At 44.2% G+C, this 57,671-nt stretch carries 49 protein-coding genes (2 of these 49 cut by a window edge); 26 read left to right on the top strand and 23 right to left on the bottom strand.

What is annotated here, in order from left to right; translation table 11 throughout:
* From BUC29_RS07450 to BUC29_RS07440, 4 genes are all read right to left on the bottom strand, one after another.
* Nucleotides 1-912, bottom strand: the 5' portion of a protein-coding gene (locus BUC29_RS07450) for a phage exclusion protein Lit family protein (protein ID WP_073414810.1). It extends 21 nt beyond the left edge of the window; the window shows 912 of its 933 coding nt (coding positions 1-912); its start codon is at nucleotides 910-912; its stop codon lies beyond the left edge, outside the window.
* Between the two features lie 220 nt (nucleotides 913-1,132).
* Complete coding sequence (locus tag BUC29_RS07445; RefSeq protein WP_073414808.1) at nucleotides 1,133-2,251, bottom strand: hypothetical protein; 1,119 nt, start codon at nucleotides 2,249-2,251, stop codon at nucleotides 1,133-1,135.
* 121 nt (nucleotides 2,252-2,372) lie between these two features.
* Nucleotides 2,373-2,507, bottom strand: coding sequence for a hypothetical protein (locus tag BUC29_RS21775; protein ID WP_262489293.1), 135 nt, complete (start codon nucleotides 2,505-2,507; stop codon nucleotides 2,373-2,375).
* Nucleotides 2,508-2,518: 11 nt separating this feature from the next.
* Nucleotides 2,519-2,767 (bottom strand): helix-turn-helix domain-containing protein, encoded by a 249-nt coding sequence (locus tag BUC29_RS07440; RefSeq protein ID WP_012025070.1) that lies wholly within the window; start codon nucleotides 2,765-2,767, stop codon nucleotides 2,519-2,521.
* 672 nt (nucleotides 2,768-3,439) lie between these two features.
* Between BUC29_RS07440 and BUC29_RS07435 the strand changes: the two genes are divergently transcribed.
* Genes BUC29_RS07435 through BUC29_RS07425 form a run of 3 tightly spaced genes read left to right on the top strand, consistent with a single transcriptional unit; the run spans nucleotide 3,440 to nucleotide 10,526 of the window.
* Nucleotides 3,440-6,460, top strand: a complete 3,021-nt coding sequence (locus tag BUC29_RS07435; RefSeq protein WP_073414805.1) for a SusC/RagA family TonB-linked outer membrane protein — start codon at nucleotides 3,440-3,442, stop codon at nucleotides 6,458-6,460.
* 10 nt (nucleotides 6,461-6,470) lie between these two features.
* On the top strand, nucleotides 6,471-7,856 hold the full coding sequence (locus tag BUC29_RS07430; RefSeq protein ID WP_073414803.1) for a RagB/SusD family nutrient uptake outer membrane protein: 1,386 nt from the start codon (nucleotides 6,471-6,473) through the stop codon (nucleotides 7,854-7,856).
* Nucleotides 7,857-7,895: 39 nt separating this feature from the next.
* Nucleotides 7,896-10,526 (top strand): S9 family peptidase, encoded by a 2,631-nt coding sequence (locus BUC29_RS07425; protein ID WP_084538599.1) that lies wholly within the window; start codon nucleotides 7,896-7,898, stop codon nucleotides 10,524-10,526.
* Between the two features lie 65 nt (nucleotides 10,527-10,591).
* On the opposite strand, the gene BUC29_RS07420 is transcribed toward BUC29_RS07425, so the two are convergent.
* Together BUC29_RS07420 and BUC29_RS07415 are read right to left on the bottom strand one after the other, a co-directional pair.
* On the bottom strand, nucleotides 10,592-10,870 hold the full coding sequence (locus BUC29_RS07420; protein ID WP_073414799.1) for a DUF6520 family protein: 279 nt from the start codon (nucleotides 10,868-10,870) through the stop codon (nucleotides 10,592-10,594).
* Nucleotides 10,871-10,960: 90 nt separating this feature from the next.
* Nucleotides 10,961-12,472 carry a MauE/DoxX family redox-associated membrane protein gene (locus tag BUC29_RS07415; protein WP_073414796.1) on the bottom strand — a complete coding sequence of 504 codons (1,512 nt, stop codon included), beginning with the start codon at nucleotides 12,470-12,472 and terminating at the stop codon, nucleotides 10,961-10,963.
* Nucleotides 12,473-12,839: 367 nt separating this feature from the next.
* On the opposite strand from BUC29_RS07415, the gene BUC29_RS07410 reads away from it, so the two are divergent.
* Nucleotides 12,840-13,133, top strand: coding sequence for a DUF6965 family protein (locus BUC29_RS07410; protein ID WP_073414793.1), 294 nt, complete (start codon nucleotides 12,840-12,842; stop codon nucleotides 13,131-13,133).
* 75 nt (nucleotides 13,134-13,208) lie between these two features.
* Here the strand turns inward: BUC29_RS07410 and BUC29_RS07405 are convergent, their stop codons facing one another.
* Nucleotides 13,209-13,658: a response regulator gene (locus BUC29_RS07405; protein ID WP_073414791.1), complete on the bottom strand. Its 450-nt coding sequence runs from the start codon at nucleotides 13,656-13,658 to the stop codon at nucleotides 13,209-13,211.
* Between the two features lie 433 nt (nucleotides 13,659-14,091).
* On the opposite strand from BUC29_RS07405, the gene dinB reads away from it, so the two are divergent.
* From dinB to BUC29_RS07385, 4 genes are all read left to right on the top strand, one after another.
* On the top strand, nucleotides 14,092-15,273 hold the full coding sequence (gene dinB, locus BUC29_RS07400; protein ID WP_139260433.1) for a DNA polymerase IV: 1,182 nt from the start codon (nucleotides 14,092-14,094) through the stop codon (nucleotides 15,271-15,273).
* A 3-nt stretch (nucleotides 15,274-15,276) separates the two neighbouring features.
* Nucleotides 15,277-18,330, top strand: a complete 3,054-nt coding sequence (locus tag BUC29_RS07395) for a DNA polymerase III subunit alpha (protein ID WP_073414786.1) — start codon at nucleotides 15,277-15,279, stop codon at nucleotides 18,328-18,330.
* 69 nt (nucleotides 18,331-18,399) lie between these two features.
* A complete protein-coding gene (locus BUC29_RS07390) occupies nucleotides 18,400-19,098 on the top strand; it encodes an SOS response-associated peptidase (RefSeq protein ID WP_244160790.1) in 699 nt (232 codons plus the stop codon).
* A gap of 11 nt (nucleotides 19,099-19,109) precedes the next feature.
* Nucleotides 19,110-19,547, top strand: coding sequence for a hypothetical protein (locus BUC29_RS07385; protein ID WP_073414784.1), 438 nt, complete (start codon nucleotides 19,110-19,112; stop codon nucleotides 19,545-19,547).
* A gap of 23 nt (nucleotides 19,548-19,570) precedes the next feature.
* Here BUC29_RS07385 and BUC29_RS07380 read toward each other — a convergent pair whose 3' ends face one another.
* From BUC29_RS07380 to BUC29_RS07370, 3 genes are all read right to left on the bottom strand, one after another.
* Entirely contained in the window at nucleotides 19,571-20,002 is a 432-nt protein-coding gene (locus BUC29_RS07380; protein ID WP_073414782.1) for a DUF1810 domain-containing protein, read from the bottom strand.
* A 71-nt stretch (nucleotides 20,003-20,073) separates the two neighbouring features.
* Nucleotides 20,074-20,463 (bottom strand): hypothetical protein, encoded by a 390-nt coding sequence (locus tag BUC29_RS07375; protein WP_073414779.1) that lies wholly within the window; start codon nucleotides 20,461-20,463, stop codon nucleotides 20,074-20,076.
* Between the two features lie 59 nt (nucleotides 20,464-20,522).
* Entirely contained in the window at nucleotides 20,523-20,987 is a 465-nt protein-coding gene (locus BUC29_RS07370) for a hypothetical protein (RefSeq protein WP_073414777.1), read from the bottom strand.
* A 286-nt stretch (nucleotides 20,988-21,273) separates the two neighbouring features.
* Here BUC29_RS07370 and BUC29_RS07365 point away from each other — a divergent pair, with 286 nt between their 5' ends.
* The 3 genes from BUC29_RS07365 to BUC29_RS07355 all read left to right on the top strand — a co-directional run bounded on the left by BUC29_RS07365 (nucleotide 21,274) and on the right by BUC29_RS07355 (nucleotide 26,618).
* Nucleotides 21,274-25,065 (top strand): hypothetical protein, encoded by a 3,792-nt coding sequence (locus tag BUC29_RS07365; RefSeq protein WP_073414775.1) that lies wholly within the window; start codon nucleotides 21,274-21,276, stop codon nucleotides 25,063-25,065.
* A 369-nt stretch (nucleotides 25,066-25,434) separates the two neighbouring features.
* Nucleotides 25,435-26,010: a 2Fe-2S iron-sulfur cluster-binding protein gene (locus BUC29_RS21110; protein ID WP_084538598.1), complete on the top strand. Its 576-nt coding sequence runs from the start codon at nucleotides 25,435-25,437 to the stop codon at nucleotides 26,008-26,010.
* Between the two features lie 5 nt (nucleotides 26,011-26,015).
* On the top strand, nucleotides 26,016-26,618 hold the full coding sequence (locus BUC29_RS07355) for a hypothetical protein (RefSeq protein ID WP_073414772.1): 603 nt from the start codon (nucleotides 26,016-26,018) through the stop codon (nucleotides 26,616-26,618).
* Nucleotides 26,619-26,803: 185 nt separating this feature from the next.
* Here BUC29_RS07355 and BUC29_RS07350 read toward each other — a convergent pair whose 3' ends face one another.
* Entirely contained in the window at nucleotides 26,804-27,049 is a 246-nt protein-coding gene (locus BUC29_RS07350; protein ID WP_073414770.1) for a hypothetical protein, read from the bottom strand.
* Nucleotides 27,050-27,407: 358 nt separating this feature from the next.
* Here BUC29_RS07350 and BUC29_RS07345 point away from each other — a divergent pair, with 358 nt between their 5' ends.
* The 7 genes from BUC29_RS07345 (at nucleotide 27,408) to BUC29_RS07315 (ending at nucleotide 35,718) form a co-directional block, all read left to right on the top strand.
* Nucleotides 27,408-28,307 carry a phosphatase PAP2 family protein gene (locus tag BUC29_RS07345; RefSeq protein ID WP_073414768.1) on the top strand — a complete coding sequence of 300 codons (900 nt, stop codon included), beginning with the start codon at nucleotides 27,408-27,410 and terminating at the stop codon, nucleotides 28,305-28,307.
* Nucleotides 28,294-29,814 (top strand): phosphoethanolamine--lipid A transferase EptA, encoded by a 1,521-nt coding sequence (gene eptA, locus BUC29_RS07340; protein ID WP_073414765.1) that lies wholly within the window; start codon nucleotides 28,294-28,296, stop codon nucleotides 29,812-29,814. The genes BUC29_RS07345 and eptA overlap by 14 nt, the downstream gene beginning before the upstream one ends.
* A gap of 39 nt (nucleotides 29,815-29,853) precedes the next feature.
* A complete protein-coding gene (locus BUC29_RS07335; RefSeq protein WP_073414763.1) occupies nucleotides 29,854-30,504 on the top strand; it encodes a DUF1345 domain-containing protein in 651 nt (216 codons plus the stop codon).
* A 313-nt stretch (nucleotides 30,505-30,817) separates the two neighbouring features.
* Nucleotides 30,818-31,492: a response regulator transcription factor gene (locus tag BUC29_RS07330; protein ID WP_073414760.1), complete on the top strand. Its 675-nt coding sequence runs from the start codon at nucleotides 30,818-30,820 to the stop codon at nucleotides 31,490-31,492.
* Nucleotides 31,489-32,754 carry a sensor histidine kinase gene (locus tag BUC29_RS07325; protein WP_244160789.1) on the top strand — a complete coding sequence of 422 codons (1,266 nt, stop codon included), beginning with the start codon at nucleotides 31,489-31,491 and terminating at the stop codon, nucleotides 32,752-32,754. Before BUC29_RS07330 ends, BUC29_RS07325 begins: the two co-directional genes overlap by 4 nt.
* A 123-nt stretch (nucleotides 32,755-32,877) precedes the next feature.
* A complete protein-coding gene (locus BUC29_RS07320; protein WP_073414756.1) occupies nucleotides 32,878-34,836 on the top strand; it encodes an LTA synthase family protein in 1,959 nt (652 codons plus the stop codon).
* A 3-nt stretch (nucleotides 34,837-34,839) separates the two neighbouring features.
* Nucleotides 34,840-35,718 carry a diacylglycerol/lipid kinase family protein gene (locus BUC29_RS07315; protein ID WP_073414754.1) on the top strand — a complete coding sequence of 293 codons (879 nt, stop codon included), beginning with the start codon at nucleotides 34,840-34,842 and terminating at the stop codon, nucleotides 35,716-35,718.
* Between the two features lie 86 nt (nucleotides 35,719-35,804).
* On the opposite strand, the gene BUC29_RS07310 is transcribed toward BUC29_RS07315, so the two are convergent.
* From BUC29_RS07310 to BUC29_RS07265, 11 genes are all read right to left on the bottom strand, one after another.
* Nucleotides 35,805-36,029, bottom strand: coding sequence for a hypothetical protein (locus tag BUC29_RS07310; protein WP_073414752.1), 225 nt, complete (start codon nucleotides 36,027-36,029; stop codon nucleotides 35,805-35,807).
* 125 nt (nucleotides 36,030-36,154) lie between these two features.
* Nucleotides 36,155-36,643 carry a hypothetical protein gene (locus BUC29_RS21320; RefSeq protein ID WP_139260431.1) on the bottom strand — a complete coding sequence of 163 codons (489 nt, stop codon included), beginning with the start codon at nucleotides 36,641-36,643 and terminating at the stop codon, nucleotides 36,155-36,157.
* Between the two features lie 44 nt (nucleotides 36,644-36,687).
* Complete coding sequence (locus BUC29_RS07300; protein ID WP_073414747.1) at nucleotides 36,688-38,751, bottom strand: heavy metal translocating P-type ATPase; 2,064 nt, start codon at nucleotides 38,749-38,751, stop codon at nucleotides 36,688-36,690.
* Nucleotides 38,752-38,832: 81 nt separating this feature from the next.
* On the bottom strand, nucleotides 38,833-39,288 hold the full coding sequence (locus tag BUC29_RS07295) for an MgtC/SapB family protein (protein ID WP_073414745.1): 456 nt from the start codon (nucleotides 39,286-39,288) through the stop codon (nucleotides 38,833-38,835).
* 28 nt (nucleotides 39,289-39,316) lie between these two features.
* A complete protein-coding gene (locus BUC29_RS07290; RefSeq protein ID WP_073414743.1) occupies nucleotides 39,317-40,198 on the bottom strand; it encodes a bestrophin family protein in 882 nt (293 codons plus the stop codon).
* A gap of 53 nt (nucleotides 40,199-40,251) precedes the next feature.
* Nucleotides 40,252-40,668, bottom strand: coding sequence for a Fur family transcriptional regulator (locus BUC29_RS07285; RefSeq protein WP_008463790.1), 417 nt, complete (start codon nucleotides 40,666-40,668; stop codon nucleotides 40,252-40,254).
* Between the two features lie 283 nt (nucleotides 40,669-40,951).
* Complete coding sequence (locus BUC29_RS07280) at nucleotides 40,952-42,241, bottom strand: efflux RND transporter periplasmic adaptor subunit (RefSeq protein ID WP_073414740.1); 1,290 nt, start codon at nucleotides 42,239-42,241, stop codon at nucleotides 40,952-40,954.
* A 65-nt stretch (nucleotides 42,242-42,306) separates the two neighbouring features.
* Nucleotides 42,307-46,623 (bottom strand): CusA/CzcA family heavy metal efflux RND transporter, encoded by a 4,317-nt coding sequence (locus tag BUC29_RS07275; RefSeq protein WP_073414738.1) that lies wholly within the window; start codon nucleotides 46,621-46,623, stop codon nucleotides 42,307-42,309.
* A 172-nt stretch (nucleotides 46,624-46,795) separates the two neighbouring features.
* Nucleotides 46,796-47,119, bottom strand: a complete 324-nt coding sequence (locus BUC29_RS21835) for a DUF6660 family protein (protein ID WP_354669343.1) — start codon at nucleotides 47,117-47,119, stop codon at nucleotides 46,796-46,798.
* A 256-nt stretch (nucleotides 47,120-47,375) separates the two neighbouring features.
* On the bottom strand, nucleotides 47,376-47,834 hold the full coding sequence (locus tag BUC29_RS07270) for a GNAT family N-acetyltransferase (RefSeq protein WP_073414736.1): 459 nt from the start codon (nucleotides 47,832-47,834) through the stop codon (nucleotides 47,376-47,378).
* A 91-nt stretch (nucleotides 47,835-47,925) separates the two neighbouring features.
* Nucleotides 47,926-49,347, bottom strand: coding sequence for a DUF6602 domain-containing protein (locus BUC29_RS07265; RefSeq protein WP_139260429.1), 1,422 nt, complete (start codon nucleotides 49,345-49,347; stop codon nucleotides 47,926-47,928).
* 269 nt (nucleotides 49,348-49,616) lie between these two features.
* On the opposite strand from BUC29_RS07265, the gene BUC29_RS07260 reads away from it, so the two are divergent.
* The 5 genes from BUC29_RS07260 (at nucleotide 49,617) to BUC29_RS07240 (ending at nucleotide 53,181) form a co-directional block, all read left to right on the top strand.
* On the top strand, nucleotides 49,617-50,006 hold the full coding sequence (locus tag BUC29_RS07260) for a hypothetical protein (RefSeq protein WP_073414731.1): 390 nt from the start codon (nucleotides 49,617-49,619) through the stop codon (nucleotides 50,004-50,006).
* Between the two features lie 237 nt (nucleotides 50,007-50,243).
* Nucleotides 50,244-50,579, top strand: coding sequence for a hypothetical protein (locus BUC29_RS07255; protein ID WP_139260427.1), 336 nt, complete (start codon nucleotides 50,244-50,246; stop codon nucleotides 50,577-50,579).
* Nucleotides 50,580-50,808: 229 nt separating this feature from the next.
* Complete coding sequence (locus tag BUC29_RS21500; protein WP_167369524.1) at nucleotides 50,809-50,952, top strand: hypothetical protein; 144 nt, start codon at nucleotides 50,809-50,811, stop codon at nucleotides 50,950-50,952.
* A complete protein-coding gene (locus BUC29_RS07245) occupies nucleotides 50,949-51,998 on the top strand; it encodes a succinylglutamate desuccinylase/aspartoacylase family protein (protein WP_073414724.1) in 1,050 nt (349 codons plus the stop codon). Before BUC29_RS21500 ends, BUC29_RS07245 begins: the two co-directional genes overlap by 4 nt.
* Before the next feature lie 109 nt (nucleotides 51,999-52,107).
* Nucleotides 52,108-53,181 carry a mechanosensitive ion channel family protein gene (locus BUC29_RS07240; RefSeq protein WP_073414721.1) on the top strand — a complete coding sequence of 358 codons (1,074 nt, stop codon included), beginning with the start codon at nucleotides 52,108-52,110 and terminating at the stop codon, nucleotides 53,179-53,181.
* 204 nt (nucleotides 53,182-53,385) lie between these two features.
* Here BUC29_RS07240 and BUC29_RS07235 read toward each other — a convergent pair whose 3' ends face one another.
* Nucleotides 53,386-54,768: a hypothetical protein gene (locus BUC29_RS07235; RefSeq protein ID WP_073414719.1), complete on the bottom strand. Its 1,383-nt coding sequence runs from the start codon at nucleotides 54,766-54,768 to the stop codon at nucleotides 53,386-53,388.
* Nucleotides 54,769-55,052: 284 nt separating this feature from the next.
* On the opposite strand from BUC29_RS07235, the gene BUC29_RS07225 reads away from it, so the two are divergent.
* From BUC29_RS07225 to BUC29_RS07215, 3 genes are all read left to right on the top strand, one after another.
* Nucleotides 55,053-55,787, top strand: a complete 735-nt coding sequence (locus BUC29_RS07225; RefSeq protein WP_073414714.1) for a helix-turn-helix transcriptional regulator — start codon at nucleotides 55,053-55,055, stop codon at nucleotides 55,785-55,787.
* 73 nt (nucleotides 55,788-55,860) lie between these two features.
* Nucleotides 55,861-56,394, top strand: coding sequence for a dihydrofolate reductase family protein (locus tag BUC29_RS07220; RefSeq protein WP_073414712.1), 534 nt, complete (start codon nucleotides 55,861-55,863; stop codon nucleotides 56,392-56,394).
* Between the two features lie 271 nt (nucleotides 56,395-56,665).
* On the top strand, nucleotides 56,666-57,671 hold the 5' portion of the coding sequence (locus tag BUC29_RS07215) for a DUF4365 domain-containing protein (protein ID WP_073414710.1). The gene runs 824 nt beyond the window's last position; 1,006 of the gene's 1,830 nt are visible here — the first part of the coding sequence; its start codon is at nucleotides 56,666-56,668; the stop codon falls past the right edge of the window.

The following is a 57,671-nucleotide window of genomic DNA, read 5'->3' as shown; positions in this document are numbered from 1 at the left end:
TAAATCATAGAAAATATCCTTGATGGTTGTACAGGTTCTATTTTCAATTAATCCTAAGCCATATTGTCTATCCCAAGTCTTAATAAACAAGCACAATGTTGTCCATATTTCACTATCAGCAGAAGGCTGCAGAATTTCAATAGCATTTTCTATCCGCTGGTCTAAATCAGGATGGGTACTTCCTCCTTTTAAGGAATTTTTTACAAACAGCATTGAGGCTAGCCCCATAGCAATCGCAATTTCGGCTTTTTGCCTGCTGGTAGAATTCTTTATTATTAATTGGATTGCCCGTGAATCGGCTTCAATTTCCAAATCCTTAATTTCTTCATTAGAGAGTTTTCCTTCTTTGATTTTTTTTATATGCTGAAATTCAGCATGAGCAGTTTCATGATAAAGAATAAAATTCAATACTTCAACAAATAAATCATTTACCAGCAGAATATAATTGCCCTGCGGACTCTCCTCATCAAAATATTCAGGGTTAGGCAATTTTTCCTTATCCCAATCTGCGAATCCTTTTATCAAAGTGAGTCCATAACTGAACAGGTCCTCTGCATCACTTAAAAGCTCATCGCTATATGGCCTGCCTTCCATCTCTCCCTTATCAATAAGATTTGGAAGCGCATATTTTTCTTCATGCAGTACAACAAAATAATAACAGTTAATCCAAATATAGGATAAGAATGTTTCGTGGATGTTTATTAAACCATTTTCATAGATAAAAGGGCCTTGCCTATTATTTAACGGTAAGTTTTGATCATGGTATTGTATCTTTTCGTCCAGAATTGAACTAGACTGAAGTGATTCTATATACTCTTTGTTTCTATTAACAAGTCTTGTCGTTAAATTATGCTTTAGGACTCTAATCGGCTGTTTTCCGCTATGCGAATTCTGCCATACGCTTTTTTTCATTTGGCATATTACATTATGAAGTTATTCTTTCTCTCTCTTCTAATTAAGTATTAATTATGGGCCTTTATCAAACAAATGAGTACGAATCGCAAAGAATCTTCAAACATTGGATTGATTCAAATCAAAACATAAATGCTTACCGTTCTGATCTCATCCGAAATATAAATTAATCATCTACCAATATATAATTTCCGTACGCAATTTGTTAATTTAATCTTATTTAAACATGCTTTAGTAATTCTTCATATTGGACAAGAGCACCGACTAATAGATCTGCGTATAAGCGATACATGTTAAATAAAATATGATACGTCTTGCTGGGACAGCCTAGAAAATTTTTCAATGTATTTTCTTCATCTTCTTTTATCCTTTTATATGTTTCTGATATTGAATCAGTATAAAATTTAATATCATCCTTACTTGGGCTAAAAGAATTAAACTTCCAATAATATAAGGGAAAGAATTGTTCTGGATATTTATGTATTTCCTCAAACCAGAGCATATTATACTTACTGGAAAGGATTAATTCAGACAATTCTTCGTCAATTTTTTTTCCGGTTTCCGAAAGGAACCATCGAGTTAGGTTTGGTAAAATATCCTCCCAGCTGCTGAAACCTAAATTTTCTTCTGCAATACGAATATCTTCGTACTTTTCAGGATGCTGAGTAATATCTCGATATTTATGCTGGACATACTTATTTAATTCCACAACTATAGCCGCCTGCTTCTCAAGTATAGAACCTGTTTCATAGGTAGTGAAGTAATTATATGCATCGTTTCTTAAATCTTCTTCCTTGATTTGTTGAAATGTTAATGCTGTTACATCTATAAAATCCTTATGCTTTTCAATATCACCAAAATGGGCATAAAAAGGTTCATTTTTTGATGAAAAATCTACTCCCCCAGCATAATATGGAAGTGTGATTAAAGAAGTGCAAACGATGCCGTTCCTCCAGATTTTCTTTTCAAGAAAGTCGGTTATAACATCTTCGTCGATGTTTTTTTTATTAATATGATACAAAAGCCTTTTTGAGTAATTGCAGGAAGCCAGGCTTCTTAATGCTCTTTCAGCAGCTGCTCCATTAAAACTTTTTCCGGCTGCATCACTTAGCCTTAAGATCTTGACATCCTCAAGATCTGGGAAATAATATCGATGATAGGAAAACAGAGTAACTACTGGTTCAATTCCTTCTACAAATGCCCCGCCTCCTAAATAAATTATGGCATGACTGTACTCTGAATTACAGTTCTCTCTAATTTGTAAACTGCTTTCATCTTCTGGAAACCTGACTAGCAGAATGTCAAACTGCTGCAGGCTGTGGATATCTATTTGGTACATAAATTTTAAAAAGATTTCTTGTTTTTACGGATCAGGTTAACTGCTTGGTCCCATTTTTTATTTTTTAAAACAAACCTATAGTACAGCATTGACATTAACTTACGGTTTTCCGTAATTTGTTTTAAAAAGTTGCAAAATAATCTTTTAATGATGGAATGCTTACAGTACTAATACGTGTTTTATTAAAAAAATGGCATAAAAAAAGATGCTCGCAGGCATCTTTCTCTATTTCATAGTAATATATTAAATTAGACATCCTTGAACTTTTTAATCAAAATTAAATAATTCTCTTATATCTACATTCAACTCCATAGCTATTGAAAATAAGGTTTCAATTTTCGGATTAGTTTGACCTCTTTCTATTTTTCCAATGTGATTTTTAGCATATCCTGTTCTCAACCCTAATTCTTCTTGTGAAATTGGCTTGCCATTATCTTTATTAATACACTGATTTCTCAGATGCATAATTCTTTTTCCTAATTTGATTCTCTCTTTTTTAAAACCATCTTCTTCCATAATATAAAAATCGCTTTTAAAAAAAAGAAAAAAGGCAATCTAAAGATTGCTTTGTAAAGAAATTTTACTATATTTGTTTTTTAATATATAAATTTGCGATAACTTCATAGAAAATATTTGAAGCATTCGCTTTGAACCTTGCACTAGAAAAAACTGGACACTTTTTCAACCGCGCGCAAGAAGATAAGTGTAAATGCTCACGCCATAAACGGCGTGGGCTCACTTATGCGCGCAAGGTAGTCCAGTAAATCCTTCTAGTGTGTAAGTTGAGACTAACCCACGCCTACTTTTTTAGGCGAAATCCAACTTCTCAAAGCAAATTCCTTAAATTCTAAAGAAACGCATTCATTTGTTTAACCTTTAAGAAGGTCAGATATGATGTAATAATTGTTCTGTTTTTGTAATGCCTGGCCTGAAACGGTATTGCCATTGAATTAGTTTAAGGGCCGGGCATTGCCCTGCAGGTCCAGCATATGCCTTGGCACAGGCTGCAAAATCACAATCTAGTTTTTAAAATCTTAATAAATGCGCCAATGAAATAACCGTTTTACAGCATAATTTGAAGTGCGGCATCAGATGCCGCTTCAAAAAGCAGTCCCCTACCGCAGCGACTAAACTAGTGTAGAGGACCTTAGCTAATCAAAACCAAGTTCAACTAACCAATCCAATATTATGAATATTTTTTCATTTTTCAAGGGTGGGAAAGCTTTTTATTGCCTTCTTTTTACAGGCTTTCTTCTCTCTTTCTCCCCTTCAGCCGCTAGAAACAGTCTGCGGCGAAGCACATCTTCATTCCAACAGCATCTGGTACAGGGAACTGTCTCCGACGGGACCAGTCCCCTGCCCGGCGTTACGATCTCATTAAAGGGAAATTCTAAGGCTGCCGTGATTTCTGACTACAACGGGCAATTTAGTATTTCTGCTGGTTTACTGGATACCCTCGTAGTATCCTATTTGGGTTTCAAGACGAATTACATACCGATTAAAAGCCGAACAAAAATTGACATTGTGCTGCAGTATGACACCACTACTCTGCAGGAAGTAAAAGTAAATGCAGGATATTACTCAGTGAAGGAAAGCGAACGAACAGGAAGCATTGCCAGAATTACATCTAAAGATATCGAAACCCAGCCCGTGACAAATGTATTAGCCACAATGCAGGGTCGGATGGCAGGAGTCAGCATTACGCAGACAACTGGTGTGCCTGGGGGAGGCTTTGATATAAAAATAAGAGGACAGAACAGCATTCGATCTGATGCTAACGCACCTTTATACATTATAGATGGAGTCCCTTATTCCTCAGACCCCATCGGTTCATATTACACTGGAACAACATTTCCTGGACTGGTTAGTCCACTAAACAATATTAATACGGAAAGCATCGAGAGTATAGAAGTATTGAAGGATGCCGACGCTACTGCTATATATGGTTCTAGAGGTGCAAATGGCGTTGTTTTAATTACAACTAAAAAAGGGAAAAAAGGAAAAACTACTTATAGTTTCAGTACCTCCACCGGTGCAGGTAAAGTAACACGCTTTTTAAAACTAATGAATACGACGGAGTATTTAGGAGTTCGTCGTCAAGCTTTTATAAATGATGGTCTTACGCAGTATGGTGCATCAGACTATGATGTAAATGGAACTTGGGATCAAAATAGGTATACCAACTGGCAAAAAGAATTGCTGGGAGGCACTTCGCAAATCTCAGATTTTCAGGGATCGGTTACAGGCGGAAGCGAAACTACCCAGTTCCTTTTAAGCGGTAATTTTCATAGGGAAACAACTGTATTCCCAGCGGAATTTGTTTACAAAAAAGGAGGATCTCAGTTCAGTCTTAATCACCGCTCGGCAGATACGAAATTTAAATTAATTTTTTCTGCCTCTTATAATATTCAGGATAATGACCAGCCTTCTTTTGATCTTACAAATGATGCTCGTACACTGCCTCCAAATGCTCCAGCCTTATATGATTCCAATGGAAACCTTAACTGGGAAAATGGAACCTGGGATAATCCTCTGGCAAATCTAGAGTCTAAATTAGAGTCTTCCACAAACGATTTCCTTTCCAATGTTATGCTGTCATATGAAATTGCAAATGGACTTGTACTTAAAAGCAGTTTCGGATTTACTAATCTCAGTACAAAAGAAACGAGAATTGTTCCTTCCACAATGGGAAATCCAATGTACAATCCAAGCAGTTCCAGTTCAGGGATATTTTCTAATAATACTGACCGAAAATCTTGGATAATAGAGCCCCAGATTACATGGACTTTCCAAAGCGGAAGGAGCAGATATGAGTTTCTTGCGGGATCTACATTTCAAAACCAGAATACTACCAAGTTCTATTTGATGGGAATTGGATTTCCTTCAAACAGCTTAATTTATAATATTGCTGCGGCAAAAACAGTCCAGGTCCTTTTAAATGATGAAACTCTATATAAGTATCAGGCATTTTTTGGAAGAATTAATTATAACTGGGATAAAAAATATATTCTAAATCTTACTGCACGGCGCGACGGTTCGAGCAGATTTGGTCCCGGCAACCAATTTGCCACTTTTGGTGCTATTGGCGCCGCATGGCTATTTAGTAATGAAGAATATTTAAAAAATTCTTGGCTAAGCTTAGGTAAACTGCGTTCAAGTTACGGCATAACTGGAAACGACCAGATTGGAGACTATCAGTTTTTAAATACATATACAACATCTGGTGCAATATACAATGGCATTACAGGGTTAAAGCCTACCAGACTCTTCAATTCTGATTTTGGATGGGAAACCAATAAAAAGTTTGAAATTGCGTTAGAAACAGGTTTTTTTAATGACCGAATTTTATTTTCTGCCGCCTATTATCAAAATACATCATCCAATCAGTTGGTTGGAATACCATTACCTGGCTCTACGGGATTTACAGTAATACAGTCTAATCTTGACGCTACTGTTCAGAATAAAGGCGTTGAATTTACTTTAAGCACACTAAATTTTCAAGTAGGGTCGTTTAGCTGGAAAACAAATTTAAATCTTACAACCACCTTAAATAAACTTCTCAGCTTTCCAGGACTTGAAAGTTCAACTTATAAACAGCAATATCGTATTGGCCAGCCTCTAAACATCCAGCTGATGTATAAATTTGAAGGGCTGAACACACAGACTGGAATATATCAGTTTGAAGATACCAACAAGGATGGAGTAATTTCATCTCCTAACGATAAACAAACAGTTGTAAATTTTAATCCTAAGTTTTTTGGAGGGATCCAAAATCAAGTTAACTATAAAGGTTTTTCTTTAGATTTTTTGTTTCAGTTTGTCAAGCAGAAAAACACAAGCTATCCAATGGGAAGTGGAGGAATGATGTCCAACTTGCAGGAACGAATGCTAGATAGCTGGTTGACCCCCCAACAATTAGGAAATTATCAGCAGTATACCACTGGATACAACTCTGATGCAGTTATGGGCGACTATCTTTTCTCGCAGAGTACTGGATCTGTTGTAGATGCATCCTTTATCCGATTAAAAAATATTGCCATTTCATACAATCTTCCCTTGAATTTAAAAGATACAAAATGCAGAATAATTTTGCAGGGACAAAATCTTTTAACATTTACCAAATACGAAGACGGTGATCCCGAGTTTATCGCTTATGGTTTTCTACCGCCATTAAAAGTAATAACGGCTGGCCTCCAGTTAACTTTCTAAACATAACAAAATGAAATCAGTTTACATAATTTCAGAAAAAATAATATGCATTGCCTCACTAGTACTAGCATATTCTTGTAATTCTTTTGTTGAAGTTGAACTTCCAAAATCACAGCTTACGAATACGGCTGTTTTCGAAGAATTCGAAACAGCTGATGCCGCTATTACGGATATCTACTCTTCTTTAAGGACAAGAGGAATACTAACTGGATCTGGATCTGGTATTTCTAATCAGCTGGGAAATTACGCGGATGAACTAATCAGTATTGAAAAACCTTCGAATTCAAGCCTCTTTTTTTACAATAATACACTGCTTCCTTCAAATTCTCAAATAGCACTTTATTGGAATACATCTTATAGCCAAATATATGCCGCTAACTCAATAATAGAAGGTGTTCGAAAAAGTAGCAATTTATCAAACTCACAAAAAAATCAACTATTAGCGGAAGCCGTTTTTATTAGAGCAATTCTTCATTTTTATTTGGCTAATTTATTTGGCGATGTGCCTTACATAACCGTGACTGATTATAAGACAAACAGCACCGTAAGGAGAACTCCTGTATCAAAAATTTACGAATTTATTATAAAAGATCTTTCCGATGCAGAACCACTATTACCTGCAAACTATGATTCAAGTGAAAGAGTTAGACCAAATAAATATTCAGCCAGAGCATTTCTGGCAAGGGTTTATCTCTATAATAGATCGTATTCCGAAGCATCTGATTCAGCTTCAGCAGTAATTAATCAAAGTGGTCTGTATGAACTTAACATGGATTTATCAAAAGTCTTTTTAATTGCTTCGTCTGAAACCATCTGGCAACTGCAGTCTGGAAATGCAGGAACAAATACATTGGAAGGCTCATTCTTTATCTTTAGTTCCGGACCTCCTTCATTGGTTTCTTTAAGTAGCGATCTGGCGGAGTCCTTCAGTAATGGTGACATGCGTCGTTTAAACTGGATAAAGCCAGTCGGTAATAGTTCTGCCACATGGTATCATGCAAATAAATACAAAGAGAAAAATACAACTTCATCTTCAAAAGAATACTCGATTCTTTTTAGACTCGCCGAAATGTATTTAATAAGGTCCGAAGCTAGAGCACAGCAAGGCGATCTTATTGGTGCAAAAGAAGATCTTAACAAGATAAGAAATCGTGCTGGTCTTCCAAACTCAGGCGCTATTACCAAGGCTGAAATTCTTAATGCTATTATTTTAGAAAGGAAATGGGAGTTGTTCACTGAATTTGGACATCGTTTTTTTGATCTTAAAAGAACCGGAAGACTAGACACTGATTTAGGATATAAGATTGGTTGGGATACAACCGACAGTCTTTTTCCTATTCCTGAGTCCGAGCTCAATACCAATCCGAATCTTCTGCCTCAAAATCAAGGTTACTAATTTCTCTCACTCCTATAAATTTTAAATAATTGCACCAGAATGTTTTTATTCAACTTAATAATACGAAAGATCTCATTTTTTATTTTGCAATTAGTTGTCTGTCTCTCTTGGGGACAGACAATGCAAAAAAAAAGATTATTAACTCCTGACTTTTACCACCTTTGGAGTACTTTACAGCTTGATAAAATCTCTGAAAATGGAGAATGGATAAGCTGGAAAATGTCGTATTCAAATGGTAATGACACACTTTTTCTTAAAAACCCGCTTCACAATAAAATCTTACAGTTCTCCTTTGGCACTAATTCAATATTTGCAGGAAATGATTTTTTTATCTGCCAAATCGGCAAAAATCTTGAACTTCTTAATTTGAAATCCTATAAAAAAGAATTTTATCCTAATATTGACAAATTCGAGTATTCTGCCCCAATTCATACTTTGGTATTTTTAAAAAAGAAATCCGAACTAAACAATAGCCTTGTGATCAGATCCTTCAATAATGGATCTGTTAAAGAGATTCAAAATGTAATTAACTTTACCATCTCTCCTTGTAAACGCTATATAACCTACAGCTTATCGCAGTCGAAAAACCTTTGTTCTGTTCATATATATGATCTGCGGAGTCAAATCGATTTAAAATTGGCAGAATCAGAAGCCGACACTATCTTCAGTGATTTTACATGGCAGAATGATGGAAATGCTATAGCATTTTTACAGAGATCTTATAATCAGAAAATTATTTCGATATACTTCTTTATTTTAAAGGACAAAAAAATGAAGAAACTGGAAGAGAAGCAAGCATCAGATTCACTATATGGAAAATCGTTTTACTGGGATCCATTTTATAAAATTATAATTTCAGATGATCTTAAACGAGTCTTTTTTTCTGTCAGAGACAATAAATCAAATAAAAATAATACAAGCAGTCTCGTGGAAATATGGAATGGAAATGACAAATGGATATATCCTCAAGATGACAAAACCGGAAATTTTAAGGATTCACCAAAAATTGCTTTATGGGAACCTGAGAAGAATATATGCCGGCAGATTACATCTGATTCACTTCCAAAAATACTATTGACCGGCAATTTCAATTATGCACTACTTTACAATCCGAAAGATTACGAACCACAGTTTGAAGATGAAGGTCCAAGTGATATTTATCTTATGGATCTAAATACCCTTGAAAAGTCTTTACTTTTAAAAAAGCAATTCGGCTGTAGACGTTCAGTAATACCATCTCCAAATGGAAAATTTATTGCTTATTATAAAAATAATCATTGGTGGATATACGATCTTTACTTGAAATCTCATCATAATGTCACAGAAAAAGTTGGTGTCAGCTTCACGGAGAAAACTAGACTGTCTGCGGAAAGTTTGTGTGGAAGTCCTGGATGGAGTAAGGATGGTAAAAACTTTATAATTTATGACCAATATGATATCTGGATAGTGAAGACAGATGGAAGTTCTTTTAAGAAAATTACATCAGGTAGGGATGCCAAAATAGTTTTCCGCATTACAGAAAGCTCTGCAACCAAGATTCTAAATTACCAATATGACAAAAGTAAAAATCAAATTTATGATCTTGAGAAACCCTTGATTCTTCAAGCTCACGGAGAAGACGAAAAAACAGGTTATTTTCAATGGTTTCCTAACAATAAAGTAAAAAAAATTATTTATGAAGCTAGCCTTATCAAAGACCTGAAATCTAATTTTAAAGGTGAAAGCATAGTATTTTTAGAGCAGAAATTCAATATGCCTCCCAAGCTGCAACTTGTCAATGGAAATAAAAAAAAATCAACTGTTTACAGTAGCAATAACCACCATGAAAAATTTCTTCTGGGAAACTCAAAACTGATATATTACCAAAATTCTAAAAAGCAGAATATAAAATCCGTTTTAATTTATCCAGCGAATTACAACCATTCCAAAAAATATCCAATGATCGTTAACATCTACGAAATACAGTCTATGAATTTGCATAAGTATTTTAATCCGACGCTGTTTAACGAAGGCGGATTTAATCCTTCAATTCTTTCCTCAGAAGGTTATTTTGTTTTACTGCCTGACATTATACTAGAACAAGGGAATCCTGGGATTTCCGCATTGGACTGTGTTACGTCAGCAACACAAAAGATAATAGACATGGGGCTTGTGGATCCAGCTTCAATTGGATTAATGGGACATTCGTTCGGAGGATTTGAAACTGCTTTTATTGCCACTCAGACAAACTTATTTGCAGCGGTTGTCCCTAGTGGCGCTATTACAAATTTAAAAAATTTTTATTTTACTGTAAATTTAAAATCTGGGAAACCCGAGTCGTGGCGATTTCAGAGTTTGCAGTGGAATATGAGAAAATCTCCTTTTGAAGAACCTGACTTATATGTAAGAAACTCACCTATCGATCACATTGAAAAAATTAAAGTCCCTACACTATTATGGTCAGGAAAAGAAGATGCCCAGGTAGATGTAAAACAAAGTATAGAGTTTTATCTGGCTCTTCGAAGGCTAGGTAAAAAAAGCATTATGCTTCTTTATCCAAATGAGAACCATTCATTTTCATCAGAATCAGCACAGAAAGATATATCAATTAGAATTTTACAATGGTTTGATTATTTTCTAAAGAAAAAACAGGGCAAAGAATATTTATGGATAAGTGATGGCATAAAATAGCAATTATTTAGTGCAGTTTCAAACTATATTGAAACTGCACTAATTCTTTTATTTTTTTTCAAAAATTAATTTGGACGATACAAAGGCTGAAGACAGTCATTATTGCCCACTTTTTTATATGCAATCGCACCCGCCGGAGCATAGGAAATGCGACACATTTCAGGAACGGGAAAATCATCACATTCAACTTGAACATCTGTACATTTATTATTAGAAGTTCTAGTGAATCCATTTTCTGGAATTTCTTTCGAAACACTTTGCATTGAAGTTGTTGCGAAAGCTCCCCCAATACCTAAAACCGCAACGGCAATAGGCAGAAACTTACTTAAATTTAACGTTTTCATAATTTCAATATTTAAATTATAATCCGATCTACTTTTTTTTACAGGTGTTCGATCTTCATTCCTGAAACTGGCCAGTTTAGCATTTATATTTTATTTTGAATTCATTTCTTTTTTTAGATCATTTTTAATCTCATAGACAACTAGGTCGCTGCCTAACAATGCATAAATATGGGTTCTTGTTGCCAAAAAGGAGCTAAATTTTTTAGCTGGGCTACTATGGTAAATAGGAAAACTATAGAGATAAATATTTTTTCTAAAATCATAGACATCTATTATAAATGATTTTTCCCAAAGTTGATCATTTTCTAATCTTCCCTTTACCTGTGACCGGACAAATAATATATTTTTATAAACAGTGCTGCTTGAATTAACAGTAATTGACGGCGAAGATATAGCATACTCTGTTCCATTTTTAAGTACCGAAACTTTTAAATTGACATGTTTTATTGTATCAATTGTATTTCCGCGATTTTCCACTTTACCATTTTTGTCAGCAACTACAAATCCGTTACGGTAATAATATAAATAGACAATTTTATTTAGCTCCTCGCTGTACATTAATACACCATCTGTATCAAATACCCCCTCATTTTGCGCCTGAAGTAAACCTTCAAAATATTTTACTTTTACCTGTTGTTCATTTGTGAATTTTCCAATTGTATTGGTCATCTTTTTTCCCTTGTTAGTTCTAAAAACTAATGTTGTACTATCAATAGGAATCGCTCTCGTAAAAAAAGGAAAATCCTTTAATTCTGTATCGATTTTCCAGGTTTTAATATCCCCTCTAAAAATTTTATGGATGCTTCCATCAAGAAGATAAAAATAATTCCCCTTGACGTACCAGCTGATTACTTTAAAACGAGTATTCGCAGGATCAAAAATTATCTTATGAACTTTTCTATCTTTGAGATTAGAATTAAATGATATTATTTGAGCGGGAGTTGTATAATTGCCTAAGTATATTCTTCCGTCAGCGAAACCAGATAAATAATAAGAATTGAATTTAAGTCTAACCGCATTAGAAAATTCCGCAGGATGTGGGGGATAACGTCTTAAAAAAGGATTTTCATTATGAATTATTTTTTCGGAAAAAGTAAATATTAAGATAATAATCAAAACACTGGAGATCATTGTGCATAGTAGCAATCTTACCGTAAATTGTTTCGTCCTTAAAAAAAAACTTTTTTTATCAAAAAATAGTAAAGCACAAACAGCCATCATCAATAATAAAATGTTAAAAACTAAGTGCATATTCCAGCTCATTTTTTCTAAAATACCTCCACAGGAGCATGGAATAAAAGGACTGAAATAAAGCATAATAAAAATATATGCGGTAAACATTACCATAAGACCAAATGAAGACATAAGGCCAATATATCTAAATTTAGGAAAAAGCAATATAAATGCGATAATCAATTCAAGAATAGGGATACCCAAGGAAACAGGAACGGCAAATGCACTTAAAAGGGGAGATTGTCCTAGCTGCACCTGAAAATTCTCAAAATCAATAATTTTGCTTACAGAAGCATAGACGAAAAGAAGTATATAAAGCAAGCAGATTGCTTCAACTATTGCACTTTTAAAAGAATCTGATATTTTCATGTCCAATACATTTACTGTACTGCATCATCATTTAAATTCTACGCAGATTTGCTGCTTGTAGAAAATGGCTGAATCTGTGGTACATTTTCAAAGTGCCAAATTAGATCAATTGCATCAAGTGATTATTATGAAAATTCATCCATTATTTATAAAAAATGGTCTATTTTTCCTATAAGTAATTTTCCTCCTATTCGCTTAGGTCTTAAAAAAATTTTCTCGATACCCAAAAAGTGGGCAGATTTTTAGCAAGCTGCATATAATTGGTCTTCAAAAAGTTGCTGGAAAAGCGGATGAATCCGAAGCAAATCAAGTGCTATGCTCCCGTTCTTCCCTTGTAAGTGCGGGGCATTTTGCCTAAATTTGCGGAATGAACCACGAAGAAATAAAACGCTATTTTGAAAGCAATCCCCCGCCGAAGGAAGTAAGACTGACTGAATGGGCAAACATCACAGATACGCAGGTTTTTCTCAGGAGCAGCTACAGCACCATCAGAAACTTCAGCGGACCTGTGGACCGCTGTCCGGCATGGTGGCATCTCAGGGATTTTTATATCCTTATGAAAAAGACTGCCGCACCGCAGGCTTCAGCCAGAGAAGCAGCTGTGGAGAATATTCAGGAAGACACCTCTGATCAATCGCTTTCAGAGGAAGCCGCTGTTTAAAACCGGCTTTAATTTATAAAATACAGCCCTGCAGTTCACACTGCAGGGCTGTATTTTTTTATGATGGACTCCTTCTCAAACCAGAAGGAATTCTGCCTTGTTTCTTCCGGGAATGCTCCAGTCCATTTCCATTACGCTCTGCAGGAGATCTTTAAGGGCCTTGAATGTGCTGGGTTTGACGGCATAGTAATCGGCTCCCAGTTCAAAGGAGCGGTTTATGTTTTCAGCATTGCTGCTGGTGGAAAGCATGATTACTTTTACGCCGCTGAACGGCAGCGTTCCCCGCCGTATTTCTTCAAGGCATTCAAAACCGTTTTTGACAGGCATGTTGATGTCCAGAAAAATGATTTCAGGAAGCCTTTCCCCCGCCTTATTAAGAGCACTCAGAAGCTGATGCCCGTCTTCGGCTGTATTGACAGTCACCGGAAGGCTGAGCTCCTGAACGGCATCGAGGAACAGCAGCCTGTCGTCCTCATCATCATCTGCCAGATAGATAATCTTTTTGGAATTATATATTTGCGACATGGTCTCATGCTTTATGCTGCTGCAGAAGACAAGAATCTGAGAATCCGCAAAAAATACATATCAGATACGTAAGAATTGAAGATCCATAAATAATCGAATTATATCCGTTTAGCGGTTAACAGACCTTAAATATACGGAATTTACCTGCATAATTTTCAGAAATTGAAGCAAAAGATTGAAAATTATAGAAACAATAACACTTTATAACATTTTTTTTAAAATTCATTTAATCCTTTTAAAAATAAAAACAGCATTCTTTTCAGAATTCCCTATGCCGTAAATTCTGAATAAAGCCTTTCCGCCCTCTTTTTTCTTTTATGAATACCTGCTGAAAAATAAGGCTTTTTTAAAATTGTTGCTATTTGTAACATAATAACTTTTAAAAAATGTTATTATCTGTGCTAATTTTGGTCTGTATAAAAATGAACAGACCATGAGCAGGGCAATTGTGCATATCGACATGAACACCTTTTTCGTATCGTGCGAAAGGCTTTCCAATTCAGAACTTAACGGCATTCCGCTGATCATAGGCGGCGGGGACAGGGGCGTTGTGGCATCCTGCTCATACGAAGCCCGTAAATTCGGGGTGCGTTCGGCCATGCCCATACATATGGCCATGAAGCTCTGCCCGCAGGCCAAAATCATGAAGGGCGACATGGAGCTCTACTCGAGGCTCTCCCATGACATCACCGAAATCATCCAGGAAAAGGCGCCCGTGGTGGAAAAGGCCAGCATCGATGAATTCTATCTCGACATCACCGGCATGGACCGCTTCTACGGCAGCTACAAATGGACCGATGAGCTGGCGCAGCGCATCACAAAGGAAACGGGCCTGCCCCTCACCTTTGCCCTTTCGGTCAACAAGACCGTATCGAAAATCGGCACGGGCGAAGGCAAGCAGAAGCAGAACCTTGAAATCCCCGAGCATCTGGTGCAGTCCTTCCTGAACCCGCTCTCCATCCGCAAGATCCCGATGGTGGGGCAGAAAACCTTTGAGCTTCTTTCGCGCATCGGCATCCGCACCATCCGCACGCTCTCTGAAATGCCTGCCGAGTCCCTGCAGAAGATGATCGGCAAAAACGGAACAGAACTCTGGAAGAAAGCCAACGGCATCGACAACACCCCTGTGGAGCCCTACACGGAAAGAAAGTCCATTTCCACCGAGCACACCTTCTCCCAGGACACGATCGATATATTGAAACTCAGCAGGATCCTGCAGGGAATGGTCGAAAAGCTGGCCTACCAGCTGCGCGCCGAAGAGTGGCTCGCCTCGACTGTGACCGTCAAAATACGATACGCCAACTTTGATACCGAAACCAAACAGTCCCGTGTGCAGTATACTTCGGCCGACCATATCCTGAACCAGACGGTCGCAGATCTCTTCAACAGGCTCTACCAGCGCCGCATGAGGCTCCGCCTTATCGGGGTGCGCTTCAGCGGCCTTGTCAGGGGAACCTACCAGATCGACCTTTTCAATGACACCGAGGAAATGCTTGCCCTGTATCAGGCCATGGACCGAATGAAGAACCGCTACGGCTTTGATGCCGTGATGAGATGCGCCGGTGCATCTTTCAAGCCCAACAATAAAGACGAAATTTTAAAACGAAAAAAATAAATCATGTTTCTCAACTGCCACTCATTCCATTCCCTGCGCTACGGCACCATACCGCTGGATGATCTGATCAGGCAGGCAGCGGATTGCGGTGTCACGGCGGCAGCCCTGACCGATATCAATACCGTTACAGGGATTTATGATTTTATAAAAGGCTGCCAGGCCCTGGGCATAAAACCGCTAGTCGGCATAGAATTCCGCTGCAGCCATAAATTGCGCTATATCGGCCTTGCGCAGAATGCCGTGGGGCTCGCCCAAATGAACCGCTTTCTGACCGAGCATAACTTTGAAAAGAAACCGCTGCCCGAAACAGCGCCGTTCTTCTCGGATGTTTTCATCATCTATCCTCTGGAAAATGCTCCCGACGAGCTGCGGCATAATGAATACATAGGCATACGTCCCGACCAGCTGCAGAAGCTCGTCGTATCGCAGTGGAGAAAACGCCGCGCCGAAATGGTAATGCTACAGCCGGTGGTATTCCGCACCAAAAGGGAATACAACCTGCACAGGATCCTGCGCGCGGTTGACCTCAATGAGCTTCTCTCCAAACTCGAACCTGATGACTGGTGCAGCAAATCGGATGTCATGATTCCGGAAGCGGAACTTATCGCACTGTATAAAGATTATCCCGAAATCATCCAGAATACAAGGTATATCATCGAACGCTGTAATTTTCAGTACGATTTTGAAAGTCCGAAAAACAAAAGGCATTACACCAAAAGTAAAAAAGGGGATATTGCACTCTTGACCTCTTTGGCAGAAGAAGGCCTGGTATGGAGATACGGGAGCCATAATGCAGAAGCAAAAGCGCGTGTGGAGAAAGAGCTCAAAGTCATCAATGACCTTGAATTCAGCGGCTACTTTCTGATCACCTGGGATATCATACGCTACAGCACCTTCTGCGGCTTCCTTCATATCGGAAGGGGCTCGGGCGCCAACAGCATCATTGCGTACTGTCTGGGCATAACCGACATCTGCCCATTGGAGCTTGACCTTTACTTCGAGCGCTTTCTGAATGAAAACCGCAAAAGCCCTCCCGATTTCGATATCGACTGGTCGTGGAAGGAAAGGGATGTGATCCTGAAATACATCTCCAACCGGTACGGAAGCGACTATGTGGCTTTCTGCGGCACGAATGTGGAATTCAAATACCGCTCGATTTTCCGCGAAGTCGGCAAGGTCTTCGGCCTGCCTAAAGACGAGCTGGATATGCTGGCGAAAAATCCCATGAAGCTCCACCAGACCAACTCCATTGTAAAGCTGGTTCAGGAATACGGCATGATGCTCGAAAAATATCCCAACATGCGAAGCATGCATTCCTGCGGGATATTGATCTCCGAAGAGCCGCTGACCAATTACACGCCGCTGGAAATGCCCCCGAAAGGATTCCCGATTGTGCTCTTTGATATGCATACAGCAGAGGATATCGGCTTTGACAAGTTTGATATCCTCAGCCAGCGCGGCATCGGGCATATTGACGATACCGTGAAGATAATTGAGAAGAACAGAGGAATCCGGATCAATATCCGCGACACGAGAATCTCAAAAAACGAACCCTCCGCAAACGTCTATCTCGCCGAAGGGAGAACCATAGGATGCTTCTATATCGAAAGCCCTGCGATGCGCGGGCTGTTGCGCCGCCTGAAATGCGACAACTATAAAACGCTAGTGGCGGCATCATCGATCATACGTCCGGGAGTGGCGCAGTCGGGAATGATGAAGGAATACATATTCCGCCATAACAACCCGACAAAATTTGAATACTTTCACCCGGTCTTTGAAAAGGAGCTCGGAGAGACCTACGGCATTATGGTGTATCAGGAAGACGTGATCAAAATTGCCCTGCATTACGGCGGGCTCTCGGCCGCGGACGGCGATATCCTAAGGCGTGCCATGTCGGGCAAGGGACGCTCTAAAGCGGCGCTCCAGAAAGTGAAGGACGATTTCTTTATTTCGGCTGCCGCAAAAGGGCATCCCGAAGCGCTGAGCCAGGAAATCTACCGCCAGATCGAATCCTTTGCAGGCTATTCCTTCTGCAAGGCGCACTCCGCTTCCTATGCCGTGGAAAGCTACCAGAGCCTTTATCTGAAGGTGCACTACCCTATTGAATTTATGGTTGCCGTAATCAACAATCAGGGAGGGTTCTACAGAACTGAAATCTATGTGCACGAAGCCAGAATGGCCGGTGCTGTCATCCATACCCCATGCGTGAACAGAAGCGGATATGAAACCGCTCTTTACGGCAGCGATATCTATCTGGGATTTATGCACCTGCAGGGGCTGGATTCCAAACTATCGCAGTTCATCGCTGCTGAGCGGGAGAGAAACGGCATCTATAAATCGCTGGAGGATTTCATAAACAGGGTGCCGATGGGAATTGAGAATGTGAAGACGCTGATTTTTATAGGCGCATTCCGTTTTACGGGAAAAACCAAAAACCAGCTGCTGGTGCAGGTGAGCCTTCTGATGAATAATTTCAGGCCCGAGAACCGCGGGCTTATGCTCATCGAGCAGCCTGCAAAGGAATTTAAGCTGCCTGTTCTGGAGCGCTCCGTATTTGAGGATGCTTTTGACGAGATCGAGCTTTTGAATTTCCCGGTTTCCTGCACCGTTTTTGATCTGCTCAAAACCGGATACCGCGGGGATGTGATGGTGCGGGATCTTCTGAAATACCATAAGAAGGAGGTCCGCATGCTCGCCTACCTGATCTCGACCAAACAGGTGCCGACCAAAAGGGGCAACATGTATTTCGGGACATGGATCGATAATGAGGGGGCCTATTTTGATACGGCGCATTTCCCGGACAGTCTGGTCCAGAATCCGTTTCAGGGAGGCGGCTGCTACCTGCTTCGGGGGACTGTCGAAATCGATTACCATTTCCCGACCATCACCATTTCAAGGATGGCCAAAATGCCCTTTATCCCTGATCCAAGATACTCGGATTCGGAAAAGAGGTATACCACCCAGCACAATATCAAAGAGGATGCCAGCAGCACGCACCGCCAGCCATATCCGCAGGAGCATGAAATCAATCTTCCGCGCCACAGAATGAAATTTTGATTTTTTTTATGTAAAGTCCTAATTATGAACTAAATTTGATGGAAAGCCAGTAATCCGCACAGCAGCCCAGTGAGAAAGACAAGAAGTCTGCCGCCTTTTTTTGCTGTGCTACTGAATGTTTCCAATTATAATAAAAGACCCATTATTTGTTACTACACCCAGCAGTCAGCCGCAATTGAAAACGTGAAACGCCGTTTTAATGCAGAAGTGGACAATGAGGAAACCTACCTGCAGTCGGATTTCATAAACGGATTCTCGCATCCGAACATTCCCATTATCCTTAATTCCTCCCCGCACCTGATCACAACGGATTACACCTGGGGGCTTCTCCCGTCATGGGCGAAGGATATAGAATTCAGAAAAAACACGCTCAATGCAAGGATCGAGAGCATAGACGAAAAGGCCTCCTTCAAGAACATCACCCACAACCGCTGCCTGATAATTGCCTCTGCCTACTACGAATGGCACTGGAACGACGAGAAGGGAAAAAGCAAGGACAAATACCAGATCAATTCGCAGGATGATGAAATCTTTACGTTTGCCGGCCTGTATTCCTCCTGGACGGATCCGGCAACAGATGAGGTAAAAAACACCTACACCATGGTGACCACAAAAGCAAACGATCTGATGCAGTACATCCATAACCATAAGCTCAGGATGCCCATTATGCTCAAGCGCCAGGACGAATCCGCATGGCTGGACCAGTCGGTTAAAATTGAGGATTTCGCATTTCCCTATCAGGGAAACCTGGTCGGCTTTCAAATCTAAAAGACGCTGCTATGGAAATCGATAAGTTTAACGGAGTCACAGACTCAGAATTTATAGAATACTTTAAAATTGACCTGCATTCCCGAATAGAGATCATCAATTACACCTATCCCCATGAACTCCTTGACGAAGACGGCGGCTTCGGCGAGCATGTGCAAAGATGCGTCGGGCTGCTGAAAGACTACATCATCATCTGCCACAGGGAGGCAAAAGCTGCCTTAAGGCGGAAGCAGAAAGAGGCTCTGGAAAATGATGGCTCGCCCCGCATCGAAATGGAATTGGGGCAGATGGTCCAGGAAACTCCCGAGGAAAAAACCTATAGGCTGGAAATGGAAAAGAATCAGGAAAAGGAAGAGTCGGCAGCCAAATACAGGGAGCTGAGCGAGGAGATAAACAGCCTGATCGACGGGCACCGCGAGAAGGTGAAAATTATCTACGTCGACCTGTGAGGTTTGGATAGAACCATTAGAGCCTAATTTTGAATCCCGAGAATGGAAATTGTTTTCTCATCCAAAATTCCGCCATAGTATTTCTGCAGCACTTTTCCGAAGACCGGATCCGCATCGGCAATCCTGCTGAACAGCGTCATGCAGGACCTGAGCTTCCGCTGGTCAGGCTTTCCGAAAATCTCCAGCGCGGTTTTTCCGTTCAGTCCCAGAACCGCCTGTGAAATCTCGACAAGACGTTTCCCCAGCACCGGATCGTTGAGATATTCCCTGGCTTCGTCCAGGTCTTTTATCCCAAAATATACATTATAGTCCGTAAACCCCAGACCCCTGATCTGCGGGAAGACAAACCACATCCAGTGGCTCTGCTTGCGTCCGTTTCTGATTTCTTCCAATGCCCGAGCGTAGGCATCCTGCTGGGCCCTGATAAATCTTTCAATCCCGTCTTCTGGATTCATTGCTCTTCTATTTAAATTTATAATTGATCAGCTGCTCCTTATGCGAAAAGAACAGCAGTGAGCAACGATTTTCAGAACACATCCTGGTACAGAAGCTCGATTGTCACCTCTCTTTTTGCGGATCCCTCCTCCACGAAGATTGTGGCCCATCGCGGCTCGAAATTTTCGACCAGGAAATGGAAGGCGCTCATTATTTCATCCGCCGCACTCTCCCTATCGATGCCAAGATTCTTTTCATATGCGATGATCCGGTAGAAGATGCCGTTCTCCAGCAGCTCATCCTGCCCGTCGGACGTATTGTCCGGCGCCGGTCCAAAATGGAAAATCTCCGCGCCCCCGCAAAGCAGTCCCGCCAGATGGCTGCGCACCGATAAAAACAGCGCCTCATCGCTCAGGCCGTACGGCACATCCAGCTCTCCGGCTCTGACGGTCAGCGCTAAATCCTCAAAATGGAGTTCCATAGATCGAAAATTAAGATGACGGATTGGTATTTAGGGAAAATGTCTCAGAGAAAAGAAGATCAGTCCAGAATGCCTTTTCCGAATATCTTCTCCACCTGATAGATATAGTTTTCCAGCAGAGGCGTCGGCAGGAAGGACCTGCTCACTGCAGCGGCCTTTGCATCGGTCTTCTGGCTGTCAAAGGAGCGTTCCAGCAGTTCAGTATAGTCTCTGAGCTGGCCACTGTCCAATATTTTTCGCAGATCCCTTTCCGTGTTTACAAAGGACTTGAGCATTGGGAAATCATTATTGTTATCCGTTTCATAGCGCTCTAGTCCCGACTTTATGCCATCGTACTCTTCTCTGAAGAGGCTCAGCACATCCTTCATATTATGCGCGTAAAAGATGTTGGGAATGAGTCCGGCCTTATACTCCGCATAATGCTGCTGTGATGCGGCAGGGCTTTCCAGATACTTCTCAAAGGTCTGTATCCTGAAAATATAATCCGTTTCAAAAATATTACGGTCCTGATAATCAATATCCATAATGTACTGTATTAGTTGTTATGACTAAAGTTAGCTAATTTTTTAATTCCAGGCTCATAAAAAAATGATCTGCACTTCAATTTCATCAGACCGCTCAATATCAGCCATTTAGTACGCCGCCGCTAAACCGAGAAGCCCCTCGGAGATTCAGCAGCGATGGCACAGTATTTTAACTGGCAGAATATTAAGAATTTTCAACTTAAAAATATGCTCCATTTTCGGATATTGCATAAATTTGAATTGATCAAAAAAATCTACTGCTAACCAAATTTTTAATCGTATTCCCATGAAATTAATTGACAGAACCGATATAGAGCACTGGGCGGAAAAACATCAGGGAAAAGGATTCTTCCCCTATCTGGTTTCAAAACTGGTTTATTTCTCTACCCTACCCGGAGCGCAGATCAGCATACCCTACGGCAGCGCTGTCTATCTGCCCGGCTGGGATGGGCTGATATACTCCGAGCAGCAGAGGCCGTATGTCCCTGCAGGCCGATCGCTGTGGGAATTCGGGACCGATAAGGGTTTCAGGGCTAAAGCCGATAGGGATTTTGATAAAAGGGCCGAAAACCCATTGGGATATGATGCCTCGGACTGCACCTACGTATTTGTGACTCCAAGGATCTGGAAAGACAAAGAGACATGGAAGCTCGAAAAGTTGAAGCTGAATCTCTGGAAGGATATCTGCGTGTATGATGCGGTGGATATGATGCAGTGGCTGGACCAGTCCGGACCCGCCGCCCTCTGGTTTGCCAGGGAAATCGGAAAGGCGCCGGCGGAAGGCGCTCTGGACGCCGAACAGTTCTGGGCAGAATGGTCAAGCGGAGAAGCGGGACATCTCGTGCCCAAAATCATAACCTCAGGCAGGGACGCTGAAACCGCCAAGCTAAGCGGATTCCTCAGCGGGGATCCCGGCATCATCACTGTACAGGCCAAAACCAAAACGGAGGCAGCTGCCTTTATAATTGCAGCTGCGGACAGTTTTGATCAAGACGAGAAACAGCGTTTTTTTTCAAAAACAATGGTCGTGGAAAATCAGGAAAGCTTCAGGACCCTCTCGCTGAATTACGTAAAGACTTCATTGAACCTTATTGCCAAATTCGATGATAAAAGCCTTGTAGGCGCCGCAGTCTCGCAGGGACATCACGTGATAATACCCGCGGGCGCAGATGACGAGCTAACGCACAAACGCATTATCCTGCCTACTATCGGCAGGGAGGGCCAGATCGAAGGGCTCCGTGAAATGGGCCTTTCCAGAGAAGATGCCGAACGCTTCAGCAGGGAAGCCGGAAGGGACATCAATAAGCTGCGAAGGCTGCTGAAATATATTGACAATAAGGCTGCGTGGCATAAATCGGAGAACATACGCGAAATCATCCCTGCCCTTATTCTCGGGAGATGGAATATCCATAATCCCGGCGACCGCGAAATCCTGGAAAAGCTTTCTAAAATGCTTTTTGATGAGTATCTGGCAGTTTTATACAGATGGAGGGACTTTGAAGACTCGCCTATACTGCAGATCGGAGGCACATGGAGGCTCACTTCCCCTCTCGATCTCTGGAACAGCCTATCGAAATATATCACAAGGGATGACCTTACTGTTCTCGCAGAATGTTTCCCGGCTGTCTTTACCGATCCCGGAAACAGCGGCGAGACGCATCTGATACAGATAACCTTTTCGTTTACCCCTCCGAAAAAATATTCCCCATGGGCGCGCATGGGTATTGTCCAGACACTGATACTGCTCAGCCTGTATGGCGACGCCATAAATCCTGCCGTCCTTTCCGCGCCTGAAAAATGGGTGGATGCAGTGGTCGGCAGCCTGCTGCTGGATGCCGATGCCGAACTGTGGAGAAAAACCAACCGAAAGCTTCCCCTGATTGCTGAGGCATCCCCGAAAAGCTTCTTTAGGGCAGTCCAGAACTCGCTGCAGAAAGAAGAGCCCGAGATTATGGGCATGTTCAGGACAAGCAGCAGTTTTTTTGGCGAGTCCAGCAGCCACACCGGCCTGCTATGGGCGCTGGAAGGTCTGGCATGGCTTCCTGAATATCTTTTTCAAGCAACAGATATACTGTTAAAGCTGGCCGAACTGGATCCCGGAGGAAATCTGAGCAACAGGCCCGCCAGAAGCCTCGTTGACATCTACAGGCCCACGCATCCCCAAACAGCCACATCTCTTGAGGACCGGATGGAAATACTGAAGGCTGCCATCAGCAGAAATCCAAAATCCGGATGGGCACTATTAAGAAAGCTGATGCCTAAATACCATGATAACTGGACAGCCAACAGCAGGATGAGATGGCGGCTGTTTGACAAAAGCGCCGCACCATCCAATTCACCTGCACGGATCGATTCCGCTTTTCAGGCCGTTTCGGAAATGATGCTGGAAATGTTTGATGGCAGCGATGAAAAGCTTGCCGACATCATCAGACATTCATCTGAAATGAAATCTGCCGACGAGCGCGAAAAACTGCTGGTTTTTATCGAGAAAAATTATCCGCGCATACCTAAAGACAGCACCCTGTCCAGAGATGAGGCAAGAAGGATACTGCACCTGCACCGCTCCGCTCCCAATGCCGACTGGACGCTCGATGAAGAGATCCTTTCACGCTATGAGACAATTTATGACGCGCTGGAACCTGAAGATATCGCGGTAAAATACAGATGGATCTTTGAATCCTCACAGCTGAATTTCCCGCAGGGCAGCCGGGAGACAGACGATGATGAAAAGGATGAGGCCGACTACAATTCCAGAGTGGTCAAAGCCCGAACTAAAGCCATTCATATTTTATCGGCAGAGATAGGAATTCAGGGCATTGCCGCAATGGCGGATTCGCCAGAGATAACCGGCATCCTTGCATTTACCCTGTCCAGCATCGAACAGACAAAGGAAGAGACTGCTTATATCGTCTCTACCTTAAAAAATGCAGATGCAAATGCCAATTTCGTAAGCCTATATATTGCCGCTAAAACAGCTGCCAAAGGGCTGCAGTGGCTTTTTGGACTCTGCTCCGAACTGGAATATCTTAAGCTGGACGAAAAGCAGCAGTACGCGCTTTTCAGCAAAGTAGACCACTCGCAGGAATTATGGGACTATATCGAATCAAAGGGCGAAAGCCTAAACAGGACCTACTGGCTCTCGATTGCCCCCTATTTCTACAGAACTTCAGTTCAGGAAAACATAGTGGCCATTAATAGGCTTATGGAGTACAAAAGGCTTAAAAGCGCTATTAGGGCGGCAAGAAACATTAAAAAAGAACTGTCTACAAAGATGATCACTCAGGTGCTGCATAAGGCCGCAACAGAAGAAAGCATAGATAATTTTCTGCTGGAGGCGCATGAAGTCACCAGCCTTTTCAAAGAAGCTGCACGAAGGGAAGACATAACCAAAGATGAAATGCTCAATCTGGAGTGGCTTTATCTTTTAGAGCTCAATTCCTACCATTCAGACTACCGTCCCATCCAGCTGTACGGCGAACTGGCAGAAAACCCCCATTTCTTTGTGGATGTGCTCTCATGGCACTATATGCCTGCTGATGCTGAAAATATTGAGCCTGAAAGGAAAAATATACCGAAAGAAAATCTGGAGCAGCTCGCGCAAAAGTCTTACCAGCTGCTGGACAATTTTATGATCATTCCAGGTGTCCGCTCTGACAATACCATTGATAATGAGGTGATGGACCAGTGGATCACCCAGGTAAGGGAACTGGCTCTTAAGGCAGACCGCATTGCTGCTGCCGACAGCCATATCGGAACTCTCCTTGCTTATTTTCCCGAAGAAGGCACCGGCCTCTGGCCTCCGGATGAAATCAGCGCTGCGATTGAACGCATCAATACCACGAGCCTTAAAGACAGCTTCGCTGTGGCGGTTATCAACAAAAGGGGATCTACAGGCAGAGGTGTCTTTGATGGGGGAACAATTGAAAAGAACAATGCCGCCTATTTCCAGAAACTGGCCGGTCTGCACAAATACAGCCATCCCAGCCTATCGGAAATTTTTATCCAGATTTCAGAGAATTATTTAAATACTGCAGGACATCATGACGACCAGGCCGAACGTGACCGCCTTGAATATTAGAAGGACAGATGCGGCGGCCAGAATACAATATGGCTTAAGCTGATTAAAGACTAATAAAAAGCAGCCGCATTCTTAACGATTGCGGCTGCCGTATTTATATGCCTTAATTCAAAGCTAAAAAACACCCCCTAGACTTTTCTTTAATAATCTTTTAGGGAACTCGGTTTTAACTCCCGCCAATATTCCTGCCTCATTTTGATTTAAGCTGCAGTTCAATAATGTATTTACCGAGCTTCCACAAAAAACTTTTTTTATAAGAATTTATACTGCTTTTTAATGGTATTTTAATGTTGGATTAAAACTTATGCTTTATTTTTACAAAAATAACCTACAAAATTTTCATTCCACATGTAACTTAAATCTTAACATATGAAATTAAAGCAAGTTTTTATTATGGCGGCGTTGGCAGCTGCCGTATCCTGCAGCTCTGATGACGGATCTGCTCCTGAAAAAAAACAAGTTACTTTCAAAGAAGTTGAACAGCAGCTTGAAATGAAGGGCTCCTTTTCAGAACTATCCAAAAGAAACATCCTGCGCCATTACGGCACAGCCGACAATTTTCTGGATTTAGCCTTAAAGAGAAAGGCTGAACTGTCTGCTAAAAATTCTACCAAAAGCAATAAGACTGCAAAAATGATGGCTGCTTACACCATTACAGTTTACGATCCATGGTACGGCAGCGGCAGCTTCTCATTCTGGTGCTGGGATGACGAATACATACTGGACAAATATTATGACTGGAACCGCAAAAGCTTGGACTGCGACGGTGTGGGCATGTCACCTGCATGCGTTGCCAAACTCTGGGGCGGAAGGGTGGACCAGTCAGAACAGTCTTTCCTGAATGATGAAGAAATGCAAGCTGGATGGGTGCTGCCATGCAGGGCATATCCCCAACAGGACTGTACCCTTAACTTCAGACAGGAGGAAAATTTCGTTCCAATTTAATTTCTATGGATTTGAAAAAAATTTACATATTCCTTTTAGCGCTGTCCGTCAACAGCCTGCATTCGCAGGAAAGCAGAAGACAGCCATTGCCTACCAGCACGCCATATATGGACAAGCTGATGAAGCAGGATTACTTCAGCAGGAAATACAGTTTCCTGGATGATAACTATAAAGTCAGAATGGGTACCGCCGACTTTGAAAAATACAGAAAAAAATACAATTTTCCGGCAAGTGCCACTTCTAAGGACTCTCTTGCGCTGGCTCTTATGGCCGAATTCAATAATTGGGACCAGGCACGGATCGCTGAAATGCGGCTGTCCTACTCTTGGGTAAGGCTGGGATACCACCTGCTGCTCAGCGAATCCGAAACTATAGAGCTGGCCAAAACTTTTAAAATCAGCCATCCATGGCTTTTAAAGGAAAGCATATCCAAAGGAACTGCTCCATTAGCCCAGAAGGCGGCGGCAGACCTTAGAAAACGGCTGAAAAAGCTGGAGCCGGATTTAGATTTTTCAATGATGGCAGCAGATGAGCTGATGCGGAAAGCCCTGGAAATTAACCCTGTAAGAAAGCAGAAATTTCTCCAGGAAGGAAAGCACAAACATTAATTTTTTTTTTGCATTAAAACAAGGCAGAAACTCAGCTCCAAAAGCAGCTTTCTGCCTTTTGCATTTTATACCGCATAACATCCCCGACGCTTCCGCAGGCAAATGCGGCGCGGCAGTTAAAAGGGCCGGCATGCCTTGGCGGTTGCCATTTTCCTCATGGGTTTAAATTAACCTGCACTGCGGACCTACTCCATACTTATGGTATCCAGAAGATTTTCCTCGCTGATAAATGCAGCAATGTACCGCTGCACTTCATTTCTTTTTTCAATTGCCGTCTCAAACGTATTGATATGAAACTCCTCATCCTTGTCCAGGATGTGGATAATCTCGGTATAGCCTTTTGATATAAGGCTTCCCTTGAGTTTTAGAATGGTGTGCTGCTGGCGGGCATCCAAATCTTTTCTCACTTTTAGTCGTATCGCTTTTTCCATTTTGAAAGATCTGACCGTAGGTCTTGGGTGGATTCTAAATCCAAATATACTTATTTACATTCGGCGCATGCAAAAATTCAGTGTTAAAATAATGCGACGGGGAATGTTAAAACGCATCGGACCGGCAGAAAAAAAACTGCTCGCATTGAGAGCCTGGCTGCTTTTTCTAAAATTTTAAAATATTTTTAAATTATTGATTTACAAAAATATAAACACGTAAATCATCCTAAATAAAAGTCTATGAAATGAAAATTCAGGATGATTACAAAATTGGATTGTAAACTTTCGGGAAAAAAGAATCGATATGTTTTGCACCGGTTAACCCAGTGTAAAATCATGATTAACAAAGTCCTAGAAAATGCGCCAGTTATTCCTCGAAAATGCCGATGGGGGCATCGAAAAAATCACGTCCGAAAAGGCCAATCCCCTTTTGGATCTTTATGTTTCATTCAACTTCTCAAGGCTGCGGCCTTCGCTTTTTTTCCTGCCTGCGGTGCTGCTGCTGCTCATCGCCGCATTCCTTTTCATGCTCGATGCGCTGCGCGCCGAATCGTATATCCTGATCCAGCGGGAATATTTCTTTATGCTGAATGCCGCCCTGTCCCAATATCCTGAAATGCAGTACAATCTCACCGAAACCGGAAATACGCTGGTGGTGGCGTCACTGCTGAGCATTTTTGTGCTGCACGCGCCTAAGATATGGGAGTCTCTTGCCTCTGCCCTTCTGGTTTCCTGCCTGTTTTCCAGCGTGCTGAAAAAGCTCTTTCATGTCCCAAGGCCGGCAGCTTTTTTTGACAACGGCAGCTTTACCATAATCGGAAGAACCCTCTCAGGGCACAACAGCCTGCCCTCAGGGCATTCCATCACCATTTTTACGGCGCTTTCCATCCTTATGTTTGCCTTTATGCCTGCCAGGCTGATAAACAGGATCTTTTGGTGCGCACTTTTTGTGTCAGCGGGTCTCGCGTTTGTTCTCACAAGGGTTGCCCTGGGAGCGCATTACCCCATTGATGTTCTTGTCGGGGGAATCATAGGCTACAGCTGCGCCCTTGCCGGCATATTTATCTCAACAAGGTACCGCATTTGGAAATGGATCGGAAACAGGAAATACCACCCCTTCTTCATCATTGCCTTCACGGCATGCTGGCTTGCGCTGGCCTTCAGGATCATGCAGGAGCACCTTTTCATATTCTGCCTGTCTTTATTCGTTTTGACCATATCACTATATAAAATTACCGCCGCGTATGTTAAAAGGTAAACTCCCGGCAGCCCGCATGGCAGCCTTAATCAGTCTGGCCAACTGCCTGTTCTTCCATATCCCCTTCTTCTCTTTTGTGGTCGGGAACCTGAATTACGCGGGATTCAGCGGCATTATGACCATTGCCAGCCTCATCGCGCTGATGCTGGTGCTGGATTTCCTGGTCTTTTACCTGCTGCTTTACCTTACCGGAATTTTCGGCAGAATTCTCATTTCGCTCTTTTTTGCCCTCAGCGCGGCAGCCCTGTATTTCATCAATTCCTACAGCGTGATCATAGACGAAAGCATGGTGGGGAATATCCTCAACACCAATTATGCAGAATCAAGCGCCTATTTTTCGATCAGACTGGTGCTTTATGTGCTCGTGCTCGGGATAGTTCCCTCGGCGGCGCTCTTGAGGATAAAGATCATAAAGGAGCCCCTTAAAAGGTTTGCAGTGCTCTGTACTGGAAGCCTGCTTGTTACGCTGGCTCTGGTATTTATCAATTCAGCCGGCTGGCTGTGGATCGACAAGAATTCCAAAAAATTGGGAGGGCTGGCAATGCCATGGTCCTATGCGGTCAACACCTCCCTGTTTTACGTGCACCAGTACAGGAAAAACCAGAAGGAAATCCTGCTTCCCGATGCCCGCATCAGGGACAGGAAGAAATCCATTGTGGTGCTGGTCATCGGGGAATCCGCAAGGAGGGCCAATTTCTCGCTCTACGGCTATCCGAAGAACACCAATCCGCTGCTTTCCAAAACTGAAAACCTGCACCTCTTCAATGCTGTCTCCTCGGCAACCTATACCACCGGCGGCGTGAAGTCGATACTGGACCATAAAAAGACCGATGAGCTCTATGAGATACTGCCAAATTACCTTTACCGTAATGATGTCGAGGTCATCTGGAGGACAGCGAACTGGGGAGAGCCGCCGCTCCATATCAAAAATTACCAGGACCGGAAATACCTGGGCGCTGCATGTCCGGGCAGAGAATGCGCATACGACGAGGTCCTGCTTAACCTTTTCCGGGAACAGATACTGGCCAGCAGCAGGGACAAGATACTTCTGGTGCTGCATACCAGCACAAGCCACGGCCCCAGCTACAGCAAAAAGTATCCTCCGGCGTTCCAGTATTTCAATCCGGTCTGCTCAAGCGTCGAGCTTGCCGACTGCTCAAAGGAAGAGCTGATGAACGCCTACGACAATACGATAGTCTATACCGATTACCTTTTGAGCCGCGTGATCCAGAACCTGAAAGAGCTCAAGGAATTTGACAGCACCATGATTTTTGTTTCGGACCACGGCGAGTCGCTCGGCGAAAAAAATCTCTACATGCACGGCCTGCCGATGAGCATTGCTCCAAGGGAGCAGTTTGAGATTCCTTTTATTGTCTGGGTTTCGCCCGGCTCAAGAAAACTGAAAGCCGATAAAACCGCATCCCAGTACCATGTCTTCCACAGTGTGCTGAACTTTCTGAATATAGAAAGTCCCATCTATGATGAAAATATGAACATTTACCAATAGCATTCAAACAACCGGCACAAGCCATAAAAATAATTTCTTATGAATGGAACAGTATTTATAAACCGGCTCAGCAACAGGTCAAGGCTGGCAATTTCCGCTTCGGCGGGACTGCTCACCGCCGTTGTCCTTGAGATCGGAACCAGCAGGCCTTCGGTGCACATCATGGCGGTATGGCTGGCTTTTTCCCTAACCCAGCTGTTCTTCTCCTGGTTCACCATTCTGACCTGCCGTGTGGATGAGCTTAAGAAAAATGCCAAAGACCAGGACTCGGGACGCGCGGTGCTGTCCCTGTTCATGCTCCTTACAACGGCTGTAAGCCTTCTGGGCATCGTGCTGCTGTATGTTTCAGCCGATCAGAAGACCGGTTCCGAGCTGGCGCTGCATGTGGTGATGACCCTCTCATCGGTGGGAACCGCATGGGCGGTCGTGCATACCACCTTCGCCTTCAAATACGCCAATCTCCATTATTCGCTCAATGGCCTTGATTTTCCAGGAAAAGGCGAACCCGACTATCTCGACTTTGTCTATTTCTCATTTGTGATCGGCACGACCTTTCAGGTGTCCGATGTCGCCATACTGGACAGAAAGATTAGGAGGACCGCGCTGGTGCACGGGGTGCTTTCCTTTATGTTCAACACCACCATACTGGCATTGAGCATCAATATTATCTCCAGCATGGTGCAGCGCTGAGAAATTAAACCCTGTAAGAGCATTTATACGCTCGCAGACTCTTTTTTTTGATGTGATTCTCCCGGCATCCAGTTTTCATGGCTGGGGGAATCTTTATCAAAGCCCGGAAAGCTGAAAGCATTTATTTAGAGCGAAAAAACGCTCAGGAGGCAAAAATTCAGAATTAATTCAAAATTGAGCCGTATTATTACAGACTGTAATATAAACGGCACAGCCGTTTTAAAAAAATGATGCCCCGCAGCGCACATATTGCCATAAATTCTTAAATTTAGTGGTCATATGCACTGTCATGGGGCGGTAAGAAAATGGCATCATGAAAATTTTAATCATAGAAGACGAACAGGATATCGCTCAAAGCATACAGAGCTATTTCAAGAACAATGGCGTAAAATGCGAAACGGCGCACAATTATGCGCAGGCCGTGCATAAGATCGACAATTACGATTACGACTGCATACTGCTTGACCTTAGCCTTCCCGACGGCAACGGTTTTGACATCCTCAGGGAGCTGAGAAGCAAGGACAAGACCGACGGGGTGATAATCATTTCGGCAAAGGAGACCCTGGAGACAAGGCTGGAAGGCTTCAGTCTGGGAGCCGACGACTACCTCACAAAACCCTTCCATCTTGCCGAACTGCTGGTAAGGATGCAGGCGCTGGTAAGGCGCAGGAACTTCAGGGGAAGCAATAGCGTGGTGTTCCAGGAGATCAGGATCGAAGTGTTCACCAAAACGGTCCTTGTAAATGAACAGAAAATCGAGCTGACCAGAAAGGAACTCAACCTTCTTCTGTTCCTGATCGGCAACAATGACAAGGTCCTGTCAAAGGCCGCCATCGCCGAACACCTATCGGGCGACATGGCAGATATGCTCGACAGCCATGATTTCATATACGCACACATCAAAAACCTGAAAAAGAAGCTTGCAAAAGCAGGTTCGGGAGATTATATTAAAACCGTTTACGGCGAAGGATACAAATGGGAAAAATGAATACCAAAAAACTGCTCAGCAAAACCACGCGCGATTTTCTTATCCTCGCTGCCGTAATTCTCACAATCTGCGCTCCGATATTCTACTTTGTGAGCCAGTGGCTTTTTATCTACGAAACCGAAGAGGTGCTCGTGCAGCATAAAAATGCATTCATTAACCAGTCCAGCCGCAATTTCACTCCCGAAGACATCAAGACCTGGAACAGGTACAACCTGCATTTCACCATTATGCCCGATATGGGCGTAAAAAAAGATTCCATAGTCGGCACCATGATCGAAGACTCCACGGCTGAGGAAAAAGAGCCTTTCCGCATCATTTACGCCCCGGTGGAAATTGCCGGCAGAAAATACACCTACACCGAAAAGATCCACCTGCTGGAAATGGAAAGGATGGTGTTCACAATAGCTGGAATGTTCACCTTTATCCTTCTGGTGCTTTTTATCGGCATAGTCTGGCTGTCCAAGAAAACGGCATCCAAACGCTGGCAGCCCTTTTACAACACCCTGGACCAGATCCATGAGTTTGAGATCGACAAAAGCAAGCCCCCGCACTTTATCCAGTCCGGCATCGATGAATTTGAACGCCTGAACAGAAGCCTTGAGGCGCTGATTGAAAAAAATACGGCCATCTACAAAAGCCAGCGCGAGTTTGTGGAAAACGCCGCACATGAGCTCCAGACGCCCCTCGCGCTGTTCCAGAACAAGATCGACACCCTATTCCAGATGCGGCTTGACAAGGACCAGACTCGGGTGCTGGGCGCCTTGAGCAGGGATGTGGCAAAGCTCAACAGGCTCAACAAAAATCTGCTGCTGCTCTCCAAAATAGAGCATGAGATCTATCTGGAAAAAACCTGCATCTCGGTCAATGAGCATATAGAAAAGCATCTGGACTTCTTTACCGAGCAGGCCGGCCAGAAATGGGTCGCCATTAATGTGCAGCTGTCCGAAAAGCTTGAAATAGAAGCCAACCCTGTCCTTGCCGAAATCCTGATCAACAATCTGGTGCTTAACGCCATCCGCCATAACCGCACCGAGGGAAATATCATAATCAGGACCCTGGACCGCGAGCTGATGGTCCTCAACACCGGTACGGCCGAACCGCTTCCCATCGAGAAGCTCTTCGGACGTTTCTTCAGCGGCGGCACCTCGGCAAACGGCAGCGGACTGGGTCTGGCCATCATCAGGAAGATAACCGAGATAAGCGGCTGGAAGATCTCCTACTCCTATCATAACGATTTCCACTGCTTCAGCGTAAAGTTCTAGACCCGGCATCATGCCGGTCTGCATTTTTTTTACGCACAATGGGTTAATATTTCTTAATAAAAACCAAAAATTCAGAATGACTACAACATTGCAATGTAAACTTTGCTGAGTTATTATTGAGTTATGGGTAAATTGTCTATCAGAACCGGCAGATACGCGCTGCTGGTTCATTTTATTTTATGGTTTCTGCTGTTTTCGCTGCTGCTGCGCATCATCCTTTTCGTCTGGCAGCATGGCCAGGTTTCGCTAAGCATTTTTGATGTCATCCGCACGCTGCTGACAGGGCTTTTTTTTGATATCGGAACCATTGCGCTGATTTCTTACCCTGCCGTTCTGTACTATACCGTTTTTGCGGGCAGATGGACCGGCTCGCTGGCCGACAGGATTATAATCTGGTTCTTTACGGCGCTGAATGTTTTCATACTGGTTTTCACCTTTCTGGCCGAAATCACCTTCTGGGAGGAATTCAGGACCCGCTTCAATTTCATTGCGGTGGACTATCTGATCTACACCTACGAGGTCATTGCCAATATACAGGAGTCCTATCCTCTTCCCCTTCTGATTGTATCAGTGGCGGCAGTAACGGCTCTTGTGCTTTTATTTTTCCACAGATCAAAGGCTTTTGCCGCCGCATTCGCCCGCAACACGGACATAGTGAAGAGGGTTTCCATATTGCTGCTCTTCACGGCGGCGGCATCCTTTTACATCACTTTTATCTCCAGCAGCCAGGCCGAATGGTCGCCCAACCGCTACAATTCCGAAATTTCCAAATCGGGGATCTATTCCTTTTTTGCCGCTTTCCGCAATAACCAGATGAAGTATGAGCAGTTTTACACCTCCATCGGCAATGACCGCGCGTTCAGCATAGTCAAATCAAAACTGGCAGACAGCACGGTATCCTTTGCCACCACAGGGTATTCGATCCACCGCAGCATAAAGGACGCCCAGTCTCCGCTGCAGCGCAGCAACGTGGTGTTTATCCTCATGGAAAGCTTCAGTGCGGATTTTATGGCCGAATTCGGAAACAGGCAGAATCTGACCCCTTTCCTGGACAGCCTTGCCCAGAAGAGCGTTTTTTTCACCGGCATGTATGCCACGGGCACCAGAACGGTAAGGGGCATGGAAGCATTGACGCTCTGCATTCCTCCCACTCCGGGCCAGTCGATCGTCAAAAGGCCGGAAAACCAAGACCTGTACACCATCAGCAATGTCTTCAGGTCCAAGAACTATGACTGCAGCTTTTTTTACGGCGGCGACGGCTATTTCGACAACATGAACTCCTATTTCGGAGGCAACGGCTTCAGCATTTATGACCGCGGGCGCGGAAGCGTGCTCAGCGACCGCATCAGCACAGTGAGGCATAATATCGCAGACGGCGAGGTCACCTTTGAAAATGCATGGGGAATCTGCGATGAAGATATTTTCAATAAAATGATCAGCACTGCCGACCAGAAGCATAAGCAGGGAAAGCCGTTCCTGAATTTCGTGATGACCACCTCCAACCACAGGCCCTACACCTATCCTTCGGGCCGCATTGACATCCCGTCCGGAACGGGACGCGAGGGGGCTGTCAAGTATGCCGACTATGCCCTGAAAAGGCTCTTTGCCCAGGCGTCCAAAAAGCCCTGGTACAGGAATACCGTCTTTATCGTTGTTGCCGACCACTGCGCCAGCAGCGCAGGAAAGGATGAGATAGACATTGCCAACTACCATATCCCCGCCTTTATTGTGAATATGCCCGAAACGGCAAGCCGCAAGGTGGATAAGCAGTGCTCGCAGATCGATCTCTGGCCTACCGTATTTTCGATGTTCAAATGGCACTACGAATCCGATTTCTTCGGAAGGGACATCCTTGACCCCGATTTCGAGCAGCGCGCATTCCTGGGAACATACCGCAAGCTCGCGCTGATGAAGGGCAGCCGGGTGATGATACTCTCCGACCAGAAGAAGCAGGCCTTCTACAGCTGGAAAAAATCGGACAACAGCCTGAGCCCCCTTCCGATGGACAGGCCCTTTCTTGAAGAGACCATCGCATGGTACCAGACCGCTGATTACCTTTTTACAAACAAACTTTTAAAATAAGCAATGACCTATATACATTTCATCATAAACCCCGTCTCCGGCGGAGGACGCCACAGCCTGCCCGATTTTTACATCAGGCAGTTTTTTCCCTCTGACCGGTATAGGATCAGCACTGATTACACCATGAGCAGAAAGCACGCGCTTGTCCTCACCCAGAAGGCGCTGCAGCAGAATCCCGACATCATCGTGGCCTGCGGAGGCGACGGAACCGTAAATGAGGTGGCTTCCTGCCTGATCGGCACCGATGTGAAGCTGGGAATCATCCCGCTGGGGTCTGGAAACGGCCTTGCCTCGCATCTCAGCATACCTCATGATATCGGAAAATCGCTTGAAGTGATCAGGGAAGGAAGAAAGATAAGAATCGATGCGGGGAGAATCAACCAGCATTATTTTTTCAGCAACACCGGCATCGGCATAGACGCAATGATCATCAGAAAGTATGAGCATTCGGGAAAAAGGATGCTTTTTTCCTATGTCAGGGCCGCGGTTGCCGCAGCATTTGAGTACAGGGCGCAGCCGGCCATCGTATCCTTTGATGACAGGGTCATACCAATAAAGCCCTTTATGGTCTTTGTATCCAATTCCAATGAAATGGGATATAATATGACCCTTACACCCGATGCGATGCTGACCGACGGAAAGCTTGACCTGGTCCTCATTCCAGAGCTTTCCTTTTTCGAAAAGATAGCCCTTGGATACCGCATCCTGACCCGATCGGTCAGCAGATTCAAAAAGGCACAGCACCATCTGGTGCAGAGCCTGCAGATCGAAATGCCCATGAAGATCTTCACCGACGCGCAGATCGACGGGGAGCATTATAAATTAAGGACCAACACCTGCAGAATTTCGGCAGAGCCTGCCGCACTCAGCGTGCTGGTCTGAAAGCTTAATTAGGCTTTTCCGGAACTGCCTTCCCTTCGGGGAAGGCTCTCCGGAAATACGGGCTGCCGCCCTTGATCTTATCATCTTCATTTGGCAAGCCTTGAGCGGTCCGTCTCAAAATCCAGAAGAATCATTTTCTGGTCGTCCAGAAAAATCAGCACATCCAGAACGGCTGCCTGGTTATGATTCTGCTCTTGTATCGGATCTGTCGGAAAAATTAAGCCCGAAAGCTCCTCCAGAGCAAAATCACGATCAGGATTGTCCCTTAGAATGGTAAGGATTACATTGGAAATATTGGCATACTTTTTCATATTCTGCTAATCATTTGTTTTAAGTGCCCGGTTTATTTTTTTTATAGAATAAACCGCAGAACCTTCGAAAAAGCCTGCGGTTTTGAATTAACAATTCACCTTCTATAAAGTTTTTATCAGATTTTTTATTTCGGGGACGCGGGCAGGCGTCCGGCGCCTTCATTGGTCAATTTCCCGTTGGCCTGCTCATGCGGCCTGTCCTGCACATGGTAAAGGATAAAATGTCTTGCCCTGGCAAAAATCCCAAGAACAATCACAATTCCCAGAATTGCCAGTATGATCGTTTTTCCGATATTGACAGCAGAATACCTGTTCTTCTTTCTAACCGGCCTGCCCTTCTGTCCCCTCGATGTCTTCTGTATATTTGGATAGTATTTCTTCTTTCGTTTTTTCATTTCGCATAAAATTCGATTCCAGTCACTATACCGGCAGATGCGGCAATGCATTACCATGAACTGCCGGTAAAACTGCACGTTTGTTTTATCTGCCTGCGCATTGGCCAGGCATTTCTGATGGATCAAACCCTTTGGATAAGGCACAGCACATCCCCGCCGTCCGGGCCAGATGATTATCCGATCGGGGATACCATTTGGCCGGCAGCTATATGATGGCATTAAATCTTTTGATTTAAGTCTTTAGGTTTTCTGCATTATCCAATTTAGAACTTCATTTTCTGGATGCGCACGGCATTCAGAATCGCAATCAGCGATACGCCCACATCGGCAAATACGGCTTCCCACATCGTTGCCAGCCCGCCTGCTCCGAGAACGAGCACTACGCCCTTCACTACGAAAGCCAGCGTGATGTTCTGCCATACGATTTTCTTGGTCTGTCTGCCGATATTGATGGCCATGGGTATTTTGGATGGCTTGTCGTCCTGTATCACGACATCGGCCGTTTCGATTGTCGCATCGCTTCCCAGCCCGCCCATTGCGATGCCCGCATCGCTGAGCGCAACCACAGGCGCATCGTTCACCCCGTCACCGACAAAGGCAACCGTTCCATACTGCGCCTTGATCTCCTTCACCTTGTTTACCTTGTCTTCCGGCAGAAGGTCGCCGTAGGCATTGTCAATGCCCAGTTTGTCGGCTACAAATTTCACAACGCTTCCCTTGTCCCCGCTGAGCATCGTCGCTTTGATATTCAGCTTGTGCAGCAGGTCTATGGTCAGCTGCGAGTCTTCCTTGATGCTGTCCGCAATTGTGATATACCCGACATACTTTTTGTCGTAGCTTACCGCGATTGTCGTGTATACTATCGAAGCCGGATCGACATCATAGGAAATCCCGAACTTGTCCATAAGCTTGAAGTTTCCGGCAAGCAGCTCCTTTCCGCCGATCACCGCCTTCAGTCCGTGGCCTGCAATTTCTTCGGTGCTTTCCAGTTTTATGGAACTGTCGGCCTCTCCCACATATTCATGGATTGCCGTGGCAACAGGATGCGAGCTCTGGCTCTCCACAGCATTGACCATTTTCAGGATCTCATCCTTGTCAAACTCAGGCTTGAAGACAGTCTCCTGCACTTTGAAAACCCCTTCCGTCATCGTTCCGGTCTTGTCCATCACCACGTTCTGGATCGAGGCCATCACGTCAAGGAAATTGCTCCCTTTGAACAGTATCCCGTTGCGGCTCGCCGCACCGATTCCGCCGAAATAGCCCAGCGGTATGGAAATGACAAGCGCGCACGGACAGGAAATTACCAGAAAGACAAGAGCCCTGTAAAGCCAGCTGCTGAAATCATAATTGTCCGCAAAGAAATAAGGCAGAAGGCAGATTCCGATAGCCAGAAAAACCACAATAGGCGTATAGATCTTGGCAAACCTGCGGATGAACAGTTCTGTCGGAGCCTTCTGCGAGGTCGCATTCTGTACAAGTTCCAGTATTCTGCTGAGCTTGCTGTCGGTAAAGGCCGCGGTGACTTTCACCTGTGCCGCCACGTTGAGATTGATCATTCCCGCCAGGACCGCCTCGCCTTTGGATTTGGTGTCCGGCTTGCTTTCTCCTGTAAGGGCCGCCGTATTGAATGAAGCGCTGTCGGTTAAAAGCTCGCCGTCAAGGCCAAGCTTTTCCCCAGGTTTCAGCTGGATGATATCCCCTATCTGGGCCTGTTCGGCTTTGATGGTTTTCGCCTTTCCGTCTGAAATGATCGTCACTTCATCGGGCCTCTGGTCCAGAAGGCTTTTGATGTTGCGCTGTGCCCTTGATACTGCAAGGGTCTGGAAAACTTCCCCCACGGCGTAAAAAAGCATTACCGCAACCCCCTCAGGATATTCCTTAATGATGAAGGCGCCGACTGTGGCTATGCTCATCAGAAGGAATTCGGAAAATACCTCCCCTTTGGTGATGCTTTTAAAGGCATCCCTGATAACCGGAAACCCGACAATCAGATAGGCTACCAGGTACCACACGAAGCGCAGGGTGCCGGTAAACCACGGCAGTTTGATCCAGTTGTCAAAAGAAATGGCAAGAAGCAGCAGCGCCAGGGAAATTATCGAGGGAAGGAACATCTTGAATGCTCCGCCTTCCGCAGTGCTGTGGTCATGGCCGTCATCATCGCTGTGGGTATGGCTGTGCCCGTCGTCCCTGCTGTGCGCATGGTTGTGGCCGTCATCGGGAGCGTGCCCCTTCAGGAGCTCCTTTGCGCCCGCGTTCACATACACCTTCTCGGTCTGCGTGCAGCAGATCTGTTTACCGTCTTTATCGTATTTATGTTTGTGTTCCATGATATATAATTTATAAGGTTAAAAAATTCGGCACCATTCTGCTGTCAGCGTCCAAGTGCCGATAAAAGGCAGTCCATTGGTTTAGTTAGTCCTTTTTTTACTCTTAATTAATCTATCGACCAGTCTTCTGTACCATGAAAAATGGTTTATGCTGAAAATCAGCAGTATGATGAATGTTGCCGAAACGGCTATTACCAGCATATCCAGTGCTACGGCCATTCCCACCGCCGATGTGGTCCAAAGGCCCGCGGCGGTTGTGATGCCTTTAGGAAGATTCCGCTGGTCCCTGAAGATTATTCCCGCACCTATGAATCCAAGCCCGGTCGCAATGGCGGCAAGCATCCTGGCTACAGCCGAGACATCTTCCGTAAGATGGCCCGCAATGGAAACAAACAGGCAGGAAGCCGCGCAGATGCAGGCAAAGGTCCTCAGTCCCGTGTTCTGCTGCTCCCTTTCCCTTTCCAGACCGATAATCCCGCCCAGGAAAGCGGCCAGAACCAGTTTGGCAGACATATATAGTTCAACTTGGATATCCATCAGATAAGATTTTTGGCGGCTGAGCGGCCTACATCTCGTAGTACAGCCTATTTTTAGGCTTCTCAGGAATATCCTTCGCACCGGTCATCTCAAGGAGGTTGATCTCGATGGTCAGTGCAAGCGAGGTCATAGGGGTATCCACCGGCGTGTTCTCAAAGGGATCCTGCATGATGATGGCAGTTGATTCAATTGCAATGAACAGCAGCGGAATCAGTATGGTCATCAGCAGTTCAACAGCCAGCTGCGAGTCCTCAAGACCGAAGGGAAGTATCGCGGCAAAGACATAGATCAGCGTGTGCACCAGCAGGCTGTATGACTTTGGAAAAACAGTATTTTTGATCCGTTCGCATTTTCCCATGTGGTCGCAGAGGCGCGATATGGTCTCATTGAGCTGCACGGTCTTGAAATCCGTTATAATCCCCTTCTGCTCCATTTCGGCAACATCCTGCGAATGCCTGTCCAGCAGCGCGTTGGGAATGTTTGCCCCCGCCACGTTATGGAATTTCAGGTAGGCTTCCACCTTTGGGCTGAAGGGCTGGCGGCGCAGCGCCTCCCCAAGGGCATATACCCAGATGATCTGCCTTTCGGCAAACTGCTCTGAAAAATGCCTGTTTTCTTTCGAAGCGGACTGCATGACCTGTCTGATAAGGGTGCGCGAATCGTTTACGATCGCCCCCCATACCATTCTGGCTTCCCACCATCTCTCATAGGACTGTGCCGTCCTGAAGGCCAGCAGCAGCGAAACTGCGGTTCCTACCAGTGCGGGGATGCTCAGGGGAAGCGAGACTTTCCTGAACACCGGAAGCATATCCAGCATCCCGATAGCCGCGGCAAAAATGACAATGAGAATGATCTGGGATCTGATTTCCCTGACAAAGTACAGCACTGATATTTTACGGTTTAGAAGCATATTTTAAAATTAAGATTTTACATTTATCCTTTATTCCCATTATATGATCTGAATTATTTCGCAGTTAGGCATTTCTCGCAGATTCCTTTGGCCAGAATCTGGATCTCATCGATCTGAAGGCTGCCCGAGAGGCTTTCCGGAAGCATGATCTCTTCGCGGCAGGTAGTCTGCCCGCACCTCCTGCAGTAGAAATGGAGATGCCTGTCATTATGCTCTTCCTCTTCGCATGAATCGGCGCATAAGCGGTACCTGGCCTGGCTGTCGTCCATAATCTTATGCACGAGCCCTTTTTCCAGAAATGTCTGAAGCGTCCTGTAGATGGTCACCTTATCGGCCTTGTGGAAATACTTCTCGATCTCCGCAAGCGATAATGCCGCCGTGAGGGTTTCCATATACTCGTAGATCAGAATGCGCATCGTGGTAGGCCGTATGCTTTTGCCGTTAAAGGCTTCTTCTGTCGTTTTCTTCATATAATTTTTACATTAAAAATAAAACCGGCAACAAGACCTATCTGTTAGGCAGTTACAGTAAATTTACGAAGCTTATTCTTAATTTCCGCGTTCGCAGCTTACTTTTTTAGCAGGCAGATACTTCATAATCGGCCTTTATTGCCGGCATATTTTAAATTAATGCAGGTTTTCCTGTCCGAGACCATGAAATAGAGATTAAAGGGGGTGAATCCCTATTCCCTGGCTTAATCACAGGCAAACACTTACTGTCGGACAGGAATCTGCATTAAATCCTTAGTGTCTCTTAATGTTCGTGGCCTCCGGAATTGCTCAGTTTGGCATTTACGAAAAAGGTTCCCTTGGTCACAATCCTGCTTCCCGCAGGTATTTCCTTCACAGGCGTAACGGCTGTATATCCCACTTCCGAAACTCCTTTTGTCACTTCCACTTTTTCAAAGTTCATGCTTGCCGCATCGATTTTCTTTTCCTCTGCAGGACTGTGCTTTTCGCCCTCTTCGGTGCCTCCCTCAGCTTCCGCCTCCTCATGCTCCTCAGGTTTCTTGTCCGTTTTCACAAAGATGTAGAACTTTCCGTCAGCCTCAGCAATGGCACCATTTGGCACTGCAGCCGTAAGCGCCGTGCCTACGCCCACCAGCGCTGTGACGTTCATTCCGTCGATAAGCCCTGCCTTATTGCCCGTCACAGTGCAGTGCACCGCAACGCTCTTGCTCTGGTTCTCAAAAGAAGATCCGATATTGAATACCTTTGCCGTGTAAGTTGCCTCAGGGTTATTGGTCAGGGTGAAGCTTACGCTCTGCCCGACCTTTACCTTTGGAAGATCCTTCTCGAAAACCTGAAGGTCAAGATGGATCAGCTGGTTGTCCACTATCTCCACAACAGGAGATGAAACGTCAACATAGCTTCCGATCTTCGCAAATTCTGCGCTTACCGTACCGGTAACCGGACTGGTAACCGTCAGTGCCGCCCTTAGGTTCCCCGTGGTGATGCTTCCGGGATTTATTCCCATAAGCTGGATCTGTTTGGCAAGCGACGCCTTGCGGGCGCGGAGCGCATTTACCTCCGCAGTGGCATTCTGAAGATTCTTCAGGGCTCCGGCATTTCCCGCCTGAAGGTCTTTCTGGCGCTGCAGCTCCTGCTCCGCATTGGTGATGCGGCTGTTGATGGTGATATACTCCTCCTGCTGCTGCACGAACTGGGGATTCTCGATTGTTGCGATCACCTGGCCCTTGCGCACCTGGTCGCCCAGCTGCACTCTAAGGGTCTGGATAACACCTCCGTACAGAGAGGTTGCATTGGCCTTGTTATTGTTTGGAACCCTTAAGGCGCCGTTTACTTTAATCGATGCAGTCAGGTTCTTGTTCTCAATGGTTCCGAGCTGAACCCCCACCGATTTCATCTGCTCCTGGGTCAGCACCGCAATTGTGGCAGCTTCCCCTTCGCTGTGTCCCTCCTCTTTCGCTCCCTCGGCCTTTTCGGTTTTGGCTCCGCTTTCGCTTTCGCCGCTTTTTTGTCCGCAGCCTGCCAGTGAGAAAATTGCGGCCGCCGCGATTAATAATTGAATTTTGACTTTCATGAATGCTCTATATTTAGATTTATCCTGCGGAAGGGCTCTGCCGCTCCCGCAGGCTGTTATATTATTTATTTATTGTTGAAATAATCAAACTGCACCGCAGACAGGTTGTACTGGTTCAGCACATCAAGATAATTCTGGCGTATGCCTACCGCCTGGGTCAGAAACTGTCCAAGCTCGGCAAAGCTGATTTCCCCTGAGCGGTAGCTCAGCGTGGAAGCTTTGATGATATCCTCCGCCTGCTTAAGCCCTGAAGTCTCATAGAAGTTCAGCAGGGCAAGGTTTTTCTCAATTTCAGCAGCCGATGAATTCTTCTGGGTCGCCAGCAGCTGGGTCTGATAGGCAAGATTCTTTTCCTGCACTTCCTTCTCGGCCTTTGCCGCCTTTACCTTATTATGCGCCGATACGGCCCCGAAAAGCGGGAAAGATGCAGTGGCAGAAAACCCCGTGTATGGATCATTAAGCCCATAAAGCTTCTGGCTGAAAACCCTTCCGGACAGCTCAGGCATATTGCTGTTTCTCATTACTGAAACATTTGACGACGCAATCTTCACATTCTGCTCCTGCAGGGTAAGCAGGGGATGCTTCCCGCCGCTTTCGGTAAAGCTCACTTCCGCCTTTCCAAGCGGGGCTTCCACAGGAAGCAGCCATTCGTTAAGGTTCATAAGCATCATCAGCTGCTGCTGCTGCACGGTCATGTCTTTCTTGTTCTGCTCTGAAAAAGCTTTCAATTCCAGAAGTTTGGCCTCTGCGGCAATCCTGTCCAGCTGCGCCACATCACCGGCCTTCAGGCGCACTTCGGCAGTTTTCGCCAGCTGGGTATAGATGCTGTCCAGACGCTGGTACAGAAGCTGCTTGTCCTGAAGGTACCACAGCTTGTAGTAGGCCGTTCGCACATCCCTTTTGATTGTGGCGTTTAAAAGCACCGTATTGAGCTGGCTGTACTGGAGCTGGTTTTTGAAATAGCTTTTTCTTGCGGCATAAAGCCCCGGCCATGCAAAACTCTGCGAGATACCGATTTTCAGAATCCCTGTCCTGTCAGACGGCCTCAAATCCTCGTTCTCCGCGAAGACTCCCGTTTTAGGGATGTCTAAGGCTGTCTTCACATTCAGCCCGGCCGCCTGGATTTCGGATTTATTGATATCCAGCTGCTGATTGCTCTGCAGGGCAGTTTCCACAGCCTTCTCGATCGGGATGCGCTGCTGCGCATTTGCTGATCCCAGACCTGCAATGAAAAGGACAATGATGGCAGTTGTATTTCTCAATTTAAATTTTCCTTTAAAGTCAAACTTTGTATTAAAAATGATATAAAGAAGGGGAAGAACGAAAAGCGTAAGGAACGTTGCGGTTACAAGACCTCCGATTACAACGGTGGCAAGCGGCTTCTGCACCTCGGCACCAGCGCTGCTGCTGATGGCCATCGGCAGGAATCCCAATGAAGCCACCATCGCGGTCATAAGCACCGGACGAAGCCTTGTGATGGTTCCTTCTTTCACCCTTTCAAAAATGTTGTCCATACCCTCTTTTTCAAGCTGGTTGAATGTTCCGATGAGCACGATTCCATTTAGAACCGCCACCCCGAATAATGCGATAAATCCGATTCCGGCACTGATGCTGAAAGGCATGCCCCTAAGCATAAGGGCAAATATGCCCCCAATGGCGCTCATTGGAATCGCAGTGAAGATCAGCGTAGCCTGCTTGAAGGAACGGAACGTAAAATAAAGCAGACCGAAAATCAGAAGAAGCGACACCGGCACGGCAATCATAAGCCTTGCGCTGGCTGCCTGAAGATTTTCAAACTGTCCTCCATAGGTGAAATAGTATCCCGGCGGCAGCTTCACTTTTTCAGCCAGCTTTTTCTGGATGTCCTGCACTACGCTCTGGACATCGCGTCCAGCCACATTAAATCCGATTACAATCCTTCTTTTCCCTGCTTCCCTGCTGATCTGCGCAGGTCCAAGCTTATAGTCGATTTTTGCCACCTGGGACAGAGGCACCTGAACCCCTGTGCTGGTAGGGATCATAAGGTTGCTCACATCGTCTATGCTGCTTCTGTGAACGCTGTCAAGGCGCACCACAAGGTCGAAACGTCGCTCATTTTCATAAACCTGTCCGGTGCTCTTTCCTGCAAATGCCGTGCTGACAACGTCATTCACATCCTCTATGGTAAGCCCGTAATTGGCAATTCTGGTCCTGTCATATTCGATATTGATCTGCGGAAGGCCGCTCACTCGTTCAATCTGCGGAGAAGTCGCTCCGGGAACGCTCTGGATCACCTGCCCCACTTCTTTGGCGTACTGCGAAAGCGTGTCCAGGTTCTCACCGAAAATTTTCACGGCAACGTCCTGTCTGATTCCTGTCATAAGCTCATTGAAACGCATCTGGATTGGCTGGTTCTTCTCAAAGAACACTCCTGGAATCACTTCGAGCTTCTCCATTATGGCCTCTGCAAGTTCCGTGTAGCTCCTTCCCGACTTCCATTCCTTCTGCGGCTTTAGAACCACCATAAGATCGGTGGCCTCAGGAGGCATAGGATCTGTAGGGACCTCTGCGGCTCCCGTCTTTCCAACCACCATTTTAACCTCGTCAAACTGCTTGATGATTCTTGAGGCCTGCATCGAGGTCTCAATGCTCTGGTTCAGCGAACTTCCCTGAGGCAGGATGCAGTGGAAAGCATAATCGCCCTCCTGCAGCTGCGGGATGAATTCTCCTCCCATTCTTGTAAAGCAGAATACGGCAATAAGGAATATGGCTACCGTTACGCCGACCACGGCATACTTGATCTCGATCACTTTAGCAAGCAGCGGCTGGTAGATATTCTGTATTCTGTTCATCATCTTATCGCTGAAAGTCTCCTTGTGCTGCGGCTTTTTAGACAAGAACAGTGCGCACATCATCGGGATGTAGGTTAGAGACAGTATCAGGGCTCCAAAGATTGCGAATCCTACGGTCTGCGCCATCGGACGGAACATTTTCCCTTCAACGCCCACAAGGGTAAGAATCGGGATATATACAATTAAAATGATAATTTCTCCAAAGGCCGCACTGGTACGTATTTTGGATGCCGACTCGAAAACTTCCTCGTCCATCTCATCCTGGGTAAGATTATTGAGCGACTTGCGCATAGCAAGATGATGGAGCGTTGCCTCCACCACAATTACCGCACCGTCGACAATAAGGCCAAAATCAATGGCACCCAGTGACATCAGGTTGGCGCTTACGCCAAAGACATTCATCAGTCCAAGCGCGAAAAGCATGGCAAGAGGAATTGCTGATGCCACAATTAGCCCTGCGCGGAAATTCCCCAGAAACAGCACCAGCACGAATATCACGATCAATGCACCTTCTACAAGGTTCTTCTCTACGGTGCTGATGGCGCGTCCCACAAGATCCGTACGGTCAAGGTATGGCTCGATAACGACGTCGTCTGGAAGCGATTTCTGGATGGTCGGCAGCTTCTCTTTGATGCGCTTCACCACCTCGTTGCTGTTTTCACCCTTAAGCATCATCACCACGCCTCCGACTGCATCTACCTGCCCGTTATAGGTCAGGGCACCGTATCTCACAGCTTTTCCGAAGCGCACCTCGGCAACATCGCTTACATAAATTGGCGCGGCTCCCGTATTCTTAACCACGATCTTTCTTACATCATCAAGTGAGGTCACAAGACCGATTCCCCTGATGAAATATGCGTTTGGCTTCTTGTCAATATAAGCTCCTCCGGTATTCTGGTTGTTTTTCTGAAGTGCCGTAAAGATGTCCGGGATGCTAACCCCCATAGCTTTCAGCCTGTCAGGGTTCACGGCAACCTCATACTGCTTGAGCTCCCCTCCAAAACTGTTCACTTCGGCAATCCCGGGAGTTCCGTAGAGCTGCCTTGCCACAATCCAGTCCTGCATGGTTCGCAGGTCTTTGGCATTGTATTTATTTTCGCTTCCTTTTTTAGGATGGATAATGTACTGGTACACCTCGCCAAGACCGGTGCTCACAGGAGCCATTTCAGGAGTTCCGATCCCCTGCGGGATTCGGTCTGTTGCCTCCTTCAGCCTTTCGCTGATGAGCTGTCTGGCAAAATAGATGTCCGTTTCTTCATCGAACACAACTGTGATAACAGAAAGCCCGAATCGCGATATGCTTCGGATTTCCTGGATCTTCGGCACAGTGGCAATGCTCTGTTCAATGGGAAAGGTTACCAGCTGCTCCACTTCCTGTCCTGCAAGCGTAGGGCAGGTCGTAAAAATCTGAACCTGATTGTTTGTGATGTCAGGAACGGCATCTATGGGCAGTTTCGTTGCGCTCCAGGCGCCCCATAATATGAGAACCAAAGTCATTAACCCAATAATGATTTTGTTTTTTATGCTGAATTTAATTATACTATCTAACACTATGCATTTAATTTTAACGTTTAGAAAATAGTCTGTCCTCCCATGCAGAAATGGGGACAATGAAAAGCGCGCGCAGGCATCCCGAATGGATACGGAAAATCAAATGCATGCTGGGCAGGACCGTTAAGTCCTGACAAAAATCACTTCACGTGATAAGCGCAATCCGAAAAATCTAAACGAAAAATTTAGGGGGCTGCCAGATGCTGCCCGTGTAGGTTGAATTTACCTGGCAGTCCTTAATGACAGTATTCTTGGAACTGATAGGCTGCTGGGGAAGATTAAGGTCCGGCATCTTAAAGCTGAACTTTATTACCGAAACGCTGCAGCAGGAGCACTGGCAGAATGGCGAGCAGTGGTCGTCATTATCACTGCTGTGGTTATGGGACAGCTCTTTCTGCGCAGTTTTAGAGGAAATACAGCTATTGTATACGTCACTGCACGGAACCGCAAGCAGCCCTAGAATGTAAAGTAATAATATTGTTGTTTTCCATCTCATGGGACAAATGTAAAAAATAGTTTATGCAATCCGATTGCAAAGTGGCATCCTGCATTGTAAAATTAGAAACCTGCCCTCCGCAGTAAAGCGGGATTGCAGGCAGGCGGTTACTTCCTTCCTATTTTTATGCTACGCAAAGTAACAACCTGATTTTGTAGACATTCTGAATTTTTGCGCGATCAGCTGAAAAAAAATGTTTTTTTTTCTCTGCATCCAATTAATGACGAAATAACTGCGCAGGCCTCACATGCAGCAATTATAGATGAAGCTTCATGCCTTCATGGGTCGGCATAAAGCCCAGGCTCTCGTAAAACTTCACAGCCTCAGGCCTTTTTTTGTCTGTGGTAAGCTGGACCAGATGTGCCCCGCGCTGTCTTGACCTCTCTATGGCCCACTCGAACATAAGCCTTCCGAATCCCTTTCCGCGGTCTTCCCTCCTTATCCTGACCGCCTCTATCTGCGCCCTTACTCCGCCCTGATAGGTTAGATACTGGATGAAGCTCAGCTGCATGGTTCCCACCAGATCTCCGGCCTCATTAGTCACGGCGATAAGTTCCTGCGAGGGATCGGCATCGATTTTCTCGAACGCCTTAATGTAGGCATGTGGCAAAGGAAGCTGGAAATCCTCCCTGCCCTGCCCAAGGGCATCATCAGAAAGAAGCCTGATGATTTCGGGCAGATCATCTGCTGCTGCAGTTCTAAAAATTAAATTCATATCAATGTTTTTTGGGTATGCCGCTTTCTCCCTTTCATATTCCTTAAGCCATTTAGACTAGCACTTTAAAGAAAAGAGAACGATTTAAATTTTAAAATATGCTGTTATACTTTTCTATCAGCTGGTTTCTGTCCATTTCACCAGCCATCCAATCCCTGACATCTTTCACGCGCTGCTTGACGTTGTTTTTTTTGATTTCCATTGCTTGGTCAAATTCATCCGCGTCGAAATCTGCCGTGCTGCCGAGTTCCGTAAAAAATATATGAAATGGTGTCCAGTCTTCATCGGTCAATATCTTATGCAGCGGTCTATGTGCAGTTTCACGCAATACGTCAAAATACAATCCATTAATTTTCCGCGCTGAAACTTCAACCTCCATGAAGGAAAATAGCCTTTGAAAGAAAAAGGACTCCCCTATACTTATGCCCTTAGCATCTTCCAAGGTATACAATGAAGGACAGGAATACTCATCATTATCCAGATTATTATAATCTATAAAAGCGCAGATCTTGCCAGGAACGCATACCACATCTAGATGCTCATGAATGGCGTCAATTTTATTCTCATCGTAAAATATGGCAATGTTATCGGCGGCCGTTTTATTGTTCCATTCTGTTTCAAAAGCGAAAATTCCCTTGAAAAAAGGAACAGAACTCATCGGGCCTTCGCATATTCTGTCAATACCTTCAAGAGAATCTTTAAGTGTGGACGAACTTAATGTCGTTTTGATTTCAATTACGGCAATCACGGCTTCCTTTTTTACCACTACAAGATCATCTTCCCTAAAAACTGGAATATAATTGTGCTGGTCATAAATTATGATATCAATCTGCTTGCTGCTACCCTCTATAAATCCTGTTGCGACGTGAAATTTTTTGGGCACATATTTCCGCAGGACGGAAATGAAAAGCCTCTCCCTGTAATTTCCGACAGTCTGGCCGTGGCTGATGACATAATTGATACGCTCGCTCTGGCTTCTGATTTCATTTGAAATCGAAGAAAGATATCTTTTTTTATTTTCTAGTGCGATTTCGTTAATGCCAAGCGCAATATATGTGCCTAATTTTAATTTAACATATTTAAATGTGCCCGCGGCCAAGCGAGATTTTATAATCCCTGAAGCCTGTAATTTAGACACTCCGATTTCGCTGACTAATAGATCAATGCAGCCATCAACCTTTAACCTTTTCTGGGAGGAGGAATGCATCGTATTGATTACCTTGTGCCAGTTGTTTTTTATCATGCTCTGGAGCCTACCATACTTTTCATCGCTAAAAGTACACGTTCTGTCTACAATCACAAATGGATCGACCTGCTGTTTAAATTCGTCCATGTTATAAGTTACCAAGCCTCGTGCTTTTGTCTTTTCATCGTCACAGGTCCAATAAAACCTCACAGAATCTCCATCAATTGAAATAATTTTGCCTGTCTGGGCTTCGCCGTAGTCGTCTTTATGATTTATTATCAAATGATGTTCCTGCTGTAGAAACACTAAGAATTCTTTTGTTGTCAATATTATGTCCTTTAGGTTACTATTTAAAATTTTGTTCGCTATTAGTCCAGCAGAACCACAGGACACGATATCCTGCAACTTAAGGCGAATTTAAGAAATTTTTCTTAGCATCTCTGCTGTCCCAGCCATATGGTGCCCGTACTTGACGTTTCAGACAATAAAGTGTGCATGAATCTTTTACATGTGGAAATCTAGCAATTTACGGCACATTATTTGGTGCTTTTCTTGATAAAACATTAATTTACTGCTAACTAACTTATCTGAAAATTATGAAAAAAACTTTATTTTCTCTTCTGGTATTCGCAATGTCTATAAGCGCATCCGCCCAGAGCCAGTCCGCTTCGAATGCAAATGCATTTCCCTGCATTGACACTGGATACAGGCTATACCCCACTAATAATATGTGGACCTATATCAAACTCAACACCCGAAACGGACAGATGTGGCAGGTTCAGTGGGACACTGGAAAAAACAGGTTCGAGTCTCCCCTTTCGCTCAAGGCGCTTGCAGCACCCGATCAGGAAAAAAACAGCAGATTTGTCCTCAGCCCCACCACCAATATATACAATTTCATTCTGCTGGACCAGATCGACGGACGCGTCTGGCAGGTGCAATGGTCAAGCAAACCCGAAGAGCGCGCCATTTTAGCCATAGAATAGAAAAGGCCGAAATAGCATTTTCCTTTATCGGTTCGCAGCATTATTTTTTGCACTCTGATGCGGAACCGGCATTTACACTTTTGGATGGGCAAGACTGCATAAAGGCATGAAGTTAAATCTTTGCTATATTTGTTTTATGCCGGCTGATTTTGTTTAAAATGCCTTATATTTGGCCGGAACAAACAATAAAATCAGCATTTTCTCTTTAGCATGAAGCATTTTAAAGGCATATTGATAATGGCGCTCCTTGCCATGCGGATGCTTTACGGCGTTGAAATCCACAGCGTCTCTTCCGTGCTTGCCGATTGCGCCGAAATGCAGAATATTTCAGGCAGGAAAGCCCACCAGTGCGCCGTTGATGCGCCCCATAGCAAAAAGAAAATCCGCATAAACGCTTCTTCCCAAGACAAGAAAGAGAAGCATAAAACCGCTGCGCTTTTAAAATCCCTAACAGAAAAATTTACTGATGACGCGCTTTCGCTTCCTCACAGCAAAAGCACCGCTTATTTTAAGCTGGACACTGCATTTGCAGACGCTTTAAAAAACTCACTGCACAGACTCCATTTTTTCTAGACTCAAAATTAAATTCCGAATTTACCTATTCGATGGCATAACTATCAATAGTCAGCTCAGCATAACGTAAAAGAAGGCCGTTTTTTATGTTCTCTGCTGCCATCTGCGATTGCCAGCCTGTATAACAGCGCGCTATCCAGATGCAAAACCAAACATAAAAAGTGACGGCTTACGAGAAAAGCCCGTTTTTAACATTCGGCTTCAAGAGTCTGATATGCCCTGTAAAACTATGGCAGCCCGCACTCCCGCGGCGCTTTCCAATACAGCTGAAAACCTGTTTAAACCAATTAAAACCAGACCCGCCGACGGTCTGCAAATCACTATGGCTATTCTGTATTCAGACGGAATAATCATCGATCATTTAATGCAATGAAAAATTTAATTCTTTCTTTTATATCGCTTTTGGCAGTCCATAGCGCCCAGTCACAAAAAAACTCGCTTAAGAGATACCTCGAAAAACAGGATGCTTCCATAACCGATACGGTCATCTGTTTGAAATCCTCGGATTCGGTCTGGGCTGATCTTCCTGTGACCCTAATCAGGGGGCGTGAAAAAGGTCCAACCCTTACCCTAGCCGCCGGAATCCGCGAAGGCGGATTTTCCGCCGCCGCTTCCCTGCTGCAGCTTCGCCGTGAGATAATGCCTGAAAAGCTCAAGGGAAACCTCATTATTATTCCCGACGCTGATGTGCAGCGCTACAGCGGCCGCAGCTCCCAATCCGACAACATACGAATGTCCCATCTTTCCGATGCTTTTCCGGGCAGCGCCAAGGGAACCGCGGCAGAATTGATCGCCGATTTTATTTCGACAGCTGTCTTTGATGCCACTGATGTATTTCTGGAGCTGAACGGCTGCGATTCCGGCAGTGATCCGATAGCTTTTATGTGCTACTACGACAATGCGGAATTCATGCAGCAGACAATGCTGGCGTACCGCCTGAGTGAAGCAAGCGGGCTCGGCACCATCCTGAGCCATCCGTACCCGCTCTCATCAGGAGAGCCTTCAAAATGCGCCGTGAAGCAGGCGGTCAGGCTGGGAATTCCGTCATTGAGCATGACATTAGGCGGATATGAAAAACAGGGATCCTCCAGCCAGCCATCGGCTGAAGAAGCGCTTTACAGGATTATGGCAGAATTGGAAATCTACAATAATGGCACAACAAAGCCTTCCCGCGCAAAGAAATTCAGGTATAACAGAAAGGCCTGCATAAAGGTTCCATTTCAGGGCATATTCTGCAGCTCCATTAAGCCAGGGGATAAAATCAAAGAAAGCCAGAAGATAGGCAATCTGACCGATATTTTCGGCAACAGGAAAAAAACTCTCAGAGCCCCCGAGTCGGGCACCGTACTTTACAAAACAGATGCAGATGCTGTAAATGCTGACGAAACTGTAATCTGCATCGGATACAGGATCCAATAGCAGAAATAGCTGCTGGATTTCGATTTGGAGCAGTTTCTGCCAAGACAGATAACTACGCTGCGCACTGCATGCCTGTATCCATTTCTTTAACACAATTAAATCAAAGATCATGAATGAGATTTTAACCACCCCGCTTTGGGGAAACACAATATATAAATGGCTCACAGCACTGATAATTATAATTGTCCTTTTCGCGATTATAAAAATATTCAAAGTGTACATTTTCAAGCGGCTCAAAAAATGGGCGGCTGCAACCGCCACATCCTGGGATGAATTCGCAATGGAAGTCATTGAGAAGAACATTCTTCCCCTGCTGTACATAAGCACCGTTTATTTTGCCCTGCAGACTTTGGCCTTGGGCCTAAGGGCAAAAAATATTCTTCATACGGCATATATGATTGCCATCACTTTTTTTATAATCAAAATTATAATTGCCGCTTTCAAAAAATTCGTGCTGTCCTTTATCAAACGCGACCAGGACAGCGAAAGCAAAGAAAAGCAGGCAGGCGGGCTTATCGCTATCGTCAATATCATCATCTGGCTATTAGGCGCCGTATTTCTGATTGATAATATGGGCTACAATGTGACAACCATTGTAGCGGGTCTGGGTGTCGGAGGTATTGCTATCGCGCTTGCGGCACAGACCGTGCTTGGAGATCTCTTCAGCTATTTTGTCATCTTCTTTGACCGTCCATTTGAAATCGGAGATTTTGTGACGGTGGGCACAGACAGCGGCGTTATCGAATATATCGGGATAAAGACCACCCGAATCAGAACCCTGAACGGAGAACAGCTTGTCTGTTCCAATACAGACCTGACCAACTCCAGGCTGCGCAACTTCAAACGGATGGAAAGAAGAAGGATTGTTTTCGCAATCCGTGTCACCTACCAGACCACTGACAGACAGCTTAGGGACATTCCCGGTATTGTCGGAGACATAATAGCCTCGAAAGATAAACTGAGCTATGACAGGGGGCATTTTTCAGGTTTTGGGGATTTCAGCCTTAACTTTGAATTCGTCTACTACGTCGATGACCCGGATTACAATTTCTATATGGACGCCCAGCAGGCCGTCTATCTTGAGATTTTCAGTGCCTTTACAGAAAAAGGAATTGAGCTTGCATATCCAACGCAGACCATACAGATTGAAAGCCTTCCGGTATTCTCAGTTGCAAGGAACTAAATAACAACATACTAGGCGATATTCTTTCGCTGAAAATCTTCACACTTATTAAAGAGACAATTAACTAATAATTGTCTCTTTTCCTGCTGACATAAAGCGCAGGCGAATGGTTTTGATGATCAATAATCGTTTTCCCGTCCATTTTGGATGCTCCGATTTTTAAAATAAGCTCCCAAGACACCACAAGCTGAATGCTAAAAAGTATCAGGCAATAATGGCAAGTGTGATATCATAGACAAGCGCTTTAAGCTCCTTATTACACAGCGATAAATCCCTGTCGGGCGGATTTCCATGATAAATGAGGTTTCTGGCTTTAATAAGCTGGCCAAATTCCACATCATAATCGTCCGGATCCAGATTGAGATATTTTATAAAACCCTCAAACTGATCGATAAGGCCGGTCTTTTTAATAAAGGATACTTTCTCAAAAGCTTTAGAATCAAATTCCTGTTTATCTGCGTCCGCGACTATTTCACAAATTTCTTTTATCTTCTTTTTTATGAACCTGTTAATAGAGCCTTCTGATCCCGTAAATACATATTCTTCCTTTACAGTGAAAGCACTGCCGTCCAAGGGCTCATTTAAAAAATAATTCCTGAACTTTTCAACGATGTTGTAAAGGACCATGAAAGCTGAAATATCATCAAGGTGCTTTATCCTTAACAGTCTGGGAACAGCCTCCTGTATAAGCTCCCTGAAAGTTTGGAATTTCTCAAAATTTACCGAATCTGCAAAATCGTAAATATTCTGATATTTGTCCTTCAAATGAAATTCCTGCGAGGAATCAAAGTTATCGCCGGAAAGCTTAAAGACTTCCCTGGTGCCATAATTATCCCTATCATTCACCCTGAGCAGGGCATTGAAAAAATCAATGTTCTTCTCCCAGTACAGGGACATCAGCAGGCATAAGTCTTCTCCGAGGGAAAGCAGATCCAGATCTTTTACTTTCTCGCTGTCATCCCTTAGAACCAGCTGTGCATCTCTGGTTATTACAAAATCCTTTTTTGGTTCGCCCTGTTTATAGGAATGGCTTAATGACAGCATAAATTCGACAGGACCAAACCTGGTCCATCTGTTATGATTCCGTTCAATGAATTTGTCATCTGAATCATAAGTTCCAAGCTGGCCGTACTGGATATATCCTGTGAGATGGGAAAGGGCATTGTCTGCCAGGCTGAATCTTGCGGCAGCGGCATACCTTCCATTCTGGAAAAGACAGAAATTTCGAAGAACCAGTATGACGGATTTCTTGTCATGATCGAAATAATTAGTTTCATGAAAATCTATCAGAGAGCTTTCAGAAAACTCAAAAAACTCCGGGTTCACCCATTCATATGGCGATAATGCAGGATTTACCAAGTCCAGGATGCTGGTTCCTGCTTCTGCAAGTGCTCTGAATTTCTGGTACAGATGATCAGAGGGCTTATAATAAATAATCAGCTGCGCCTCTTCAGGTCTTCTCTGGTTATAAATCAGTCTCGCATCAAACTGGGAATCTCCGCTTTCACCAGGAAAGCCGTCCAGCAGTTCTTTATGCTCTGACAGCTTTAGCAGTATGGGCACATCATTTTGAAAGTAGTCTTTCATTATTACAAATTATAATTAAAGCATTATTTAAGTTTAGAAGGCGCAGAATAAAAAATGCAGCTAGCCAAATTTATTAAAATAAAACAGAAAAAAACGCAGGTAGAATTACCTGATTGAACAGTGAAAAACACTTCGGAATTCCAGCCGGTCCTATAAGCATTGCGTTTTTTCTTTTCCTGCAGTGCAATGATGCTTGGTGTTTCAGATTTATACATAACTTTACATAAAAATTGCGCAAAGCATTCCTATTATATTCATTTCCTATAACTTAAAACCAGCAATAAATGGAATACAAAATAATTAGAGTCAGCAAAGAACTGGAACCTTTCATTAGCTTTTTTTGGGAACTTAGAGGAAGCCAATCCAAAGCAGAATTGGAACGCGTATATCCGGACGGATGTTCGGGAATACTGATTAATATTGGAAGCAAGTGCATGACAGACAACGGTTCTCTTTCTATGGACAGTGGAAAAACTTATGTTGTCGGAGCAATGAATTCTTTTAAAGACAGCATAATTGAAACCGATACCCATTTATTGGGAGCATGCCTGAAGCCCGCAGCATTTTCCAACTTCTACTGCTATGATCCTCAAAGCGCACTCAGTAATAATACTGTCGAATTCGAAAAATCCAAATCATTTGATATCGACAGGGTAATAGCAGACCCCTTTAATTATTTCGAATGCTTTTTCACTGATCGGATGAAAAGCAGCTACAACCCCCTGCAGCCGGTTATCAATGACATTGATGCTGCTAAGGGATATATGGGCATCCACGAATTGTCCCAGAAGCACTGCACAACAGTTAGGCAGCTGGAACGCAATTTCAAAAATTATATCGGCTTGTCCCCGAAAGAATACTCAAATATAATCCGCTTTCAGAATGCTCTGAATATTATCAGAAAATCAGATCACAATCGAAGCCTGTCAGATATTGCTTTTGAATGCGGTTACTATGACCATGCCCATCTCACCAATGAAATCAAGCGATATACAGGCTTTTCACCGTCATTGCTTTAATTTGTCGCATTTTTACAAAGCGCGGTTAAATTTCTGCCGCTACATTTGGCAGAACAACAAAAATTTAAAACAGATGCGAAAAATAAAACTTTTCATTGCCATGAGTTTAGATGGTTACATTGCAAAGCCAAATGATGACCTAAGCTTTCTAAAGCTTGTGGAAAAGCAGGGCGAGGATTACGGCTATGCAGACTTTATTTCTGAAATCGATACCGTGATAGTTGGACGAAAAACATATGATTATGTTCTCAAAGAAATAGGCCCATCACATTATGACAATGGGAATCGGGATGTTTATGTCATTACAAGAACCGAAAGGCCCCAAATTGGAAGAACAATTTTTTATAATGGCGATATCCCCGGATTAATTAAACATCTAAAAAATGAAAATGGTAAAAATATTTATTGCGACGGCGGTGCCGAACTCATAAATGAACTGATGATGCACAGCCTTATAGACGGGTTTGTAATATCTGTAATTCCTATTCTTTTAGGTGCTGGCACCAGGCTTTTTCAGGACGGCAGACCTGAACAGAGACTAGAGTTTATATCCGCGCAAACATTTGAAACGGGATTAGCGCAGCTTACATACGAGAAAAATAGCTGAAACTTTAAAAAAGGGTGCGCACTTATACCTTTCTCGCAGAGCATATTAAAAAATGTGCTTGGTCCGCAACAGGCTTTTTATATTGATATCGCCACCAGACAATCACTCTACTACAAATTATCAAACTCAATCCAATTCCTGGATTGAGTTTTTTGTTTGATTTTAACGGACATCCCCACACTAAATACAGATAATGTTTTTTTTCATGATTTTTCACGCCTAATGAAATTATGAGAGTTTTTATTTAATTTTACAGATAAAGCTTTTTAAAATGGCAGTCAAGGACTTCGACGACGAAAATCTTCCAAAAGTGAATCCAAATGAAAGTCTTGAAACTATTTCAAGTGTTTTGTTCAGGAAGCGGTTCCCTGTACAAAAATTTGAGATACGATCTGAAACGATGCGTGACAAAGGGATAGATTTTCATATCGAACTGAAAAAAGAATCTGCATCAGGAGGTAGCGTATACACCAATTACAGGTTTGCTGTCCAGCTGAAGGCGACAAATAAAATCAAACAGGGAACCGATGGAAGTTTCGGACTTCAGATCTCAACATCCAATATAAGCTACCTGCTCAATAACGGCATGCCCGCCTACTATGTTTTTTATCACCATCCTTCAGCTTGTTTCTACTTCGAAAACGTCAAAAATATTCTGGATCAGATCAAGGGCAGAAATGGGAAATGGCAGCAAAAAGCAAAGCAGAAGATTTATTTCACCAAAATTCTTTCTGAACAGGCAGTGCAGGAAATCTACGAGGAAACGTATGCAAGCGGAGTTCTTCTCAGAAGGATCAACAGCTACAGATTTCCGTCAAACAGCCCAAATTCCAGCAGCCTTCTCATTGATTCCGACAACATAGTATACAGCGTATCGGAAAATATAGAATATATAGACAAGTTTGGCGCGGATCTTGTAAATGCACACCGTTTTGACACCGTAATTGAAATGGAGAAAAGGAGCTGGCCAAGAAACACAGCAACTCCCCGATTCTACCTTTTTTGCGGCATTGCCTATTTTCAGCGCGGGGATCTCTACAAGGCGATGGACCTTCTGAAAAGCGCCAAGAAATATTCCGACGAATTTGACCCGGAGGGTCGGGCGATAATCGAACATACTATACTCAATACCAGATATCTTTTGGACATAATATCCAAAGAGCAGTACGACCGGGCTGTAAAAAAGATCGGCCATCTGGAGGATTCAGGCTCCTTTTTCCAGATTGAGAATGCTTTTGAAGAATTGTCTTCCAATAGCGGAGAACCAGCTTCTTCAA

The organism is Flavobacterium defluvii (assembly GCF_900129555.1).
GTDB lineage: Bacteria > Bacteroidota > Bacteroidia > Flavobacteriales > Flavobacteriaceae > Flavobacterium > Flavobacterium defluvii.
This window is presented reverse-complemented; position numbering and strand designations above follow the sequence as displayed.

What these genes read in the sequence shown, in the direction of transcription:
- BUC29_RS07445 (WP_073414808.1), bottom strand. Translation starts at nt 2,251, where the DNA reads ATGTACCAAATAGATATCCACAGCCTGCAGCAGTTTGACATTCTGCTA.
- BUC29_RS21775 (WP_262489293.1), bottom strand. Translation starts at nt 2,507, where the DNA reads ATGTCTAATTTAATATATTACTATGAAATAGAGAAAGATGCCTGCGAG.
- BUC29_RS07440 (WP_012025070.1), bottom strand. Translation starts at nt 2,767, where the DNA reads ATGGAAGAAGATGGTTTTAAAAAAGAGAGAATCAAATTAGGAAAAAGA.
- BUC29_RS07435 (WP_073414805.1), top strand. Translation starts at nt 3,440, where the DNA reads ATGAATATTTTTTCATTTTTCAAGGGTGGGAAAGCTTTTTATTGCCTT.
- BUC29_RS07430 (WP_073414803.1), top strand. Translation starts at nt 6,471, where the DNA reads ATGAAATCAGTTTACATAATTTCAGAAAAAATAATATGCATTGCCTCA.
- BUC29_RS07425 (WP_084538599.1), top strand. Translation starts at nt 7,896, where the DNA reads ATGTTTTTATTCAACTTAATAATACGAAAGATCTCATTTTTTATTTTG.
- BUC29_RS07420 (WP_073414799.1), bottom strand. Translation starts at nt 10,870, where the DNA reads ATGAAAACGTTAAATTTAAGTAAGTTTCTGCCTATTGCCGTTGCGGTT.
- BUC29_RS07415 (WP_073414796.1), bottom strand. Translation starts at nt 12,472, where the DNA reads ATGAAAATATCAGATTCTTTTAAAAGTGCAATAGTTGAAGCAATCTGC.
- BUC29_RS07410 (WP_073414793.1), top strand. Translation starts at nt 12,840, where the DNA reads ATGAACCACGAAGAAATAAAACGCTATTTTGAAAGCAATCCCCCGCCG.
- BUC29_RS07405 (WP_073414791.1), bottom strand. Translation starts at nt 13,658, where the DNA reads ATGTCGCAAATATATAATTCCAAAAAGATTATCTATCTGGCAGATGAT.
- dinB (WP_139260433.1), top strand. Translation starts at nt 14,092, where the DNA reads ATGAGCAGGGCAATTGTGCATATCGACATGAACACCTTTTTCGTATCG.
- BUC29_RS07395 (WP_073414786.1), top strand. Translation starts at nt 15,277, where the DNA reads ATGTTTCTCAACTGCCACTCATTCCATTCCCTGCGCTACGGCACCATA.
- BUC29_RS07385 (WP_073414784.1), top strand. Translation starts at nt 19,110, where the DNA reads ATGGAAATCGATAAGTTTAACGGAGTCACAGACTCAGAATTTATAGAA.
- BUC29_RS07380 (WP_073414782.1), bottom strand. Translation starts at nt 20,002, where the DNA reads ATGAATCCAGAAGACGGGATTGAAAGATTTATCAGGGCCCAGCAGGAT.
- BUC29_RS07375 (WP_073414779.1), bottom strand. Translation starts at nt 20,463, where the DNA reads ATGGAACTCCATTTTGAGGATTTAGCGCTGACCGTCAGAGCCGGAGAG.
- BUC29_RS07370 (WP_073414777.1), bottom strand. Translation starts at nt 20,987, where the DNA reads ATGGATATTGATTATCAGGACCGTAATATTTTTGAAACGGATTATATT.
- BUC29_RS07365 (WP_073414775.1), top strand. Translation starts at nt 21,274, where the DNA reads ATGAAATTAATTGACAGAACCGATATAGAGCACTGGGCGGAAAAACAT.
- BUC29_RS21110 (WP_084538598.1), top strand. Translation starts at nt 25,435, where the DNA reads ATGAAATTAAAGCAAGTTTTTATTATGGCGGCGTTGGCAGCTGCCGTA.
- BUC29_RS07355 (WP_073414772.1), top strand. Translation starts at nt 26,016, where the DNA reads ATGGATTTGAAAAAAATTTACATATTCCTTTTAGCGCTGTCCGTCAAC.
- BUC29_RS07350 (WP_073414770.1), bottom strand. Translation starts at nt 27,049, where the DNA reads ATGGAAAAAGCGATACGACTAAAAGTGAGAAAAGATTTGGATGCCCGC.
- BUC29_RS07345 (WP_073414768.1), top strand. Translation starts at nt 27,408, where the DNA reads ATGCGCCAGTTATTCCTCGAAAATGCCGATGGGGGCATCGAAAAAATC.
- eptA (WP_073414765.1), top strand. Translation starts at nt 28,294, where the DNA reads ATGTTAAAAGGTAAACTCCCGGCAGCCCGCATGGCAGCCTTAATCAGT.
- BUC29_RS07335 (WP_073414763.1), top strand. Translation starts at nt 29,854, where the DNA reads ATGAATGGAACAGTATTTATAAACCGGCTCAGCAACAGGTCAAGGCTG.
- BUC29_RS07330 (WP_073414760.1), top strand. Translation starts at nt 30,818, where the DNA reads ATGAAAATTTTAATCATAGAAGACGAACAGGATATCGCTCAAAGCATA.
- BUC29_RS07325 (WP_244160789.1), top strand. Translation starts at nt 31,489, where the DNA reads ATGAATACCAAAAAACTGCTCAGCAAAACCACGCGCGATTTTCTTATC.
- BUC29_RS07320 (WP_073414756.1), top strand. Translation starts at nt 32,878, where the DNA reads ATGGGTAAATTGTCTATCAGAACCGGCAGATACGCGCTGCTGGTTCAT.
- BUC29_RS07315 (WP_073414754.1), top strand. Translation starts at nt 34,840, where the DNA reads ATGACCTATATACATTTCATCATAAACCCCGTCTCCGGCGGAGGACGC.
- BUC29_RS07310 (WP_073414752.1), bottom strand. Translation starts at nt 36,029, where the DNA reads ATGAAAAAGTATGCCAATATTTCCAATGTAATCCTTACCATTCTAAGG.
- BUC29_RS21320 (WP_139260431.1), bottom strand. Translation starts at nt 36,643, where the DNA reads ATGCCATCATATAGCTGCCGGCCAAATGGTATCCCCGATCGGATAATC.
- BUC29_RS07300 (WP_073414747.1), bottom strand. Translation starts at nt 38,751, where the DNA reads ATGGAACACAAACATAAATACGATAAAGACGGTAAACAGATCTGCTGC.
- BUC29_RS07295 (WP_073414745.1), bottom strand. Translation starts at nt 39,288, where the DNA reads ATGGATATCCAAGTTGAACTATATATGTCTGCCAAACTGGTTCTGGCC.
- BUC29_RS07290 (WP_073414743.1), bottom strand. Translation starts at nt 40,198, where the DNA reads ATGCTTCTAAACCGTAAAATATCAGTGCTGTACTTTGTCAGGGAAATC.
- BUC29_RS07285 (WP_008463790.1), bottom strand. Translation starts at nt 40,668, where the DNA reads ATGAAGAAAACGACAGAAGAAGCCTTTAACGGCAAAAGCATACGGCCT.
- BUC29_RS07280 (WP_073414740.1), bottom strand. Translation starts at nt 42,241, where the DNA reads ATGAAAGTCAAAATTCAATTATTAATCGCGGCGGCCGCAATTTTCTCA.
- BUC29_RS21835 (WP_354669343.1), bottom strand. Translation starts at nt 47,119, where the DNA reads ATGAGATGGAAAACAACAATATTATTACTTTACATTCTAGGGCTGCTT.
- BUC29_RS07270 (WP_073414736.1), bottom strand. Translation starts at nt 47,834, where the DNA reads ATGAATTTAATTTTTAGAACTGCAGCAGCAGATGATCTGCCCGAAATC.
- BUC29_RS07260 (WP_073414731.1), top strand. Translation starts at nt 49,617, where the DNA reads ATGAAAAAAACTTTATTTTCTCTTCTGGTATTCGCAATGTCTATAAGC.
- BUC29_RS07255 (WP_139260427.1), top strand. Translation starts at nt 50,244, where the DNA reads ATGGCGCTCCTTGCCATGCGGATGCTTTACGGCGTTGAAATCCACAGC.
- BUC29_RS21500 (WP_167369524.1), top strand. Translation starts at nt 50,809, where the DNA reads ATGGCAGCCCGCACTCCCGCGGCGCTTTCCAATACAGCTGAAAACCTG.
- BUC29_RS07245 (WP_073414724.1), top strand. Translation starts at nt 50,949, where the DNA reads ATGAAAAATTTAATTCTTTCTTTTATATCGCTTTTGGCAGTCCATAGC.
- BUC29_RS07240 (WP_073414721.1), top strand. Translation starts at nt 52,108, where the DNA reads ATGAATGAGATTTTAACCACCCCGCTTTGGGGAAACACAATATATAAA.
- BUC29_RS07235 (WP_073414719.1), bottom strand. Translation starts at nt 54,768, where the DNA reads ATGAAAGACTACTTTCAAAATGATGTGCCCATACTGCTAAAGCTGTCA.
- BUC29_RS07225 (WP_073414714.1), top strand. Translation starts at nt 55,053, where the DNA reads ATGGAATACAAAATAATTAGAGTCAGCAAAGAACTGGAACCTTTCATT.
- BUC29_RS07220 (WP_073414712.1), top strand. Translation starts at nt 55,861, where the DNA reads ATGCGAAAAATAAAACTTTTCATTGCCATGAGTTTAGATGGTTACATT.